Genomic DNA, 57671 nt, shown 5'->3' on the forward strand with positions numbered 1-57671 from the left:
TTTGAGGAGCGGGGGTTCGGGGGCTGGCCCCCGACGGGGTCTGGGGCGGAGCCCCAGAAGGATGGGACGGGTAGGGGCGGCGGGGGCGCAAAAATGCCCCGCCGCAGCGTCGCCGTCATCCAGAACCTCCCCTGTCCTCGCCCTGCCCTGCCCCGTCTTCTCCAGGTATAGTCAACAATGCGAATAGGAAACTAGTCAGCTACTTGCAGGATGGAATAGGAGAGGCGGTCGCCCCGTGCCCGACAGCGGATATCTGCGGTACGTCGCCCTGGGCGACAGTCAGACCGAAGGGCTCGGCGACGGCGACGACGCCGGGGGCCTGCGCGGATGGGCCGACCGGCTCGCCGAGCAGATCGCACGGGAGAACCCAGCCGGCCCAGGCGGCCCGGACGGCCCAGGCGTCCTGTACGCCAACCTCGCCGTACGGGGGCGCCTCGCCGGACAGGTGCGCGCCGAGCAGCTCGCCCCCGCCCTCGCCCTGCGACCGGACATCGCCACGGTCGTCGCCGGTGTCAACGACATGCTGCGGCCCGGCTTCGACGCGGACGAGGTGGGAGGCCACCTGGAGGCGATGTTCGCCGCGCTCACCGCGCAGGGCGCCCGGGTCGCTACGGTCACCTTTCCCGACGTCGCCCGGATCACCCCGCTGGCCCGCCCGGTCGGACACCGGGTCCTCGCGCTCAACGACCGCATCCGGGAAGCGGCCGGGCGCCACGGCGTCGCGGTGGCCGAGACGTCCCCCCACCCCGTGGTGACCGATCCCCGGCTGTGGAGCCCCGACCGGCTGCACGCCAGCCCGCTCGGCCACGCCCGCATCGCCGCCGCCGTCGCGCACGCGCTGGGCCTGCCGGGCAGCGACGACGGCTGGACACGGCCGCTGCCTCCCGACCCGGCGGCGCCCGCGGGCCTGCGGGCCGTCGGCGTCGAACTGCGCTGGGTCGGCTCCTTCCTCGGGCCCTGGCTCCTCCGGCGGGTGCGCGGCCGCTCGTCCGGCGACGGCCGGCGGGCCAAGCGGCCCGCCCTGCTCCCGGTGACCGCGCTCGCCACCCCGGTCGGCCTCTCGGATGGCGTCTCCGATGGTGTCTCCGACGCCGCCCCGGACGGCCTTCGGCGTCCATAGCCGTCCATAGTCGCCGCATTGACTAATCAACACGGTGTTAGCTTGGGCTCATGGCGTTGCGCAATGCGGTGATGGCCGCGCTTCTGGAGGGTGAGGCGTCCGGATACGACCTCGCGAAGGGCTTCGAGGCCTCGGTCGCCAACTTCTGGATGGCCACGCCTCAGCAGCTCTACCGGGAGCTGGAGCGTATGGCGGGCGAGGGTCTCGTCTCCGCCCGTGTCGTCCAGCAGGAGCGCCGGCCCAACAAACGGCTCTTCTCCCTCACCGAGGCCGGACGCGAGGTCCTGCGCGCCTATGTCTCCGAAGGTCCCGCGAAGCCGTTGGCCATCAGGGACGAGCTGATGGTCAAGGTCCAGTGCGTCGACATCGGAGACATGGACGGCATCGAGGCCGTACGGGCCGCGGTGGCCGAACGCGTCGAGCGGGCCACCGCAAAACTGGCCCGCTACCAGCGCATGCGGGAGCGCATGCTGGCCGGCCGCACCGAGGACGAGTACCTCGCCACCGCCGAACGCGTGGGCCCGTACCTCACCCTGCAGGGCGGCATGGCCCTGGAGCGGGCGAACCTGCAGTGGGGCGAGACGGTCCTGAAGCGACTCGAACAGCGCGCGGCGACACTCGGCGGCCCGGCGGCCCACGCACACGACTGACGCCTCCGGCCACAGCAGCCGTTCCTCAATGCCTCAACGCCTCAGCGTACGAACGCCGCCCGTACGATCCGCTCGGCCACCGGATTCATCTCCTCCGCCTTCGCGTCGGTCGCGTTGACCGAGTACACGAGCGTGCGTGACAGATCGCGCGTGCCCGCGAGCAGCGTGCCGTAGCCGGGGCGGGCGCCGGTCTTGAGCCAGAGGACGGTGCCGTCGTCCAGCTCGTACCGCTGGAGACCGGCGCTCATGGTCGCTCCCGGCACCTTCGGAAGCGTGAACATCTCCTTCTCCAGGAGGGGTTGGGGGACAAGCCGCCCGCGGAACAGCGCGAAGAGCAGCCGCTCCAGGTCCGCCGTCGTGGAGATCATGTCGCCCGCGGCCCACCGGTCCGACATGTTCCACTCGGTGGCGTCCACCAGTCTGCCGTCCGCCAGCTTCTGGTAGCCGCGGTTGTGCGGGCCGTGGATGCGCGGGTCTGGGCCGCCGGGAAAGGACGTGTGCCGCATCCCGGCCGGCCGCAGGACGCGTACGGCCGCCTGGTGCTCGTACGAGTCGCCGGTGACCTTCTCGATGAGGAGGCCGAGCACGGTGTAGTCGATGTTGGCGTACTGCTGCCGGTCGCCCGGGCGGAACGCGGGTCCCGCGGCGACGGAGGCGGCCACGACTTCCTCCGGGGTCAGCGTCTCGAACCGCCGCTCGTACCCCTCCCCGTTCACGTCCCCCAGCGAAGCACCCGGCTTCAGCCCGCTGGTGTAGGTCAGCAACTGCCGTACGGTGATGGGCTCGAAGGCCTTCGAGAGGAGGCCGGGGAGGTACGTCTGCACGTGCCCGTCCAGGTCGATCCTGCCTTCGGCGGCGAGCTGGAGGACGACGGCCGCGGTGACCACCTTGGTGGTGGAACCGGCCCTGAAGCGTGCGTGCTCCACAGCCTTCCGCTTACTGGCCAGGTCGTGCACCCCTGCGCTGCCCCGCCAGCTGCCGTCCGTGCCGCCGACGCGTACGAGCGCGGCCGTCGCGTCCTTGTCCGGCAGCCCCTTGAGCGCGGCGCGCAGAGCCTTCGCGGTATCAGGATCCGTGGTCTCCCGTACGACGGCCGCGGTGGAGGGGGCGGCGAGGGCGCTCCCGGCCAGGGGCCCGGCCGTCAGGCCCAGAACCATGAGGGCGGCGCAGGCGGTACGGACGCGGACATGCATCAGCTGACTCCCAGGGGTGATCGGTGACCTTCATCCTCCGGTCGTACGCCGCTGCCGCGGATCCTCTCCGAGGAGGGCACCGACCCTGGCCCGGACCCCGATCAACTGCCTTGTCGGCCAAGGGGGTTGTCAGGGGTTTCCCTTAGGGCGGGTCTTGCCGGACAGCACCCTCGAAAGTTTTGGGCGGCGTAAAAACTGTTATCTCGGAGGAGCCCCCTCCGTCTCCTGTGCACACGCGCCACACACGGCACTCACATCCCCGTCCACACAGGAGCTATCCGTGGCAGAGCACAACAAGCACCGCATCAGCCGTCGCAGCGCCTTCCAGATCGCCGGCGGCGTCGCCGCGGCGGGAGTGGCCGGCGGCTTCGCGGTCTCGTTGAGCGGTGGTGACTCGGCCGGCGCCGCACAGAACGGCGCCTCCGCGAGCCCCGGTACGGCCGCCGCGAAGCCCGCCTTCGCGCACCCCGGGATGCTGCACAACGCCGGCGACCTCAACCGCGCCAAGGCCCGCGTCGCCGCGCGCGGGGAGCCCTGGCTGGCGGGCTGGCAGCGGCTGACCGCCAACCGGCACTCCGCGAGTACCTGGAAGCCCAACCCGCAGACCACGATCATCCGCGGCGGTGCAGGCCAGAACTACGGCATCCTCTTCAACGACATCCACGCCGCCTACCAGAACGCCCTGCGCTGGAAGATCGCCGGCACCGAGGAGAACGCCGAGGCGGCCGTCGCGATCCTCAACGCCTGGTCGGCCAAGTTCACCACGCTCACCGGCAACTCCGACCGGTTCCTGGCGTCCGGCATCTACGGCTACCAGTTCGCGAACGCCGCCGAACTCGTCCGCGACCAGCCGGGCTTCGACCTGGCTCGCTTCAAGAAGATGCTGCTCAACGTCTTCTACCCGCTGGGTGACGACTTCCTGAAACGCCACAACGGCGCCGTCATCACCAACTACTGGGCGAACTGGGACCTCTGCAACATCGCCGCGATCATGGCGATCGGCATCCTGTGCGACGACAGGGCCAAGTTCGACCGCGCCGTGGAGTACTTCAAGAACGGCGCGGGCAACGGCTCGATCAAGAACGCCGTCCCCTTCGTGTACGAGGACCAGGGCCTGGCCCAGTGGCAGGAGTCCGGCCGTGACCAGGGCCACACCGTGATGGGCATGGGCCTGATGGGTGCGATCTGCGAGATGGCGTGGAACCAGGGTGTCGACGTCTACGGCTACGACAACAACCGCCTGATGAAGGCCGCCGAGTACGTCGCCAAGTACAACCTGGGAGGGGACGTCCCCTTCACCGAGTACGCCTGGCGCACCGGGACCAGGGGCGCCTGGCGCGAGCAGACCGTGATCTCCAACATAGGCCGCAGACAGATTCGGCCGGTCTGGGAGCTTTTGCACAACCACTACGCCCGGCGTCGCCGCCTCCCGGTGCCCCACGTCACATCGATGGCTGAGAAAGTACGTGCCGAAGGCGGCGGCGGAGACTACGGACCCAACAGCGGCGGCTTCGACCAGCTGGGCTTCGGGACGCTGCTCTACAGCAAGTGACATCGGTACGGGAAGGGACGTACGTGGACGGGCGGCAGTGGCGTACGACGATCGCGGCAGCGCAGGCCGGTGATCGGCGCGCCCTCGACGAGCTCGTCGAGGGCTGGCTGCCGCTGGTCTACAACATCGTCGGCCGTGCCCTGAACGGCCATGCGGACGTCGACGACGTCGTGCAGGAGACCATGCTGCGCGCGGTCGACAACCTCGGCACGCTGCGTGATCCGGACAGTTTCCGCTCCTGGCTGGTCGCCATCGCCATGCGGCAGATACGCGACCGGGCCAGGCGGCGGACGTCCGAGTCGCTCGCTGACGACGCGGCCCAGGAAGCCACCGACTTCGCCGAACTGACCGTGCTGCGGCTCCAGTTGGAGGGCCAACGGCGCGAGGTCGCGGAGGCGGTGCGCTGGCTCGACGAGGAGGACCGGCAGCTGCTGTCGCTGTGGTGGCTGGAGGTCGCGGGCGAACTCAGCCGGCGCGAGCTCGCGGCCGCCGTCGGTATCAGCCGCCAGCACACCGCCGTACGCGTCCAACGGATGAAGGCCCGTCTGGAGGCCGCGCGCGGCATCGTGCGGGCCCTCGACTCGTCCTGCCCCGAGCTGCGCGAGGTGACCGCCCGCTGGGACGGGCGGCCCGACTCGGTGTGGCGCAAGCGGCTTGCCCGGCACATCCGGGGCTGCCGCTACTGCGCCGCGCCCGGCGAGGCGGTCGTACCCGCCGAACGGCTGCTCGTCGGGCTCGCGCTCGTCCCGATCCCGGTCGGCTTCACGCTCTCGCTCGCCCTCGGCGGCAAGACGGCGGTCGCCGCGACGACGGCCGCCACGACCGTCGGCTGGTCCGCCAAGGTCGTCGCCGCGCTCACCAAGCCGGCGGTGGCCATGACGGCCGGGGCGACGATGGTCGCGGGCGGCGCGTACGTCGTCACGCAGCCGCCGGACGAGCCGCGGCCCCGGGCCGCGGCCCCCACGACATCGAGCACGGCCCGCCCGGCGCCGTCGCCCACGCCCACCCCCTCACCGACGAGGAGGGCAAGCCTGTACGGCACGGTCGTCGACGCCGTCGACCAGGCCCCCGACCCGAACGCGCGTCCCGCCGCCCTGCCGCGCCGCCCCGAGTCCGGCATCACCAGCACCGGCGGCCCGCGGGCCGTGATGCAGCACCGCGGCGACAGCGTGACGCTCAGCGGCCAGGGCTACGTACTGGTGCGCTGGCAGATCTCACCGCACGACCGGCCCGGCGGCCTGGTCATGCCGACCTGGACCGGCCTGCGGGGCAAGCTCTTCCACGTCGCGTCCGGGGGCGGTCGGCGGATGGACGACATCAACGGGGACAGTGCCCGCTCCGGCTACGTCACCGGCATGGGCGGCCCGGACGTCGGCTACACCGTCCTGCCGGAAGGCACCCAGCAGATGTGGCAGAACGAGTACTTCTACGTCGACGGCACCGTCACCTTCACCGTGAACGAGCGCGGCGCTTCGTACGGCGTGGCGGTCTTCCCGACGAATTGGGACGCGGTGAACAAGGACATCACGACCGGCCCCGACCAGGGAGTCATCCGCTACGGCCTCACCCGCGACAACGGCAAGGACACCGCCCCGGTACCCCAGTACGCCACACGCACGACCCCGGCCGACCCGGCGACGGTACGTCAGAGGTCCCGGCTGACCTCCTAGTCACCCTCTCCAGCCGTCCTCTCCTGGGCGTCCATCACCTCGTCCCCGTGCTCGAAGGCCCACGCGCCGAACGCCTCGATCGGGTCGAGCAACGTCCGCCCCAGCGCGGTGAGTTCGTACTCCACGCGGGGCGGCGACCCGGCGTACGCGTGCCGCGCCACCAGCCCGTTGAACTCCAGGCGTCGGAGGGTCTCCGTCAGCACCTTCTGGCTGATGCCGCCGATCTGCTCGCGCAGCTCTCCGGGCCGCCGCGGCCCGTGCCGCAGCGCCCAAACGACCACGGCGTTCCAGGTGTTGGCGAGCAGGTCGAAGGCGAGCCGGGCACGGCAGTCGGCGAGGAAGGACGGCTCGGTGCATTGTTTGGTGCGCACGTCGGAAGTCACATACCAAATGGTGCCCGAGCGGCTTCCTACTGTCTGTCTCTCAGGGATCGGACGGCAGAAGGGATACGTCACCGATGCGGATCGGGATTCTCGGTACGGGGAACATGGCGGACGCGCTCGGCAGGCAGTGGGCGCGGGCCGGCCACGAGGTGTTCGTGGGAGGCCGTGACGCGGGGCGTGCGGCGGAACTGGCCGCGCGGATCGGCGGTGCCGGGTCGGGCGGCCTGGCCGCGGCGGTGGAGTCCGGTACGGACGCGGTGCTGCTCGCCGTGCCGTACGCCGCGGCGGTGGAGGTGGTGTCCGGCCTCGAAGTCGCCCTGCGGGGGCGGGTGTTGATCGACTGCAGCAATGCGGTGGGGCCGGGTTTCGTCCTGGCCACGAGGAGTGGTCGGTCGGCGGCCGGTGAGATCGCGGCGGCCGCGCCCGGCGCCCACGTGGTCAAGGCTTTCAACCTCTGTCACGAGGACGTCTGGCGTCTGACGCCGCCGGTCTTCGGCGGCCGCCCGCTCGCGGTGCCGGTTGCCGGGGACTCGGCGGAGGCGCTGGCGGTCGTACGACGGCTCGTGCGCGACCTGGGGTGCGAGCCGTTGAACGCGGGCGGTCTGGACCGGGCGGGCCTGATCGAGGCCACCGCGGCACTGCTGATCGGGCTGTGGGTGGGGGAGGGGGCGGACGCGCAGGCGATCGCCCCGCCGCTGGATTTCGCGCAGCCTGTCTCCTAGGCCTGCGGTCTTTCATGCCTGCGGTCCTTCATGCCTGCGGTCCTTCATGCCTGCGGTCCTTCATACCCGCAGCCCCTCAGCCCCTCAGCCCTTCAGGTCTTTCGCAGCGCGCACAGCGTGTCGATGCGGTTCGTCGTGATCGAGTCGACTCCCGCGTCGAGGAGGCGGCGCATGGAGCGGCGGGTGTCGGGGGTCCACACCGACATCAGGTATCCGTCGCGGTGGACGCGGGCGACGAGATCGCGGTCGACCAGGCCGAAGCGGTAGTTGAGCCAGCGCGGCCGCACCGCTTCGAGCAGTGCGGGCCGCGGGGGAGCGAGGGTCGTCCAGGTGAGGGCGATCTCCGCGGCAGGGTCGGCCGCGCGGACGGCGAGCATGGTGTCGGCGCCGGCGCAGTAGTACACGCGCCCGTCGGCCCCGAGGTCACGGATGACGTCGACGATCCGGCGTACGGCGCGCGCGTCCGCCCGGCCCGGCAGATCGACCATGAAGCGACTGCCGTCGGCCGCCTTCAGGGCTTCCTCCAGCGTGGGGACCCCGCCGGAGGTGAGCCCGCGCACCTCGTCCGAGGACAGCGACAACAGCGGTCTGTCCTGCTCCCACAGTCGCTTCAGTGTGTCGTCGTGCAGCAGTACGGGCACGTCGTCGCGGGTGAGCCGGACGTCGATCTCGACGGCGTCCGCGCCCATCCGGAGCGCGGAACGCACAGAGTCGATCGTGTTCTCGCGGACGCGGTAGGGGTCGCCGCGATGGGCCACGGCTGTCACGGTGCGCATGGGCCCATTGTGCTGGTCGGCTCAGGGCGCGAGCCAGGCGGAGGTGTACGTGTCGATCTCCTCGGCGAGCTTCGCCTTGCCCGCGCCGTCGAGGAACGACACCTCGACGGCGTTCTTGGCGAGCGCGGCGAGACCCCGCTCGTCGAGGTCGAGGAGCCGGGCGGCGACCGCGTACTCGCTGTTGAGGTCGGTGCCGAACATCGGCGGGTCGTCGGAGTTGATGGTCACGACCACCCCTGCCCGTACGAACTCCTTTATGGGGTGCTCGTCGAAGGTGCGGACCGCGCGGGTCGCGATGTTGGAGGTGGGGCAGACCTCCAGCGGAATCCCGTGCTCGGCGAGGTGCGCGAGCAGCTTCGGGTCCTGGGCGGAACTGGTGCCGTGGCCGATGCGCTCCGCGCGCAGATCGGTGAGCGCGTCCCAGACGGTCTCCGGTCCGGTCGTCTCGCCCGCGTGCGGTACGGAGCGCAGGCCGGCCGCGATCGCGCGGTCGAAGTACGGCTTGAACTGCGGCCGGGGTACGCCGATTTCGGGCCCGCCGAGCCCGAAGGAGACGAGGCCCTCCGGGCGGAGCTTGTCCGTGGTGGCGAGCCGTACCGTCTCCTCGGCGGACGCGAGCCCCGCCTCGCCGGGAATGTCGAAGCACCAGCGCAGGACGGTCCCGAACTCCGCCTCGGCGGCCTTGCGGGCGTCCTCGATCGCGTCCATGAAGGCACCCTCGTCGATACCGCGGCGGGTCGACGAGAACGGCGTGATCGTCAACTCCGCGTAGCGGATCTGCTGGCGGGCCATGTCGCGGGCGACCTCGTACGTCAGGAGGCGTACGTCCTCGGGAGTGCGGATGAGGTCGACCACGGACAGATATACGTCGATGAAGTGGGCGAAGTCCGTGAACGTGAAGTAGTCGACCAGGGCCTCGGGGTCCGTCGGGACCTTGGAGTCGGGGTGGCGGGCGGCCAGTTCGGAGACGATACGGGGGGAGGCGGAGCCGACGTGGTGCACGTGGAGTTCTGCCTTGGGCAGTCCGGCGATGAAGGCGTGCAGGTCGTGCGGTGCGCTCGCGTCGCGGTGGTCGGTCAAGGGTTCCTCCCCGGGAACGGCGCCCGGCCGGTGTCCGGCGGGGCGCGGGTGATCGGCTGATCGGTGGTTCGGGGATCATCGTAGGACGCGGTCCGTGCGGGGGAGGCCCGGGCCGTAGCATGACGCTACGTACGACAGAGGGGACTCCGCGCATGTCCGACGACGCGCAGGCACCGGGTGCGCCGGCCGACAACGGATCGGACCCGTGGGCCTCGCCGGAGCACGGCACCGCTCCGGATCACGCCGAGCGGCCCGGCCCCGAGGACGCGACTCCCCACGCCAAGGTCCCACTGGACAAGCCCTCCGCGGAGCCGAACCCCTGGGCTCCGCCGACGGACGCGGTGCCGCCGGGGTGGCAGAGGGGTGCTTCAGCCCCGTCAGAGTCGCCGTCGCCGTCGCCGTCGCCGTCGTCGTCGCCGCCGGCTGCCGGGGGCTCGGCACCGGTCACACCGTGGGCCGGAGGCGCGGCGTGGCCCGACGACACCGCGCCCCACGGTGAGGATGCTGCCCCGACCCCGACCCCGACCCCCACCCCGCCTTCGGTGCACGACCAGCAGACGGTCACCTCACTCCCGGGCACGCAGGCACCGAACCCTCCGGGCACGGGCACTCCAGCACCTCCCGGGGCCGACCCTGCGCCCCCGCAGCCCTGGAGCAACCCCTTCGCATCTCCGGCGGCCTCGGGGCCCGGCGACCGGTTCGCGTCTCCGGCGGCTTCCGGCTCGGGTGGTCCGTTTGCGTCTCCGGCGGCCCCCGCCCCCGGCGACCCCTTCGCGCCTCCCGCTGCCGCAGCCCCGGGGAACCCCTTCGCCCCTCCCGGCGGCGGCCCTCAGACCGCCGCAGGCGGCACGCCCCCTGGCGCCTCAGGCCCGGGCAACCACTTCGCACCCCCGGCTGGTCCTTACTCCGCCCCCGGTGCCTCCGTCCCTCCGCCGCCCATCGCCCCCGACGGCCCCGGGCAGATGCCGTACAGCTACGGCTACGGCTACGGCTACCCGGGATACACCGCCCACGGACCCGCCCACGGCGGCCCGGGCTACGGCTGGCCCGGGATGCCCATGGCGCCCAGCAACGGGCTGGGCACGGCGGGGCTCGTGCTCGGCATCATCGCGGCGGTCGGCTTCTGTCTCTGGCCGGTCGCCCTCGCCTGCGGCATCCTCGCGGTGATCTTCGGGGCGTTCGGCCGGGGCAAGGCCCGCCGCGGCGAGGCCACCAACCCGGGTCAGGCCCTGGCCGGAATCATCTGCGGAGCGGTGGGCATCGCCTTGGCCGTCGCCTTCGTGGTGGTCTTCCTCATCATCCCCGAGGACACCGGCAGCGGAGACTCGGAGACGACCGACGACGGCTTCAGCACGTCCCTGACCACAGCCCGCTGACCCGCTGACCCGCTGACCCGCTGACCCGCTGACCCGCTGACCCGAGCCCCCGCCCCGCAAGGGGCGCGGGGAACTGCGCGCTCAGCCCACCACAACCCGCACATGCATACCGGCCCGGCACCCCCTTCTGCGGCGCGCGGCGGTGACCTCATGCGGCGCCGCCGCGGGCGCGACCAGCTCCCACACCCCGCAACCATCACCCGTAGCCGTCACCCGGAGCGCAACCGATCCCGCGCCTCCATCAACGCGAACCCCAACAGATTCGGCCCCAACCACCGCCGAGGATCAGCCGCACGCTCATCATCCGCGGCCAACCCAATACCCCACACGCGATCCACAGGGCTGGCCTCAACAAGCACCCTCTCCCCCGTACCCAGCAAGAACGCCCCGAGTTCGCCATCAGAGGCGAACTTCCGCACGCTCCCCTCGACCACGATCCCGAACCGCTCCCGCTCCCACACGGCCTCGTCGAAGCCCCGCACCAACCGCCCGGCCTTCTTCGCCTCGGCAGGATGCCCCGAGGCAAGAACCCGCCGCTCCGCCTCCGCGTCGCCGAACAGCCGCGCTTTCCGCGCCATCATCCAGTGCTCGGCCGTCCCGTACTCCACCCCGTCGACCACGAACGGAGACGGCCACCACTGACTCAGACAGCTCGCCCCCACTCGCCCGTCCGCCCGCGGCCGGTGCCCCCAGAAGTGCAGATACTTGACCCTCGCCCCCGAGTGGACCGCGCTGACCAGCGCATCCCAAGAATCGATCTTCCCCATGCACGCGAGTGTGGCACGCACCACTGACACTCCGTCCCGCCTTTTCCCGGCCGACTCGACACCTGGTCGACAGATTCCGTCGCGTAACCAAAAGGCAACAACGGAATCACTTGTTGGAGGGGCGTTGCTCTGTCAGGATCGGCACTCAAATCGAGCTGGAGCTACGCCGACCCCCGGCACACGGGGAGGGCGGCGGAGGAGAGCGACATGCACAATCCGGGCCATCGCTTCCAGGCACAGGACCACTTCGCGGAGGGCGCGCAGTACATCGCGGGCCGGCTGGCCAAGGGCACGTCGGGCCGCAGTCACGCGGTCGTCGACCCGGCCACCGGCGACGAGGTCTACACATACGAGCTGGCCGGCACGGCGGACGTGGACGCGGCCGTCGCCGCCGCCCGCGAGGCGTTCCCGGGCTGGGCCGCCGCCACCCCGGGCGAGCGCTCCGACGCCATGCACCGCTTCGCCGCCGTGCTCGCCGACCGCGCCGAGGAGTTCGCGCAGGCGGAGTCGCTCCAGTGCGGCAAGCCGATCAAGCTGAGCCGGGAGTTCGACGTCCCGGGCACGATCGACAACACCGCGTTCTTCGCGGGCGCGGCCCGCCACCTCCAGGGCCAGTCCGCCGGCGAGTACTCCGGCGACCACACCTCGTACGTACGCCGCGAACCCATCGGCGTCGTCGGCTCCATCGCGCCCTGGAACTATCCCCTCCAGATGGCCGCCTGGAAGGTCCTCCCGGCGATCGCCGCGGGCAACACCATCGTCCTGAAGCCCGCCGAGCTCACCCCGCTCACCTCGCTCCTGTTCGCGGAGGCGGCCACCCAGGCGGGCATCCCGGACGGTGTCGTCAACATCATCACCGGTGCCGGCAAGGACGCCGGTGAGCATCTCGTCGGCCACCCCGACGTAGCGATGACCTCCTTCACCGGCTCGACGGCCGTGGGCAGGCGCGTCGCCGAGATCGCCACCTCCACCGTCAAGCGCCTCCACCTGGAACTCGGCGGCAAGGCCCCCTTCGTGGTCTTCGACGACGCGGACCTGGAGGCCGCCGTGCACGGTGCGGTGGCGGGCGCACTCATCAACACGGGCCAGGACTGCACGGCCGCCACGCGCGCGTACGTCCAAAGGCCCCTCTACGAAGAGTTCGTCTCCAAGACGGCCGACCTCATGGCGACCGTCCGGCTCGGCGATCCATTCGCGCCGGACACCGACCTCGGCCCGCTCATCTCGTTCGCCCAGCGCGACCGGGTCGCCGGTTTCGTCGACCGGGCACGCGCCTACGCGCGCGTGGTCACCGGCGGCGAGATCCCGCAGGACCTCAAGCACGGCGCGTACTACCGGCCCACCCTCGTCGCGGACGCCGCCCAGGACAGCGAGATCGTGCAGTCCGAGATCTTCGGTCCGGTCCTGGTCGTCCTGCCCTTCGACAGTGATGAGGAGGGCATCCGGCTGGCGAACGACACTCCGTACGGCCTCGCCGCCTCCGCCTGGAGCCGTGACGTGTACCGCGCGAACCGTGCCACGCGCGAGATCAAGGCGGGCTGCGTGTGGGTCAACGACCACATCCCGATCATCAGCGAGATGCCGCACGGCGGCTACAAGGCGTCCGGCTTCGGCAAGGACATGTCGGCGTACTCCTTCGAGGAGTACACCCAGATCAAGCACGTCATGTTCGACAACACCGCGGTGGCCAGGAAGGACTGGCACCGCACGATCTTCGGGGACCGTTAGTCATCACCGGCCAGTCACCACCGGCCCGGACCAGGCCGAACCCTCCCGAAAGGGCACCACGAGCATGGAGCAGTACGAGCCCGACCGCCTGTCCCCGGCCCAACTGGCCGCCATGCGGCGCAGTATCGGCAGTGGCAGGGCCTCCCTCACCCGCCGTTCGCTGCTGCGCGCCTCGACGGGCGGCGCGCTCGCCCTCGGCGGGCTCGGGACGCTGAGCGCCTGCGGGATCCCGGCGGCGAAGAACACCGCGGGCGTCTCGTCCGAGGACCACTCGGCCAAGGAGAAGCAGATCAGCTTCTCCAACTGGACCGAGTACATGGACATCGACGAGAGCGAGAAGCACCACCCCACCCTCGACGCGTTCGCCAAGCGCACCGGCATCAAGGTCAAGTACACCGAGGACATCAACGACAACGTCGAGTTCTTCGGCAAGATCAAGCCGCAGCTCGCGGCGGGCCAGCCCACCGGGCGCGACCTCATCTGCGTCACCGACTGGCTGGCCGCCCGGCTGATCCGCTTCGGATGGGTGCAGAAACTGGACGCGTCCAACCTGCCGCACGCGTACGCCAACCTCTCCCAGCAGTTCCGTACGCCCGACTGGGACCCGGGACGCGCGTACTCGTACCCCTGGACCGGCATCTCCACCGTCATCGCCTACAACAAGAAGGCGCTGGACGGCGAGGAGGTGAAGTCGGTCTCCGACATGCTCGACAACCCCAAGCTCAAGGGGCGTATCGGCTTCCTGTCGGAGATGCGCGACAGCATCGGTATGACGCTGCTCGACATGGGCAAGGACCCGGGGAAGTTCACCGACGACGACTACGACGCGGCGGTCGCCCGTCTCCAGAAGGCCGTCGACAAGGGGCAGATCCGCCGCTTCACCGGCAACGACTACACGTCCGACCTCACCAAGGGCGACTTCGCGGCCTGTATCGCCTGGGCCGGTGACGTCGTCCAGCTGAAGGCGGACAGCCCGGACGTCGACTTCGTCATCCCGGACAGCGGCTACATGACGTCGACCGACAACCTGCTGGTCCCCAACAAGGCCCGTCACAAGACCAACGCCGAGCGGCTCATCGACTACTACTACGAGCCCGGTCCGGCCGCCGCGCTCGCCGCGTACATCAACTACGTGTGTCCGGTCGACGGGGTGAAGCCCGAGCTCGCGAAGATCGACGAGGACGCGGCGAACAACCCGCTGATCATTCCCGACGCCGCCATGGCCGCCAAGTCCCGCTCCTTCCGCTCGCTGAGCTCGAAGGAAGAGACGGCCTACGAAGAGAAGTTCGCGAAGCTGACCGGGGCGTAACGCCTCCGGCGGGTGCGGATTCGGTGGTTCAGGCCGCCCGGGCGGGTGCCCGGCGCCCTGGGCGGAACACCGGCTCCGCCGCGGACCTGCCCGAGCGGCACGGCAACCGCGTCCCGCCCCCGGACCACAGACGACCCCGACACCCAGGGACCACACCATGACGAAAGACACCGGTGGCGACGTCCGCCTCTCCGGAATCAGCAAGACCTACGGCTCCTTCACGGCCGTGCACCCGCTCGACCTGACCGTCCCCCAGGGTTCGTTCTTCGCCCTCCTCGGGGCGTCGGGCTGCGGCAAGACGACCACCCTGCGGATGATCGCCGGCCTGGAGGAGCCCACGTCGGGCACCGTCGCGCTCGGCGAACAGGACGTGACGAACCTGCCGCCGTACAAGCGGCCGGTGAACACCGTCTTCCAGTCGTACGCGCTCTTCCCGCACCTCGACATCTTCGAGAACGTCGCCTTCGGGCTTCGCCGGCGCGGCATCAAGTCGGTGAAGAAGCAGGTCGAGGAGATGCTCGACCTCGTGCAGCTCGGCGAGCAGGCCCGCAAGAAGCCGCACCAGCTCTCCGGCGGCCAGCAGCAGCGGGTCGCCGTGGCCCGCGCGCTGATCAACCACCCCAAGGTGCTTCTGCTCGACGAGCCCCTCGGCGCCCTCGACCTCAAGCTGCGCCGCCAGATGCAGCTGGAGCTCAAGCGCATCCAGACCGAGGTCGGCATCACCTTCATCCACGTCACGCACGACCAGGAGGAGGCCATGACCATGGCCGACACGGTCGCCGTGATGAACGCCGGCCGCGTCGAGCAACTCGGCTCGCCCGCCGACCTCTACGAGAACCCGAACACCACCTTCGTCGCCAACTTCCTCGGCACCTCCAACCTCATCGAGGCCGAGGTCGACGCGTTGAGTGGCGACGAGATCGTCCTCAAGGCGGGCGGCGGCAAGCTCGTCCTGCCCGAGGCACGCTGCTCGGCGCCCACGGCGACCGGCGGCAAGGTCCTGGTCGGCGTCCGCCCCGAGAAGATCTCCCTCACCCACGCCGACGACGCGGGCGAGATCCCGGCGGGCCGCAACCGCATCACCGGAAAGATCGCCGACTCCAGCTTCATCGGCGTCTCCACGCAGTACGTCATCGACAGCCCGGTCTGCCCGGAGTTCGAGGTCTACGCCCAGAACATCGACCGCGACTCCCGCCTCGTACCCGGCGCCGAGGTCGTCCTGCACTGGAACCCGGCCCACACCTTCGGCCTGGACGCCGCCCAGGACATCGACGCCGGTATCGAAACGGTCGAGGAAGAGGCGGCCTGATGACGACCGTCACCGACGCGCCACCCCTGGCGCCCACCCCCGCCCCGAAGGAGCGCCCCCCTCGAAAAAGGGGACGCCTCACCCCGTACTGGCTCCTGCTCCCCGGCATCCTCTGGCTGCTCGTCTTCTTCGCGCTGCCGATGGTCTACCAGGCCTCCACGTCCGTGCAGACGGGCTCCCTGGAGGAGGGCTACAAGGTCACCTGGCACTTCGCGACGTACTGGGACGCGGTGGCCGACTACTGGCCGCAGTTCCTGCGCTCCATCGCGTATGCCGGCACCGCCACGATCCTGTGTCTGCTGCTCGGCTACCCGCTCGCGTATCTGATCGCGTTCCGCGCGGGCCGCTGGCGCAACCTGATCCTGATCCTGGTGATCGCGCCGTTCTTCACCAGCTTCCTGATCCGTACGCTCGCCTGGAAGACGATCCTCGCGGACGGCGGCCCCGTCGTCGGAGCCCTCAACTCGCTTCACGTTCTGGACGTCACGAGCTGGCTCGGCATCACCGCGGGCGACCGCGTCCTCGCCACGCCGCTCGCGGTGGTCTGCGGTCTCACGTACAACTTCCTGCCGTTCATGATCCTGCCGCTCTACACCTCGCTGGAGCGCATCGACGGGCGGCTGCACGAGGCGGCGGGCGACCTGTACGCCAAGCCGTTCACGACCTTCCGCAGGGTGACCTTCCCGCTGTCGATGCCCGGTGTCGTCTCGGGGACGCTGCTCACCTTCATCCCGGCGAGCGGTGACTACGTGAACGCCGATCTGCTCGGCTCCACCGACACCCGCATGGTCGGAAACGTCATCCAGACGCAGTTCCTGCGGATTCTCGACTATCCGACGGCTGCGGCTCTCTCGTTCATTCTCATGGCCGGGATCCTCGCCATCGTCACGCTCTACATCCGCAAGTCCGGGACGGAGGACTTGGTTTAAATGGCCTTCGTGCGCTGGCTCAAACGCCACCTTGTCGTCATCGCGGGTCTGCTGACCCTCGGTTATCTGCTGCTGCCGAACGTCGTCGTCACGGTGTTCTCCTTCAACAATCCGAAGGGGCGCTTCAATTACGAATGGCAGCAGTTCTCCACGGATGCCTGGACCGACCCGTGCGGGGTCGCCGATCTGTGCGGCTCGCTGTCGCTGAGCCTGCAGATCGCCGGCTGGGCGACGCTCGGCGCCACCGTCCTCGGCACGCTGATCGCCTTCGCGCTCGTCCGCTACCGCTTCCGCGCGCGCGGCGCCGTGAACTCGCTGATCTTCCTGCCGATGGCGATGCCCGAGGTCGTGATGGCCGCCTCGCTGCTCACGCTCTTCCTCAACCTGGGCGCCGAGCTGGGCTTCTGGACGATCCTGATCGCCCACATCATGTTCTGCCTGAGCTTCGTCGTGACGGCCGTCAAGGCGCGCGTCATGTCGATGGACCCGAGGCTGGAGCAGGCGGCCCAGGATCTGTACGCGGGTCCCGTGCAGACCTTCCTCCGCGTCACCCTGCCCATCGCGGCACCCGGAATCGCCGCGGGAGCGCTGCTCGCCTTCGCGCTCTCCTTCGACGACTTCATCATCACCAATTTCAACTCCGGCTCGACCGTCACCTTCCCCATGTTCGTCTGGGGGTCGGCACAGCGCGGAACACCCGTTCAGATCAATGTCATCGGTACGGCCATGTTCATTGTCGCCGTACTGTTCGTGCTGGCCGGAATGGTCATCGGCAATCGCCGGAACAGGCAAAAGGCATAACCGCAAGAATCCTGTAGGGAGTTGAAATCATGGCCCCAAGCGCCATGAGCCGTAACAAGAACTGGACGAAGTCACTCTCTGAAGCCCAGCCGGTCTCGTACTGGCTGGACGACCCCGGCAAGCCCCGCCCCGAGCCCGCCCTCACCACCGCCGAGACCTGCGACCTGCTCGTCGTCGGCGGCGGCTACAGCGGACTGTGGACCGCGCTCCTCGCCAAGGAGCGCGACCCCGGGCGCGAGGTGGTCCTGGTCGAGGGCCGCGAGGCGGGCTGGGCCGCCTCGGGCCGCAACGGCGGCTTCTGTGCCGCCTCCCTCACCCACGGCCTGGCCAACGGGCTGACCCGCTGGCCCGACGAGATCCACAAACTGGAGGAGCTGGGCGTCCGCAACCTCGACGAGATCGAGGCGGCCGTCGCCCGCTACTCCCTCGACTGCGACTTCGAGCGCACCGGCGAGATCGACGTCGCCACCGAGCCGTACCAGGCCGCCGAACTGCGGGAGTGGTACGAGGAGTTGGAGCGCGAGGGCCTCGCGGACGGCATGGAGTTCCTGGACACCGACGCGGTACGGGAACAGGTGGATTCACCGACGTTCCTCGCCGGCCTGCACGACCGCCGAGGCGTCGCCATGCTGCACCCCGCCAAGCTCGCCTGGGGTCTCAAGCGTGCCTGCCTCGAACTGGGCGTCCGCGTCTACGAGAACACTCCCGCGCTCACCCTGAAGTCCTACGGCGCCGGAATGGCCGTACGCACTCCCTACGGCAGCGTCCGCGCCCGCCGGGTCGCGCTCGGCACGAACATCTTCCCGAACCTGGTCAAGCGCGTGCGTTCGTACACCGTCCCGGTCTACGACTACGCGCTGATGACCGAACCGCTGACCGCCGACCAGCTCGCCTCCATCGGCTGGAAGAACAGGCAGGGTCTCGGCGACTCGGCCAACCAGTTCCACTACTTCCGGCTGTCCGCCGACAACCGGATCCTGTGGGGCGGCTACGACGCGGTCTACCCGTACGGCGGCCGGGTGCGCGCCGAGTACGACGACCGGCCCGAGACGTACGCGAAGCTCGCCGGGCACTTCTTCACCTGCTTCCCGCAGCTGGAGGGCGTCCGCTTCACCCACGCGTGGGGCGGCGCGATCGACACCTGCTCCCGCTTCTCGGCCTTCTTCGGCACGGCCCACCAGGGCCGCGTCGCGTACGCGGCGGGCTATACGGGTCTCGGCGTCGGCGCGACCCGGTTCGGCGCGGACGTGATGCTCGACCTGCTGTCGGGCGAGCGCACGGAACGTACGTCGCTGGAGATGGTCCGCAAGAAGCCGCTGCCCTTCCCGCCGGAACCCTTCGCGTGGACGGGGATCGCGCTCACCAAGTGGTCGCTGGCGCGGGCCGACGCGCACGGCGGCCGGCGTAATCTGTGGCTGCGGACGATGGACAAGCTGGGCCTCGGCTTCGACAGCTGAGGCCCCGCCCCTTGCGGACTGCTGAGGACCCACCCCTTGCCGGGCTGCTGTGTGTGCGGTCTGCTCGCTGAGGGCGTGCGCGCCTGCTGGCCATCCACAGGCGTACGCCCTGCTCATCCACGTGACCCGGTTCACCACCAACTAGTTGCCGGAACCCGCGTAATGCCCGGCCCGGACCTCCCTCTCCCCTGTGACGCGACCAGCGTCTACACGAGAAAGGGAGGTTCCGCCATGACAGGGGCCAAGACGGCGGTCGACTGGCTGGCATCCGTAGCTCCGGATCCCGAAGCCTGCCGCTGGGAATGGGAGCGCAATCCGATGGGGGTCGCGCTGCTTCCGGCGGGCAAGGCCTGGGACGTACTCATTCTGCCGGGCGACCTCGGCTATCCGACGCTCGACGTGCTGACCCGGGTGATCGACCAACCGGGTCCCGTGCTCGTCGACTTCGGCGACGCCCGCATGGGCTTCTTCGTGCCGCCGGGCACGGCCGCCCGGTGGCTCGGCACGGGCGTACGCACCGCCGGGCTCGGCACCTGGATCGTCGTGCCGTACCCGGGCCGGTCCACCGGAGGGGTCCGCTGGCTGGTCCCACCGGACGGCTCGGGCACGCTCACGGATCCGACACTGCTGGAACTGGCGATGCACGAGGCCGCGGCGGGTCGCGCGACTGATGACCGGGGATAGCTGCCGGAAGCCTTGACAACAGGATTGGTCTGGACCAAATTGAGCGCGCTCCACCCTCCAATTCCCCCATGCCAGGAGGTACTTGTGGATCGCACCAGATCTGTCCTCGCCATCTGTGCGGCCACCGTCCTGGCCGTACCCGGCCTCGCCGCGCTCTCGTCGGCCGCCCGTGCGGCCGACGCGGACCTCGCGAGGAACGGCGGGTTCGAGTCCGCCCTCGACGGCTGGAACTGTACGGCGGGCAGTGTCGTCAACTCACCTGTACGGAGCGGCAGTTCGGCACTGAAGGCGACCCCGGCCGGCAGTGACAACGCACGGTGCGCGCAGACCGTGACCGTCAAACCCGACTCCCAGTACACCCTCGCCGGATACGTCCGCGGCAGCTACGCCTACCTCGGCGCGAGCGGCACCGGCACCACCGACGTCTCCACCTGGACGCAGTCCGCGCCGGACTGGCAGCGGCTCACCACCACCTTCCGCACCGGCCCGTCCACCACCAAGGTCACGATCTACACGCACGGCTGGTACGGCACCGGCGCCTACCACGCCGACGACATCTCCCTGGTCGGCCCCGGCGTCGACGCGGGTCAACCACCGGCCGCACCCACCGCCCTCACGGTCGGCACGGTCACGTCCACCAGCGTCGGCCTGTCCTGGCCGGCGGTCCCCGGCGCGACCGGATACGCCGTCTACCGCAACGGGGCGAAAGTCCAGTCGGCGACCGGCACTTCCACCACCGTGGCCGGCCTTTCGCCCTCGACGGCGTACTCCTTCCAGGTCGCCGCCGTGAACGACGCCGGAGAGTCCGCGAAGTCGCCGACCGTCACGGCGACCACGACGGCGGGCCCGGGTGGCGGGCCCTCGGACCTCCCCGCCCACGCCCTGGTCGGCTACCTCCACGCGAGCTTCGCCAACGGCTCCGGCTACACGCGGATGGCCGACGTCCCCGACAGCTGGGACGTCATCGACCTGGCCTTCGGCGAACCGACCTCCACCACCTCCGGCGACATCCGCTTCAACCGCTGCCCGGCCACCGAATGCCCGAACGTCGAGAGCGACGCGGACTTCAAGGCGGCGATCAAGGCGAAGCAGGCGGCGGGAAAGAAGGTCCTGATATCCATCGGCGGCCAGAACGGCCAGGTGCAGCTGACGACCGCGGCGGCCCGTGACGCCTTCGTCTCGTCGGTCTCGAAGATCATCGACGAGTACGGACTCGACGGCCTGGACATCGACTTCGAGGGCCACTCGCTCTCCCTGAACGCCGACGACACGGACTTCAAGAACCCGAAGACCCCGGTGATCGTGAACCTCGTCTCGGCCCTGAAGACCCTGAAGGCCAAGTACGGCGACGACTTCGTCCTGACGATGGCCCCGGAGACCTTCTTCGTCCAACTCGGCTACCAGTACTACGGAACCGGCAAGTGGGGCGGCCAGGACCCGCGCGCCGGCGCCTACCTCCCGGTCATCCACGCCCTGCGCGACGACCTGACACTCCTCCACGTCCAGGACTACAACTCCGGCCCGATCATGGGCCTCGACAACCAGTACCACTCCATGGGCGGCGCGGACTTCCACATCGCCATGACCGACATGCTCCTGACGGGCTTCCCGGTCGCGGGCGACGCCGGCAACGTCTTCCCGCCGCTGCGGCCCGACCAGGTGGCGATCGGTATGCCGGCGTCCACGAACGCGGGCAACGGACACGTACCGCCGTCCGAGGTCAACAAGTCCCTGGACTGCCTGACGAAGAAGACCAACTGCGGCCCGTACGCGACCCACGGCACCTGGCCCGCACTCCGCGGCCTGATGACGTGGTCGATCAACTGGGACCGGTACGGCAGCTGGGAGTTCTCGAAGAACTTCGACGGCTACTTCGGCTGAGGAGCTTTGCTGCCGCTGCGGCTCAGGAACATCGTGAGCCCCAGCAGCAGCATGGCGCTCAGACACCAGCTCCCCGCCACATCCAGCGTCCAGTGGTAGCCGCGCCGGACCAGCCCGAAACTCACGGCCGCCACCAGCACCAGATAGCCGATGACGAGTTCGCGTCGGCGATAGCGGCTGTGGAGCCATGGGAGCAGGAGGAGGACGGCCGCTCCGTAGGCGACGGCGGCTGTGGCCGTGTGGCCCGAGGGGTAGTAGCCGTCGCCCGCCATGCCGGGCGGGCCGGTGCGGCCGATGGCTTCCTTCATCGGAACGACCAGGACCGGAACGGCGGCCATCGTGATCAGGGCCGCGAAGGGTGGGAGCCACCAGCGGAGGAGGGATGCGCGCCGTGCGCGCCGGCAGGCGTACGCGGAGACCGCGAGCAGGACCGGGACGGCGACCGTGACGTTGCCGAGGTCCGCGAGGAACTCGGCGGCGCCGTTCGGGAGGCGGCTGTCCGTGATCGACCCGGCCAGGCGCTCGTCCGCGCGGCGCAGCGGGGTGTCGACGGCGGCCTGCCAGGTGAGGAAGGCGAAGAGGAGGACCAACGGGCCCAGAACCCAGGCCGGCCGCCCCGGAACAGGGGGGGTAGTTCCGGGGCGGCCGATCAGATCGGGTTGTCGCTCGCCCCGGGGGGTTTGGGGCGGGCGACTGTCCGATCGGTGAGGAGATCCAGAGCCGGAGGCTCCGGTTGTGTGCGCGATGGCACGACCAGGGCGAAGCTGGGGAGGCCCCGACCCGGTGTCACCCACAGTCCCCTGTGGGCGGGGTGTATCTCTCATCTGGGTAGAACCTACGTCAGGGGCAGGGCGTCCGACAGACGGAATCGCGTCCCGCCATGCACCTCGCACACGTTCTTCACACGCCCCGCTCCTCGCTGCCCCGAGACCGGAACCGATGAGGCAGACTCCGCTCAGATGCGGGCAAAAGCCTGCTCGATGATGTCGAGGCCCTCGGTCAGCAGGTCCTCGCCGATGACCAGCGGCGGCAGGAAGCGCAGCACGTTGCCGTATGTGCCACAGGTCAGGACCAGCAGGCCCTCCTGGTGGCAGGCCTTGGCGAGCGCGGCGGTCGCCGCCGGGTTCGGCTCCTTCGTCGTACGGTCCGTGACCAGCTCGATGGCGACCATGGCGCCGCGGCCTCGGACGTCTCCGATGATGTCGAACTTCTCGGCCATCGCGCCGAGGCGGGCCTTCATGACCGCCTCGATGTTCTTCGCCCGCGCGTTGAGGTCGAGCTCCTTCATCGTCTCGATCGAGCCGAGGGCGCCCGCGCAGGCCACCGGGTTGCCGCCGTAGGTGCCGCCCAGGCCGCCCGCGTGCGCGGCGTCCATGATCTCGGCGCGGCCCGTCACGGCGGCGAGCGGCAGACCGCCCGCGATGCCCTTGGCCGTGGTGATCAGGTCCGGGACGATGCCCTCGTCCTCGCAGGCGAACCACTGGCCGGTACGGCAGAACCCGGACTGGATCTCGTCGGCGACGAAGACGATCCCGTTGTCGGACGCGAACTTGCTGAGCGCGGGCAGGAAGCCCTTGGCCGGCTCGATGAAGCCGCCCTCGCCGAGGACCGGCTCGATGATGATCGCGGCCACGTTGTCCGGACCGACCTGCTTGGTGATCTGGTCGATGGCCTGCGCGGCGGCCTCGGGGCCCGCGTTCTCCGGACCGGTCGGCCAGCGGTAGCCGTACGCCATCGGCATGCGGTAGACCTCGGGCGCGAACGGGCCGAAGCCATGCTTGTACGGCATGTTCTTCGCGGTCAGCGCCATCGTGAGGTTCGTACGCCCGTGGTACCCGTGGTCGAACACGACGACGGCCTGTCGCTTCGTGTACGCCCGCGCGATCTTGACGGCGTTCTCGACGGCCTCGGCGCCCGAGTTGAAGAGGGCGCTCTTCTTGGCGTGGTCGCCCGGCGTCAGCTCGGCCAGCGCCTCGGCGACGGCCACGTACCCCTCGTACGGCGTGACCATGAAACAGGTGTGGGTGAAGTCCTGGAGCTGGGCGCTCGCCCGGCGCACGACGGCCTCGGCGCTCGCGCCGACGCTGGTCACGGCGATGCCGGAACCGAAGTCGATCAGCCGGTTCCCGTCGACGTCCTCGATGATCCCGCCGCCCGCCCGCGCGGTGAACACGGGCAGCACGGACCCCACACCGGCCGCGACCGCGGCGGTGCGGCGGGCCTGCAACTCCTGCGACTTCGGACCGGGAATGGCGGTGACGACACGGCGCTCCTGCGGAAGTGCGCTCATGAGGGGCTCCCTGGGGGTCTTGCGAACGGCTTACGGACGACTTGCGAACGGGTTTCTTCGGACGCTCGGCTTCCTTCTTCGCAGGCTATGGCCGGGGACGGGGGGTGGGCATGCTCCATCTGGGCGTTGTCAGGAGATTCGCTTGTCCGCCGTGGACATAGCGTGGGCGTGGAGCGGTCAAGGTCCGGGGGCGGCCGTGCCCGGACGAGTCCGGCCCGGTAAGCGGTGAACTCCCCTTGTGGGGGCATTAGATTGACTGGCTAACGACATATGGAGCGGCTGGTCAGGGGTGGCAGAGGCGATGGACAGCGACGGCACGCAGGACGCACGGGGCACGCACGCCGATCGTGTGCCGCGGCCGGCGGGGCCGCCGCAGGTGCCACCACGGCCCGCGCAGGCGCCCGGGGGGTCGCCCGTGTCGGACGGGTCGGCCTTTCTCGCGTGGCTGCGGACTCCGCGGCCCGAGGCCGCGCCGGGTGTGTGGCGGTTCGGGCATCGGCCACGGCCGGAGGAGGAGCCCGAGGAGATTCCGGCCCGGCAGTTGCTGAGCGGGGCGCTGGTCGCCTTTCTTGTGGGGTGGCTGATCTGGTCGTTGCTGTGGAACGGCTATCTCGGCGGCTGGTGGCTGCTGCCGCTCTACGCGATGATTCCGGACTCCTGGGCCGAGCCGCACAGCTTCGGATCCGTCGTGGTCGTCTACGCCTACTACCTGGTCATCGCGCTCGGGATCATGATCGGAGTCGGGCGGCTCGGCCGGTGGAGTGAGGTGTGGCGGCGCTACGGGCTGCCCGCCTGGCGTCGGGCCGCACCCGTGAGCGAACGGCCGCCCGTGCCCGAGGAGGATCCCGCCCAGTGGAACCAGCTGCGGGGCGCCGGTGCCGCCGATGCCGCCGACCGGCTTGCCGCCGAAGCGCGGACCGGGCTCATGCGCGATGTCGATCACGCGCGGATCGCCCGGGCCTGGCAGGGCGTACGGAGCGGGCGGCACAGTCTCGCCACCTTCAGCGGGGCCGTGCTGAGGGACGGCGCCGCCGCGTGTCTGCATCCCTCCGGGGACCGGGACCTCCCGGGGCGGCTCGCGACGCACGACCTCGTCACCGGACAGGTACGGCTCGGTACGACCGCCGACGACCCGCGGAATCCGTACTCCTATCGCGGGACGGGGCTGGCCCTTGGGCCGGAGCTCCTCGGCACCTCGCTGCTCGCCGTCGGGCCCGCCGGGTCCGGCAAGACCGGCGGTGTCGTCTGGCCGCTCGCCGAGTCGCTGTGTCTGCACGCGCTCGCCGGGCGGGCCGCCGTGGTCGTGGTCGGGGCCGCGGGGGCCGGGCTCGGGCCGGCCGACGCGTACGACGTCGTGGTGCGGGTCGGGAACCCCGACTCCGTGTACGACCTCGATCTGTACGGCGGCACCACCGACCCGGACGAGGCCGCGGCCGTGCTCGCCGAGGCGCTCGTCGGGGATCTCGCCGATCCGCATCCCGGCGGGGACAGCCGGCGGTCCACCACCGTGCTCGCCCAGCTGCTCGGGCCGTACCGCGCCGTTCACGGGCGCTTCCCGTCCGTACCCGAGCTGAGGCAGCTCCTCGACGGCGCGCCCGGCCCGCTCGGTGCGCTCCGCAAGGCGCTCACGGAGGCGGGTCAGGAGTCGTTGCTGCGGGAACTCGACGCGCGGGAGCGGCAGTTGGGGCATCCCGGAGACGTGGGAGGCGTGCTCGCGGATCGGGTGGCCCTGCTTGACCGGCCCGCCTTCGCCGGCTTCTTCGACACCTCCGGACAGTCCCGGCCCTTCTCGCTGCGAGCCCTCGACCATCCCGTACGCGTGCGGATCGATCTGCCCGAGCGCGGACATGCCGACGCCTCCCGGATTCTCGCGCGGCTCGTGCTCGCCCAGTTCGCGGCCAGTGTCGCCCTGCGGGAGGACCGGTCGCTGTTCGCCTGCCTCGTGCTCGACGACGCCACCGGGGTCATCACGCCTGAGGCCGTACGCGGGATTCAGCGGCTGCGGTCCGCCAACGCCGGCGTCGTGATGACGCTCCGTACGCTCGACGACGCGCCGCGGCCCCTGCGGTCGCCGCTGCTCGGTGCGATCGGGTGCCGGATGGCGCTGTCCGGGCTCACGCCGTGGGACGGGCAGGACTTCGCCGAGGTGTGGGGCAAGGAGTGGACCGAGGCGCGGGACGTCACCGACCGGCAGATCATCGCCGAGACGCCGGCCGGGAAGGCCGTGCACATGCTGCGGCGGGTGATCACCGGGCATGCGCCGACGGCCCGGGCCGTGACCGTGCGGCAGGTCGAGCGGGAGCGGTGGTCCGCGTCCGAGCTGGCGCACGGGGTGCCGCCGGGGCACGCGGTGCTCTCGCTCACCAGTGTGCGGGGCGAGCACGCGCCGCCGTTGCTGGTGGATCTGCGCAGCTGAGGTGCGTGAGGGGGCTGTGGGGCTCCTGAGACGTTTCTGAGGGATTTTTGAGGAGTGAGCCGAGCAGGACGTCCGGACATATGGTCACGGGTTGACCGTACGGTGAGGCAGAATCGACATAGGTCGTTCATACGCCGCGGCCAAAGAATCACAAAGATCACGTTGCCCGTGACCGTCGAAGAACCTGTGAAGACCTGAAGGCCCCATGCCCCCCACGCTCGCCTCGCTCGTCCATCACTCGGCGCTCAAACTCACCGTGCGCGCAGGCGAGGAACGTCTGGACACCCCTGTGCGCTGGGTCCACGCCAGCGAACTCACCGACCCCGTGCCCTACATGGAGGGCGGGGAGCTGCTGCTCATCACCGCGCTCAAGCTGGACGCCGAGGACGCCGACGCCATGCGGCGGTATGTGAAGCGGCTGGTGGGTGCCGGGGTGGCCGGGCTCGGCTTCGCCGTCGGGGTGCACTACGAGGAGATTCCCAAAGCCCTGGTCGACGCGGCAGGGGAGGAGGGGCTTCCGCTGCTGGAGGTGCCCCGGCGTACGCCGTTTCTCGCCATCAGCAAGGCCGTGTCCGCTGCCATCGCCGCCGACCAGTACCGGGCCGTGACTGCCGGGTTCGCCGCCCAACGGGAGCTTACGAAGCAGGCGTTGAGCGATGGGCCCGAAGGGCTGCTGTCCGCGCTCGCCTCGCAGGTCGACGGATGGGCCGCGTTGTACGACGCGTCCGGGGCCGTTGTCGCCACCGCGCCCGAGTGGGCCGGGCGGCGGGCCGCTCGGCTCACCGGGGATGTGGAGCGGTTGCGGGAGCGGGCCGCGCCCGCGAGTGCCGTGGTCGGCGCGGAGGGTGAGGACGGGGAGGACCGGGTCGAGCTGCACTCACTCGGTACGGGGCGGCGGGCGCGGGCCGCGTTGGCTGTGGGCACCGCGGCCGCGTTGGGTACGGCTGAGCGGTACGCCGTGCACTCCGCGATCGCCCTGTTGACGCTGACCACTGAGCGGTCTCGGTCGTTGCATGCCGCTGAGCAGCGGATCGGGGCGGCTGTGTTGCGGATGCTGTTGGCCGGGCAGCCGGATCATGCTCGGGGGGTTGCCGGGGATTTGTACGGCGGGCTGCTGGATGCGCCTTACCGGATGATTCTCGCCGAGACCGCGTCTGCCTCTGCGGGGCGGGCTCGGGCCGGGGGCGGCGTCGGCGGGGTGGATGCGTCCGGTGCCGAGGCGGCTGCGTCTGTGCTTGTCGACGCCGGGGGTGATCCGGTGGGCGGGCTCGTCGAGGTGGTGGAGTCCGCGGCTGCTCGGTCCGGGGAGGCCGTGCTTGTTGTGCCTGACGGCGAGCGGCTTGTCGTGCTCGCCGCGGACGGGGGTGCGGTCGTTTCTGCGTGTACTCGGTACGCGGAGGCCGTCGGGGTCGCTCGGGGCGGGGCCGAGCAGGGGGGCGACGAGGACGAGCTCGTTGTCGGGCTGTCCGCGCCCGCCGGGCCCATTGCCGCCGGGGCCGCCTACAAGCAGGCCGAGCAGGCCTTGTCGGTCGCCCGGCGGCGGGGGCGGGTGCTGGTCGAGCATGAGGAGCTGGCTGCGGGGTCTGTGGTGCCGTTGCTTGCGGATGATGCTGTGCGGGCCTTTGCCGATGGGCTTCTGCGGGCCCTCTACGAGCACGATGCGACGGGGCGGGGGGATCTTGTCGCCTCGTTGAGGGCGTGGTTGTCGCGGCATGGGCAGTGGGATGCGGCCGCGGCGGATCTTGGGGTGCATCGGCATACGTTGCGGTATCGGATGCGGCGGGTCGAGGAGATCCTCGGGCGGTCGCTGGATGATCCGGATGTGCGGATGGAGTTGTGGCTGGCGCTGAAGGCGACGGCGGCGGGGGAGTGAGGGGTTTTTTCGCCCCCGCCGCCCCTACCCGTCCCGTCCCTGGGGGCTGCGCCCCCAGACCCCCGCTGAAAATCAGCCTCTCCGGCGTTTGAGGAGCGGGGGTTCGGGGGCTGGCCCCCGAGACGGGGTCTGGGGCGGAGCCCCAGGGGACGGGAATGGGTAGGGGCGGCGGGGGCGAAAACAGGTCGGTGACTAGGCCAAAGCGGCGTACCCCGGCCCGCGAGTGCTACGACTCGGACAGACGCCCCGTCGCCACGGTGGCCCTACCGTGGACGAGGAAAGACCAAGGACACCCCCACCAGGGAAGGGCCCGGACTCGCACATGACCTCCACGCACGCTTTCTGGCTCGCCGGCCGCCCCGCCACCGGCGAGTCCACCTTCGATGTCACCTCCCCGTGGGACGGCCGCCTCGTCGGCCAGGTCAGCGTGCCGAGTGACGCTCAGGTCGAGGAGGCCGTCGCCGCCGCTCACGCCGTGCGGGACGAGTTCGCCGCGACCCCCGCTCATGTGCGGGCCGCCGCTCTCGACCATGTGAGCAGGCGGCTCGTGGAGCGGACCGAGGAGATCGCCCGGCTCATCTCCGCCGAGAACGGCAAGCCGGTCAAGTGGGCCCGCGGTGAAGTCGGGCGGGCCGTGTCCGTGTTCCGGTTCGCCGCGGAAGAGGCCCGTCGGTTCAACGGGGGCGAGGCGCAGCGGCTCGACACCGACCCGGGCGGTCAGGGGCGGCTCGCCTTCACTCGGCGGTTCCCGAAGGGCGTCGTGCTGGGGATCGCGCCCTTCAACTTCCCGCTGAACCTGTGCGCCCACAAGATCGCCCCCGCCATAGCCGCTGGTGCCCCGATCATCCTGAAGCCCGCTCCCGCCACGCCGCTGAGCGGTCTGCTCATCGGAGAGCTGCTCGCCGAGACCGATCTCCCGGCCGGTTCCTGGTCGGTGCTGCCCGTCGCCAACGACAGGATGCCCGCCCTGGTGCAGGACGAGCGGCTGCCCGTCATCTCCTTCACCGGGTCGGACAAGGTCGGCTACGCGATCATGGACTCCGTGCCGCGCAAGCACCTCACGCTGGAGCTGGGCGGCAACGGCGCGGCCGTCGTACTCGCCGACTGGGCGAGTGACGAGGATCTGGACTGGGCGGCGACCCGTATCGCCACCTTCTCCAACTACCAGGGCGGGCAGTCCTGCATCTCCGTGCAGCGGGTGATCGCGGACGCGGCGGTCTACGAGCGGCTGCTGCCTCGGATCGTCGCCGCTGTCGAGGCCCAGGTCACCGGGGATCCGTCCGACGACAAGACCGATGTCGGGCCGCTGGTCAGCGAGGACGCCGCCAAGCGCGTCGAGTCGTGGGTCGACGAGGCCGTCGCGGCCGGCGCCACGCTGCTCGCCGGAGGCAAGCGCGACGGTGCCTCGTACGCGCCGACCGTCCTCGTCGACGTACCGGCCGATGTGACGATCTCCTGCGAGGAGGTCTTCGGGCCCGTTCTCACCGTGCAGAAGGTGGCGGGGGAGGCTGCCGCCTTCGCCGCCGTCAACGAGTCCAAGTACGGGCTGCAGGCAGGGGTGTTCACCCATGATCTGCAGACCGCCTTCCGCGCTCACCGTGCGCTGGAGGTGGGTGGCGTGGTGATCGGCGACGTTCCCTCGTACCGCGCCGACCAGATGCCGTACGGCGGCGTGAAGCAGTCCGGTGTCGGGCGTGAGGGCGTGAAGTTCGCGATGGACGACTACACCTACGAGCGGGTGCTGGTGCTGACGGGACTTGCTCTCTAGTTCCTGCTGCCAGCCCCTATAGCTTGTGACAATCGTTTTCATGTAGAGTGCCGGGCATGGCAGTTCCGAAGCGCAAGATGTCCCGCTCCAACACCCGTCACCGCAGGGCTCAGTGGAAGGCGTCGACTCCCGATCTCGTCCCGTTCTTCGCCGACGGGCGGGAGTACGCCGTACCCCGGCGCCTGATCCGCGCCTACGAGCGCGGGCTCATCAAGCCCGAGGGGTGACCCACCCACCCCCGGACGAAGGGGCCCGGCACCGATGCCTTCCGGTGCCGGGCCCCTTCCTTTTGTCGTCGGCCTGATCCGGACCCTCAACCGGAGAAGCCGACGTGCGCGAGCCGCAACGGGCCGCGCAGCCTGATGTGCAGATCGTGGACCTCTGCCGCGGGGAACGGGGCGGTGGCCGTCGTGTAGTCGTACGGTCCCGCCGTGGGCGTGATGTCGAACTGGGCGATCACCGGGCCGCCGTTCAGGGCGAGTTCGACCGAGCCCTTGCCTGACACGTCGACCGTGACGGACCGGGTGGCGGCGTTGCCGGGGGTGCCCGTTCCGAAGTCGCAGGCGCGGTAGACCAGTTCGGCGTTGTTGTGTGCCGGTGTCACCGCTTCGCCCGTCTGCTTCGTGCGGTCGACGATCTCCGCGCCCTGCTGCTCGTCGAAGTCGGCTGCGTTCAGGCCGTGTTCGAGGACCGCGCGCGGGGCGGTGGGCGGGCCGTCCAGCTCGAGCGTCTCGCGGAGGCGGATGTCCTCGCTGGACGCGCCCGCGAGGAGTTCGTACGCCCCCGGTTCCAGACGCCACGAGCCCTGGGCCACGTCCCAGAACTCGAAGGCGGAGAGCGGGAGTTCGAAGGTCAGCTCGGTGGAGGCGCCGGGGACCAGGTGGATCCGGCGGTGGGCCAGGAGTTCGCGACGGGGGCGGGGGACGGACGGGGCCACCGCGCGGGTGTAGAGCTGGGGCACCTCGTCGGCCGCGACGTCGCCGGTGTTGGTGACCGTGAAGGTGACGTGGACCGAGTTCTCGCCCGCGTGCGCCGCGAAGTCCCCGTACGCGAAGGACGCGTACGACAGGCCGTGGCCGAACGGGAAGAGCGGGGTGCCCTCGAAGTACAGGTACGTCTGGCGCCCGCCGATCACGTCGTAGTCGAGGAGATCGGGGAGGTCCGCGTCCGCGGCGTACCAGGTCTGCGGGAGGCGGCCCGCCGGGGAGACGTCGCCGGCCAGGACGCGGGCCAGGGCGGTGCCGGCCGCCTGGCCGCCGTGGGCCGTCCACAGGAGGGCGGGGAGGTTGGCGGGGTCGACCGCGTAGGGGTACGAGGACGTGATGATCAGGGCCGTGCGCGGGTTCGCGGTCCTGGCCGCGTCCAGGAGTCGCCGCTGGTGGGCGGGGAGGAGGAGAGTGGCGCGGTCCTCCGTCTCGCGGCCGTTGATGTGCGGGTCGTTGCCCGCGACCACGAGGACGACATCGGCCGAGGCGGCCGCGCGCGCCACCGCGTCCTCGCCCCGTTCGCTGATCTCCAGCTCGAAGATTTCCGGGTTCTCCGCGGCAACCTTTACGCCGTCGGCGGTGACAGAGACGTAGCGCCCCGTACCGACGTGCTTCAGGAGGTGGCCGTTCCCGTGGGAATCGTGGGGCTCCAGGCGGAATGTCTCCTGGACGACCCAGCCGCCCGGCTGATCGGCGGAAGCGCGCACGAGGCCGTCGTCGGCCACCGAGAGGTAGCGGCCGTCGGGGGCGCGGAAGGTGAGGACGCCCTCGCCCCAGTCGATCAGCGCGAGCTCGGTGCCGGTGGTGTCGGTGGTGAGCGGGGGCAGGTCGGTGCGGCCCGCGAGCAGGGCCGGGTCCAGCGCGCCCTCGGCGCCCCGCACCTCGTCGGTCGCGTCGTCGGCCCGCGGCACGCTCAGATACGTACCGGCGGAGGTCTTCAGGCGTACGCGGTCCACGCCCTCGGCGAAGTCCACGTGTTCGGCGCCGAAGCGCTCGTAGAGGCCTTCGAGCGGGGTGGAGCGGTGGATGAGGGTGCCGCTGTACCAGTCGAGTTTGCACTCGTCGGTGAGGAGGCCGACCACCGCGATGCGGGTGCCCTCTTCGGTGAGGGGGAGCAGGTCGTCGTTCTTGAGGAGGACGACGGCCTGCTCCGCCGCTTCCCGGGCGAGGGCGCGGTGGGCCGGGGTGTCGAAGTCCTTCGTCTCCGCGTACGGGTCCAGGCGCGGGTCGAACTCGCCGAGGCGGAAGCGGATCGCGAGCTGGCGGCGGACCGCCGCGTCGATGTCCGACTCGGTCAACAGGCCCTGGTCCAGAGCTCCTTGGACGCGTTCGACGATCTTCGAGCTGTCCGTGCCATGGTCCGTGAAGCTGTCGACGCCGGCGATCAGCGCGGCGGCCGTTGCCTCCTCGTGCGTGTCGAAGTAGTGCTCGGAGTCCACCAGGTTCGAGGGCGCGCCCGCGTCCGAGCAGACCAGCAGGTCCTGGTCCGTCCAGGTGCGCAGGTGCTCGCGCAGATACGGCGAGACGTGGTTGGGGCGGCCGTTGACCAGGTTGTACGCGGGCATCACGCCGGCCACCGTGCCCGCCTCGACGGTCTCGCGGAAGGCGCGCAGGTCGTACTCGTGCAGCACGCGCGGGCGGACGGAACTCGACGAAGTGTCCCTGTTCGTCTCGTTGTTGTGCGCGAGCCAGTGCTTGAGGACCGGGGCCGTACGCCAGTACGCGGGGTGGTCGCCGCGCAGCCCGCGGGTGTAGGCGGTGGCGATCGCCGAGGTGAGCTTCGGGTCCTCCGAGTAGCCCTCCTCGTTGCGGCCCCACAGGGGGTGGCGCAGCAGGTTGACCGTGGGGGCCCAGACGTTGAGGCCGATGCGGTCGTCGCGCGAGCGCATCGCGCGGATCTCGGTGGAGACCGCCTCGCCGATCCGGCGTACGAGCTCGTCGTTCCAGGTCGCGCCGAGGCCGACCGCCTGCGGGAACACCGTCGCGGGGCCCATCCAGGCCACCCCGTGCAGTGCCTCCTGGCCGGTGCGGAACGCGGCGACGCCGAGCCGCTCCACCGCGGGCCCGAACTGGTGCAGCATCGCGACCCGTTCCTCCAGGGTGAGCCGCGACAGAAGATCGTCGATGCGCTTCGCGAACGGCAGCTGCGATTCGCGGAAAGGCGGCGTTTGTGCGGTCACGGGAAGATCCCTCTGCGGAAGTTGCGGAAGAGTGGTGAAGGACTTTCGAAGCGCTTCGATGCTCATTCGACAGAGGGGTGGGTGTCAAGACACCCCGACGCAACAACTCCGAATCCCCACCGACATCCCAAGGGTCGGAAGAGACCGGTTCAGACCTTTACGGCTATGGGGAATCTTGGAATCGGCTCTTGTGCACCCCCAGGTGTTCACTTAACCTCGCAGCAACATCGAAGCGCTTCGACTGTCGAAGATGCCCTCCGGGCGCGCAATTCTCCGAGGTCCGCTTCAGCTCAGCCAGTTCCACTCAAGACACCGCAGCCGACGGCCACACCGCCGGGTGTCCTGCTGTGCGCCACGAAGGGTTGACGCAATGACGCCGAATGCCGCCTCCGCCTCCTCCGGACCGAGCCGGAGAAGCTTCCTCGCCTCCACGGCGGTCGCCACCGCAGCGGTGGCGGGAGGGATGCCACTGCTCGCCGCCTGCGGCGGTTCGGACAGCGGTTCGCGGGAAGGCGCCACGTCGGGCAAGGACGCCAAGAAGCTGCTGCCGGCGTTCGTGGCCACCAACGTGGTGACGCCCGACATCCCCTCCAAGAACGGCTCCGCGGTCGGCTTCACCAGCAAGCTCGACCTCGCCGATCTGAAGACCTCGGTCCCGAAGAAGCTCGGCAAGGGCGGCAAGGTCACCATCATGTCGCCGTTCTGGGGCTCCCCACCGAAGGGGAACAACGCCTACTACACGGCGATGAACGACCTGATCGGCGTCGACGTCGCCTGGCAGAACCAGGACGGCAACACCTACGACCAGAAGCTCGGCGCGGTCCTCGCCTCCAGCAAGGTCCCCGACATGGTGGTCATCCCCGGCTGGAACATGGGCGGCAAGATACCCAGCGCCATCATCGGCAAGTTCGCCGACCTGGGCCCCTACCTGTCCGGGGACAAGGTCAAGGAGTACCCGAACCTCGCGGCCATCCCGACCGACGCCTGGCAGCGCTGCATCTTCGGCGGCAAGCTGCGCGGCCTGCCGATGCCCGCCTCGTACGTCCCCAACATCGTGCCCCTCTACCGCAAGGACATCTTCGACGAGGAGGGCTACGAACTGCCCACCTCCGCCGACGAGTTCATGGCGCTGGCCAAGGACATCACCAACGCCAGGGCCAAGCGGTGGGCGTGCGGCGACATGAAGTGGACCGCGTTCAACGCTTGGGGCGTACTCTCCGGGAGCGAGAAGCCGCTCGGCTGGAATCTCGTGGACGGCAAACTGGTCTACCGCGTCGAGACCGAGGAATTCCTCGAGGCGCTGGAGTGGACCCGCAAGCTCTTCGCCGCCGGGGTCGTCCACCCCGACTTCAAGCTGGGCAAGAGCCAGGCCGTCGACCCCAGCACCAAGTTCGCCGCCGGCGAGTTCTTGATCTACAACAACGACATCTCCAGCTGGTACGGGCAGCAGGCCTCCCAGGCCACTCAGAACAAGAAGTTCCGGATCAGCGGCATGGACATCTTCGGACACGACGGTGGCGACCCGAGCATCTTCGCCACGATGCCGGCCAACATCTTCGCCTTCATCAACAAGGGCGCCTCCGAGTCCGTCATCCGTGACGCGCTGGCCGTCGCCAACGTCACCGCGGCCCCGTACGGCACCAAGGAGTACATGCTCACCAACTACGGGGTCGAGGGCACGCACTACACCGTCAAGGACGGTGTGCCCGTCAAGAACGACAAGGGCAACCAGGAAGCCATCAACGCCTACGTCATGGTCGCCAGCCCCGCCCCGACCCTCGCCCACCCCGACCTCCCCGACATCACCCGGGAACAGGTCGAGTGGCAGCAGCGGATGGGCGCCTTCACCAAGAAGTCGACCTTCTACGGCATGCAGATCACCGAGCCCACCCGCTACACCAACCTCTCCAACGACTTCGAGCAGTTGGAGGACGACATCACCCGCGGCCGCAAGAAGATCAGCGACATGCAGCAGGCCGTCTCCGACTGGAAGAGCAAGGGCGGCGACAAGCTCCGCGACTGGTACCAGAAGCTCCTCGACGAGAACGGCTCGGCGGCGAACTGACCAGGTACTGAGGCGAGGAGAACGGCCGTGTCCCACAGCACGGTGCCTCGGAGCAAGGTCGAGGCCGAAACGACGGAGAAGTCTCCGGTGGCGCCCGGCGGCGCCACCGGCTCCCGGGAGAAACAACGCCCGGACAAGGTGAGCCTGCGCCTCAGGTTCAGACGCGACCGCGTCCTGCTCCTGATGACGCTGCCGGCCGTCCTCCTGGTCCTGCTCTTCAACTATGTACCGATCCTCGGCAACGTCGTCGCCTTCCAGGACTACGACCCCTACATCAGCGACAACGGCGTCGTCTCGATGCTGAACAGCCCCTTCGTCGGCCTGGAGAACTTCCAGCGGATCTTCGAGGACTCGGCCTTCTGGAACGCCGTACAGAACACCCTGGTGCTGTTCTTCCTCCAGCTCGTACTGTTCTTCCCGATCCCGATCCTGCTCGCGCTGCTCATCAACAGCGTGATCAGGCCCCGGGTGCGGGCGGTCGCACAGGCGGTCCTCTACCTGCCGCACTTCTTCTCGTGGGTGCTGGTCATCGCCGTCTTCCAGCAGCTCTTCGGCGGAGCCGGCATCTTCTCCCAGCTCCTGCGGCAGCACGGGTACGACGGCCTCGACTTCATGACCGACCCGGACACCTTCAAGTTTCTGATCACCGCCCAGAGCGTGTGGAAGGACGCCGGGTGGGGGATCATCGTCTTCCTCGCCGCCCTGTCCTCGGTCAGCCCCGACCTGTACGAGGCCGCCGCGATGGACGGGGCCAACCGCTGGCGCCGTATGTGGCACGTCACGCTGCCCGCGCTGCGCCCGGTGATCGCCCTGCTGCTGGTGCTGCGTGTCGGTGACGCCCTCACCGTCGGCTTCGAACAGATCCTGCTGCAACGCGACATGGTGGGACCGGGCGCCTCGGAAGTCCTCGACACCTTCGTGTGGTGGACCGGCGTCCGCAACCAGGACTTCGGATACGCGGCCGCCGCGGGACTAGTCAAGGGCGTCGTCAGCCTCGGCCTGGTCCTCGCCGCGAACAAAGTGGCCCATCTCATGGGCGAGCAGGGGGTGTACAAGAAATGACGTCCCTGATGTGGGAGCCGCGACAGGACGCCGAACCCGTACGCGAGAAGGCGCCCCGGTGGTGGTCCGCCCCGCCCCGGCCGGTGTGGGAGGAAGAGCCCGGCAAGGCCGGCGTCGCGAGCAAGGGCCTGGTGCTGGCCCTCGCCTGCCTGGGGGTGCTCTTCCCGCTGTGGATCGTGGTCGTCACCAGCCTGTCCTCGCGCAAGACCATCGACGAGGCCGGCGGTCTGGTGATGGTGCCGAAGAGCATCACCTTCATCGCCTACCAGGAACTGCTCAGCGGTGGACAGGTCACCCGGGCCACTGTCATCAGCGTCCTGGTCACCCTGGTCGGCACTATCTTCTCGATGACCGTCTCCGTCCTGTGCGCCTACGGCCTGTCCCGCAGCGGATCAGTCGGCCACCGCTGGATCCTGATGCTGCTACTGGCGACCATGTTCTTCAGCGCCGGTCTCATCCCGACCTATCTGCTGGTGCAGACCCTCGGTCTGACGGACAGCTATCTCGCGCTGATCCTGCCGAGCGCGATCAGTGTCTTCAACATTCTGGTGCTGCGCGGCTTCTTCATTGGGATCTCGCAGGAACTCATCGACAGCGCCCGCATCGACGGCGCCGGTGACTTCCGCATCCTGTGGCAGATCGTCATGCCGCTCTCCCGCGCGGTCATCGCGGTGATCACGCTCTTCTACGCCGTCGGCTACTGGAGCGCCTGGTTCAACGCCTCGCTCTACCTCAACGACCAGGACATGATGCCGCTCCAGAACGTCATGATCCAACTGGTCCAGAAGCAGGAGGCGCCGGTCGGGATGGGCCAGGCCATCAAGACCGGCCAGTTGTCGGCCCTCGCCGTGCAGATGGCGGTCATGGTCATGGCTCTCCTCCCCGTCGCCGTCCTCTCGCCCTTCGTCCAGCGCCACTTCAAGAAGGGCATGCTCACCGGCGCGGTCAAGGGCTGAAGCCCGAGCGGGAGCTTCTGTGAGCTTCCGGATGCGGATCCGTCGTGGCTGGTCGCGCAGTTCCCCGCGCCCCTTGGCGGGGCGTCGCCACTCCACCTTTGAAACTTCCCCTTTCTTAGAACGAGGTATGTCATGCGCACGCCCCGCCTCAGCAGACGAGCCGTCCTTGCCGGGACCGCCGCCACGGTCGCCGTCTCCGCTGTCTCTGCCGCCGCCGGCCCCGCACTGGCGGCCTCGGAGGCCGACGCGCCCGCCTACCGCTGGCGCAACGTCGTCATAGGCGGCACCGGATTCATCACCGGCGTTCTCTTCCACCCCTCCGTGCGCGGCCTCGCCTACGCCCGTACCGACATCGGTGGCGCCTACCGCTGGGACGACCGTGCCGCCCGCTGGACCCCGCTCACCGACCACCTCGGGTGGGACGACTGGAACCTCCTCGGTGTGGAGGCGATCGCCGTCGACCCTGCCCGTCCCGACCGCGTGTACCTCTCCCTCGGTACGTACGCCCAGTCGTGGGCCGGCAACGGCGCGGTGCTGCGGTCCGAGGACCGCGGTGCCACCTGGGCCCGGACCGACCTGGATGTGAAGCTCGGTGCCAACGAGGACGGGCGGGGCGCGGGCGAGCGTCTGCTCGTGGACCCGCGGGACAGCGACACGCTGTGGCTGGGTACGCGGCACGACGGGCTCCTCAAGTCCACCGACCGTGGGGCTACTTGGGCGACCGTGAGCGGCTTTCCGGCGAAGGCCAGTGCCTCCGGGCAGGGCGTCATGTTCCTTGTCGCGGCCGGGCGTGCGGTCTACGCAGGCTGGGGTGACGGTGACGGTACCGCGGGCACGGCGAACCTGTACCGCACGGCCGACGGCACGACCTGGGAGGCCGTGCCGGGGCAGCCGTCCGGCACCTCGGCCAAGGTCCCGGTGCGGGCGGCGTACGACAAGCACACGCGCGAGCTGTACGTGACGTACGCCGACGCGCCCGGACCCAACGGCCAGTCCGACGGCAGCGTGCACAAGCTGCGCATCGCGACCGGGAAGTGGACCGATGTGACGCCCGTGAAGCCGGGCGGGACGACGGCCGACGGGTCCGCCGACGCCTTCGCGTACGGAGGGGTCGCCGTGGACGCCCGCTGTCCGGGCACCGTCGTCGTCTCCACCAACAACCGCTGGGCCGACATCGACACGCTGTTCCGCACCACGAACGGCGGCCGCACTTGGACGTCCCTCAAGGACTCCGCTGTCTTCGACGTGTCCGAGACTCCTTTCCTCAACTGGGGCGGCGACAAGCCGAAGTTCGGCTGGTGGATCCAGGCGCTCGCCGTGGACCCGTACGACTCCGAGCACGTCGTGTACGGGACGGGGGCGACCCTCTACGGCACCCGCGATCTGAAGCGCTGGGCGCCGCAGATCCGCGGGCTGGAGGAGACGTCCGTGCGCCAGCTGATCTCGCCTCCGGCCGGGGAGGCGCACCTGCTGAGCGGGCTCGGGGACATCGGCGTGATGTACCACGAGCGGCTCACGGCGTCTCCGTCGCGCGGCATGGCGTCGAACCCCGTGTTCGGGTCGGCGACGGGACTCGCGCAGGCCGCGGCCAAGCCGTCGTACGTCGTCCGGGCGGGCTGGGGCGACAACGGCAACGGCGCCCACTCGAACGACGGAGGCCAGACCTGGGCGCCCTTCGAAACCCAGCCCGACATCGCCAAGAACGCACCGGGGCCGATCGCCACCAACGCCGACGGCAGCGTGCTGCTGTGGTCCTTCGTGCACTGGGACGGCACGAAGTACGCAGCCCACCGCTCCACCGACAACGGCGCGACCTGGTCCGAGGTCTCCTCCTTCCCGAAGGGCGCCACGCCGGTCGCCGACCCGGCCGACCCGACGCACTTCTACGCATACGACACCGACACAGGAACGCTATATGTCAGCACTGACAGTGGCCGTTCGTTCACTGCTCGTGCGGATGGGCTGGCCTCCGGTGACAGCCAGTTCAAGCTGGTCGCGGCGCCCGGGCGGAGCGGTGACCTGTGGCTGAGCGTGAAGACGAACGGGCTCTACCGGTCCACCGACGGCGGCGCGAGCTTCTCGAAGGTGGCCAGTTGCCGGGCCTCGCACACCCTCGGCTTCGGCAAGGCGGCCGCCGGCGCCGACTACCCGGCGATCTACCAGGTCGGCTCGACGGAGAACATCACCGCCGTCTACCGCTCCGACGACGAGGCGAAGACCTGGGTGCGGATCAACGACGACGCCCACCAGTGGGGATGGACCGGCGAGGTCATCGTCGGTGACCCGCGGGTGTACGGCCGGGTGTACCTGGCCACCAACGGACGCGGCATCCAGTACGGGGAGCCCGTCCGATGACCACCCCGGGACTCGGCCACGCCACCCGCGGCCGCATCCTCTTCGGCGGCGACTACAACCCCGAGCAGTGGCCCGAGGAGACCTGGCACGAGGACGTACGCCTCATGAAGGAGGCCCGCGTCAACTCGGTCACACTCGGCGTCTTCTCCTGGGCGAAGCTCGAACCCAAGCCAGGAGCAAGGGAGTTCGGCTGGCTGGACCGGCTGATGGACCTCATGCACGAGAACGGCATCGGGGTCGTCCTCGCCACGCCCACATCCTCGCCCCCGCCGTGGATGGGCCGGCTCCACCCGGACACGCTGCCCGTCGACGAGGACGGCCGCACCGAGTGGTGGGGCGGCCGGCAGCACTTCTCGCACTCCAGCGCGACCTACCGCCGCTACGCCGCCGCCATCACCGAGGACCTCGCCGCCCGCTACGGCAGCCACCCCGCCCTCACGATGTGGCACATCAACAACGAGTACTGCACCTACGACTGGGGCGACGAGGCCGCCGCCACATTCCGCCGCTGGCTGCGGGACAAGTACGGCACGCTCGACGCGCTCAACACCGCCTGGGGAACGGCCTTCTGGAGCCAGGGCTACGGCGACTGGGACGAGATCCTCCCGCCTCGCCACCCCCACTACATGAAGAACCCCACGCAGGTACTGGACTTCAAGCGCTACACCTCCGACATGCTCCTGGAGTGTTACCTCGCCGAGCGCGACATCGTCCGCCGGTACTCCCCGGACCTCCCGGTGACCACCAACTTCATGCCGATGTGGGTGGGCCAGGACGCCTGGAAGTGGGTCCAGGAGGAGGACGTCGTATCCGTCGACATCTATCCGGACCCGCGCGATCCGTTCGGCGCCCAGAACGGCGCGCTCATCCAGGACATGACGCGCTCCCAGGCCCGCGGACCGTGGATGCTGATGGAGCAGGCGGCCGGCCCCGTGAACTGGCGGGGCGTCAACCACCCCAAGCCGCACGGCCTCAACCGCCTCTGGTCCCTCCAGGCCGTCGCCCGCGGCGCCGACGCCGTCTGCTACTTCCAGTGGCGGCAGTCCCGCCAGGGCGCGGAGAAGTTCCACTCGGGCATGGTCAGCCACGCGGGGGAACAGGGCCGCACCTACCAGGAGATCAAGCGGCTCGGCGCCGAACTCGCCCGCATCAGCGAGCAAGTGACGGGCAGCCACTCACCGTCGGACGTCGCGATCCTGCACGAGTGGAACGCCTGGTGGGCGGGCGCCCAGGACGGCCGACTCTCCTCCGAGGTCGACCATCCCCAGGTCCTACGCGCCTGGCACCGCGCCCTGTGGGAGGCCCACGTCACCGCGGACTTCGCGCACCCGGAGCACGACCTGTCCGCGTACAAGCTGGTCGTCGTGCCCCAGCTCTACCTGCTCGACGACGCGGCGATCGACAACCTCGTCGCGTACGTACGCGGCGGGGGCACCCTCGTCTGCGGCTTCCTCACCGGTGTCGCCGACGAGGACGACCGCGTCCGGCCCGGCGGTATGGACGAGCGACTGCGGGAGCTCTTCGGCATCCACACGCTGCACGAGTGGTGGCCTCTGGACCCGGGGGAGACCGCCGAATGCGAAGGCTTCCGGGGCACGTTGTGGTCCGAGGAGATCGAGGCCGCGGAGGACGCCGTCGCGGAGGCCGTCTACAAGGGCGGCGAACTCGACGGACTCCCGGCCGTACTGCGCAAGGGATCCGCCTGGTACGTCTCCACGCTGCCCGAACCCGCCGCGCTGCGCGACCTGTTGGCGGGCGTGGCGTCCGGGGCCGGTGTGCGACCGGTGCTCGACGGACTGCCCGCGCAGGTCGAGGCCGTCCGCCGCGGAGACCTGCTCTTCGTCCTCAACCACGGGCGTGAGACGGTCACGGTCCAGGTGCCCGGTACGCATCGGGAGCTGATCACCGGGCAACAGGTCACTGATTCGGTGGAGTTGGAACGCTACGGAGCGGCGGTGCTCTCGCCATGAGCGCCGGCGCCCGGCCTTCGCGCCCGTCCCCGGCGCACGGCACCTGGGAGCCGCTCCCGGCCGTCCGCTGGGAGGACGCCTTCCTGAGCGGCAACGGCCGTCACGGCGCCATGGTGTTCGGCGATCCGAACGACGACCGGGTCATCATCACGCACCACACCCTGGTCCGCCCCAACGGCAGCGAACACGCGAGACCTCCGGAGCTGGCGGCCGAACTGCCCGCGCTCCAGGACCGGTTGCTCGCCGGGGACGTGACCGCGGCCGAAGGCTTCACGGACGGGCGCCCGTTGCAGTGGGTGCAGCCCTTCCATCCCGCCTTCCAGGTGCGGCTGCGGCGGCCAGCCGGCGGGGAGCGCGGCTACCGCCGCTCGGTCGACTTCACCACGGGCGTCGCCGAGGCGGTCTGCACGGGCTGGAGCAGTCGTGTCTTCGTCTCGCGCGCGGACGACGCGATCGTCCAGTACGTGACCTCCCCGGGGCTCACTCTGGACATCACGCTGGACCACCGGCTCCCCGGCGCCCCCGACGGACTGAGGGTCAGCAACGGGGTGGTCCTCACCCCTGAGGGCGCCGTACTCACGCTGCGCGCCCGCTACCCCGGCAGCGACCGTGCGTACACCGGAGTGACGCTGGCGGTGGTCACCGGCGGCCGTACGACGCTGACGCCGCCCGGAATGCGTGTGGCGGGGGCCGAGTCGGTCCTGCTGCTGACCCGGGTGCGACGGCACACCGGGGAACTGGACGCGGTGGCGGAGGCGCAGAGCCTGCGCGACCTGCTGCCGCCGAGCGGCGAGGAGCCGTACGGCAGCCTCCTGGAGCGTCACCTGGACCTCCACCGCACCGCGTACGCCCGCGCCTCCCTCACCCTCGACGCCGAAGAGGCCGAACGTGCCCTCCCCGGCTCGGAGTTGCTCAAGCGGCCGAAGAGCCCCGCCCTCCTTGAACGGCTCTTCGCAGCTGGCCGCTACCACCTGCTGTCATCCAGCGGAATGCTGCCGCCGAGGCTCACGGGACTGTGGACCGGCGACTGGGACACGGCGTGGTCAGGGGCGTTCACGACGGACGCCAACCTCAACCTGCAGACCGCGTCGGCCGTCGCCGGCGCGCTGCCGGAAGTCGTCGAGGCCCACGCGGCCCTGGTGCACGGGCAGTTGCCGCACTGGCGGGACAACGCCCGCGCCATCTTCGGTGCGCGAGGCATCGTCGCCCCACCGCACACGGACGGCGAGTCCGGACACACGTACCACTTCAGCCGTGAGTACCCCCTGCACCTGTGGACCGCGGGCGCCGACTGGCTGCTCAAACCGCTCGTCGACCACGACGAGACACGCGGGGAGCACGACCCCCGGCTGAAGCATGCCCTCGCCGAAGTCGCCCGGTTCTACGAGGACTTCCTCACCCGGACCGACGAGCACGGCCACCTCGTCGTCGTCCCTTCCTACTCACCCGAGAACCGTCCGGCGAACGCGAGCTGGGGTGCCCTCAACGCCGCCATGGACCTCTCGGCGGCGCGGCACGCCCTGCTCACGGCTGCCGCGTACCACCCGGGCCCGGACGCCGACCACTGGCGCGCGCTCGCCGAGCGGCTGCCCCCGCACCGCGTCAACGACGACGGCGCGCTCGCCGAGTGGGCCTGGCCCGGGCTCGACGACACGTACGACCACCGGCACCTCAGCCACCTGTACGGCGTGTGGCCGCTCGACGAGATCAACCCCTACGACACCCCCGACCTGGCGGCCGCCGCACACCGCGCGCTCGAACTCCGGGGTGCCGAGAACGACTCCGCGCACGGCTACCTCCACCACGCCCTCGCCGCGGCACGCCTGCGTGACGGGGAGCGGGTCGCGCACGCGCTCGGCCGGGTGCTGGAAGGTGACTTCTTCCACTTCTCCCTGATGAGCGCGCACTATCCCGGCCGGGATGTCTACAACGCGGACGCCGCCCACACGCTCCCCGCCGTGCTCATCGAGACGCTGATCCAGTCGACACCCGACCGGCTGGTCCTCCTGCCCGCGCTGCCCGCCGCGCTCCCGAAGGGCGAACTGCGGGGCGTACGGACGAGGTTCGGCGCCGAGGTCGACCTCAGCTGGAGCCCGCAAGACGCCCGAGCGGTGATACGGCCCACCCGCACCCACCGCATCGACCTCAGGACTTGCTCCGGAGCGCGACCGCTCTCTCTGCGCGCCGGAGAAGACTGCGTCCTCACCCTGGGGCCGCAGTAGATCCACATCAGATCCCCCCACCCATGGAAGGGACACCATGGCAACACGCACTCTGAACAGGATCACCAAGGCTCTCCTGGCGCCCGCACTCGCGCTCGGCGCCACCATCGGTCTCGCCTCCGCCCCCGCCTCGGCCGCCGTCTGGAACTCCTGCGACCAGTGGGGCAACACCAGCCTGAACGGCTACACGCTCTACAACAACATCTGGGGCTCCGGCGCGGGCAGCCAGTGCATCTGGGCCAACTCCGGTACCAACTGGGGAGTCTGGGCCAACCACCCCAACACCGGCGGCATCAAGTCGTACCCGAACTCCAAGAAGGTGGTCAACAAGACGATCACCTCGCTCGGTTCGCTCAGCAGCAGCTACAACGTCACGGTCCCGTCCTCGGGCGCGTACAACACCTCGTACGACATCTGGGACACCGACTACGACTACGAGATCATGCTCTGGGTGAACTACAACGGAGCCGTCGGTCCGCTCGGTACCTCGCAGGGCAACGTCACCCTCGGCGGCCACACCTGGACCGTCTACAAGGGCAACAACGGCGCCAACGAGGTCTTCTCGTTCCTGCGCACCTCGGACTCGAACTCCGGCACCGTCAACATCCTGCCGATCCTCAAGTGGATCAAGGACACCAAGGGCTGGATGGGCAACGAGACCATCGGGGACGTCCAGTTCGGCTACGAGGTCACCTCGTCATCCGGTGGTCTGGACTTCCGGACCAACAACCTGACCGTCTCCAGCAGTTGAGCCACGCCGTCGCCGACAGGTGACCGTACGCCCGGGTCGGCGCCGTCCCCCACACGGGGCCGGCCCGGGCCCGGTCACCGCTGCGACGTCGTCTCCCGCACCCACGGCAACAACGTCCGCTCCGCCAGTACGAGGGCATAGAACAGCACCACACTCATCACACCCAGCAGCGCGATCGCGGCGAACGCCAGCGCCGTGTCGGAGTTCGCCCCGGACTGCACGATCACGAAGCCGAGGCCCTCGTCCCCGGCGCTGAACTCGCCGATGACCGCGCCCACGGCCGACAGGGGCATGGCCACCTTCAGCCCGACGAAGATCTGCGGCAGCGCGCTCGGGAAGCGGAAGCGCAGAAAGGTCTGCGTACGGGAGGCGCGCAACGACCGTGCCAGCTCGATGAGTTCGACCGGCGTCGAGGTGAGCCCGCCCGCGACCGACAGCACGACGGGGAAGAAGCACACGAGCAGCGCCATGACCACCTTGGGCTGCTGCCCGAACCCCATCCACACCACCAGCAGCGGGGCCAGCGCCACCTTCGGCACCGCGTTGAACGCCACCAGGAGCGGCGAGAACATCAGCTCCACGATCCGCGACGCCGCGATCGCGACCCCGATGAGCAGCCCCGCGGCCACGGCCAGCGCGAAGCCCAGCACGATGACGACGAGCGTGGTGACCGCCTCGCCCAGCAGATAGCCCGGTACGCGGAGGAAGGCGTCCAGCACGTCCGCCGGGGAGGGCAGGATGATCTCCGGTACGTCGAACACGACGACGGCCAGCGCCCAGGCACCGATCGCGGCGACCAGCCCGAGCACGGGCCAGCCGAACTCCCTTACCCGCCCGAGCACTTCAGGACTTCGGCACCAGATCGAAGGAGACCAGCTGCTCGGGCTTCAGCCCTGGTTTCACCGCTCCCGCGTCCACCAGCGCTTTGATCGCCCCGGCCACCCGTTCACGGTCCATCGTGCCGATCGGCGCGCCGTCCTCCTCGGGCTGTACGGCGTCGTCGACGAGCTCGATCTCGGCGGCGGCGGCCTTCGCGTTCACCGTCGGATGTTTCTTCGCCATCAGCGCCGCCGCCTCCTCCGGGTGGTCGATCGTGTACCGCATGCCCTTGAGCAGCGCGGACGTGAAGCGCTTGACCAGGTCGGGGTCCTCCTCGGCGATCTTCGTGGTCGTCGTGATCGCCGCGCCGTAGCTCTCGGTGAGGTACTCGCCGAAGGGGAGGACCACGACCTCCTTGCCCTTCACGGCGTTCTCGATGTTCGGGCGGCCCACCCGGTACTGGCCGACCGCGTCGACCTTGCCGGCCGCGAGGTTGACCCCGAGCTGCTGGGGCTCCAGATTGACGAAGTCGACCTTCTTCGCGTCGAATCCGGCGAGCTTCGCGTACGCGGGGAAGAGGGCGCCGATGACCGACCCCGCGGGGTCCGCGATCTTCTTGCCCTCCAGGTCGGCGGGCTTGCTGATGTCGCTGTCCGCCAGCGCCATGACGGCGGCGTCCGTGGTCTGGTGGACGGCCGCGACCGCCGTCACACCGGAGACCTTGCCGCCGCCGACCTGGATGATGGTGCTGCTGAGGTCGACGGGGGCGAACTGCGCCCGGCCGCCGGCCAGCGCGGCCAGGCTGATGCCGCTGCCCTGTCCCGGCTGGATGGTGACCGTGACGCCGGCGTCGCGGAAGTAGCCCTTGTCCTGGGCGACATAGGCGTACGCCTCGCGCCCGAACGTGCCGAAACCGGTGATGTACGTGACCTTGTCCGGTGCGGAGCCGCCGGCGGAGGACCCGCCCTCGCCCCCGCTGTCGTCGTCGGAGCCGCAGGCCGTGGAGAGCGCTGCCGTCATCAGGACAGCCAGGAGCGCGGCGGGTAACCGCGTGTTCCGTCTCATGGCAGTCAAGTGCAGCCGCTGAACGGGGAGTTGTCGATACCGAGGACCTTGTTGACATGTAACAAACATTGAACATCCGGTTGATCACAGGATGTGTCGTCCTATCCTCGGCCGTACCGCTACGGCTCCAGGTGAACCGGTGATGGGGGGCAGCCCGTGATCCGAGTGCGCGGCGTGTCGAAGAGCTACGACGGCCGCAGGGGGACCGTCGAAGCCCTGCGCGGCATCGAACTCGACGTCGAGGACGGCGAGTTCGTGGCGGTCCTGGGCCGCTCCGGCTGCGGCAAGTCCACCCTGCTGAGGGTGATCGCCGGACTGCTCCCGGCCTCCTCCGGCGAGGTGCGGATCGCGGGAGAACCGGTCCGCGAACCGCGCCGCGACGTCGCCATCCTCTTCCAGCGCCCCGCCCTGCTGCCCTGGCGATCGGTGCTCGACAACGTGCTCCTGCCCCTCCAGGTCCACAGCCGACCCCGTCCCGAACACCGGGAATCCGCCCGCCAGTTGCTGTCCACGGTCGGCCTGGACACCCCCTTCCACAAGCGCCTGCCGCACGAGCTGTCCGGCGGCATGCAGCAACGGGTCGCGCTGTGCCGTTCACTCATCCAGCGGCCCCGCGTGATGCTGATGGACGAGCCCTTCTCGGCCCTGGACGCCCTGACCCGCGAGGAGTTGTGCGAGGTCCTGCAAGACGTGCACATGGAGTACTCCGCCACGGTCGTCCTCGTCACCCACTCCATCGAGGAGGCCGTTCTCCTCGCCGACCGGGTCGTGGTGCTCAGCCCGCGCCCGGGCCAGGTCCGTACGATCCTCGACGTTCCGGTGCCCCGGCCGCGCTCCCTGGGCCACGACGCCCACGCCGTCGAACTCGCCCGCTGCCGCGCCGAGTTGCACGACCTGCTGCTGGCCAGCCATATGACGGGAGTGTGAGCGGGAGATGGAGCTGCGCGTCTTCACCGAGCCGTACCACGGTGCCACGTACGAGGAACTGCTGCGCGCCGCCCGGCACGCGGAGGAGTGCGGCTTCGAGGGCTTCTTCGTCGCCGACCACTACCACCCGATGCACTTCACCGACGCCCGGCCAGGACCCACCGACGCCTGGACCACACTCGCCGGACTGGCCCGCGAGACCTCACGGATCCGCCTCGGTACCCTCATGACCTCGGCCACCTTCCGGCAGCCCGGCGCGCTCGCGGTCGTCGTCGCCCAGGTGGACGCGATGAGCGGCGGAAGAGTCGAACTAGGCCTGGGCGCGGGCTGGTTCGCCCTCGACCACAGTGCGTACGGCATCCCGTTCCCGCCGCCCACCGAACGCTTCGAGCGCATGGAGGAACAGCTCCAGATCGTCACCGGCCTGTGGGCGACCCCGCCCGGCGAGCGCTTCTCCTACGAGGGCCGCCACTACCGCCTGACGGACTCGCCCGCCCTGCCGAAGCCCGTCCAGCGGCCGCGGGTGCCGCTGATCGTGGGCGGCCGGGGACCCCGCCGCACACCGAGGCTGGCCGCCAGGTACGCCGACGAGTTCAACCTGCCCTTCACCTCGCCCGCGCAGAGCGCCGACCTGTACGCGGGCGTGCGGGCCGCCCGCGAAGCGGCCGGAGGGCCTCCGCTGATCCTCTCCGTGGGCCTGGGCATAGCCTGCGGCCGCACCGAGGCCGAGATCGACGCCCGCCTCGCCCTCCTGGAAGAGCCGTCCCGCCTCCCACCGGAGGAACCGCTGCACGGCTCCCCCGGGAAGATCGTGGACCTGCTCGGCCAGTACGCCGACGTCGGAACGTCCCGCGTGTACGTACGCCTGCGCGACCTCTCCGACCTCGGCCACCTGGACCTGCTGGCGGCCGAGGTCGCACCCCAACTTCCCTGAGACGGCGCGCTGTTACTCGGCGACGGGAAGCCTCGCCCCGTCCCGCAGGAACAGCGGAATACGATCCAGCGGGGCGTCGACGGTCACGGCCGCGCCGCCCTCGTACGACTCTCCGGTCCACGCGTCGGTCCAGCGCGCGCCCGCCGGGAGGTAGGCGGTACGGGCCGTGGCGCCCGCCGTGAGGACCGGGGCGACCAGCAGATCCGGCCCGAAGAGGTACGAGTCCTCCACCGACCACGTCGCCTGGTCCTCGGGGAACTCCAGGAACAGCGGGCGCATCACCGGCAGCCCCTCCTCGTGCGCGGCCCGCATGACATCGAGGACGTACGGCTTCAGGCGCTCCCGCAGATGGAGGTACTTCTCCATGATCGCGCCGGCCTCCTCGCCGTACGACCAGACCTCGTTCGGACCGCCCGTCATGGTGGGACCGAGCGGCATGCCCGGGTCGCGGAAGCCGTGCAGGCGCATCAGCGGGGAGAGCGCGCCGAACTGGAACCAGCGGATCATCACCTCGCGGTACGCCGGGTCGTCCGGGTCACCGCCGTGGAAGCCGCCGATGTCGGTGTTCCACCAGGGGATGCCGGACAGCGCGGTGTTGAGACCGGCCGCGATCTGACGGCGCAGGGTCGCGAAGTCCGTGCCGATGTCGCCGGACCACAGGGCGGCGCCGTAGCGCTGGCTGCCCGCCCACGCCGAGCGGTTGAGGGTGACGACCTCGCTCTCGCCGGCCGCCAGCATGCCCTCGTAGAAGGTACGGGCGTTCTCGCGCGGGTACATGTTGCCGACCTCGAGCCCCGGGCCCGCCCAGTACCGCAGGTTCTCCTGGAAGCCCGGTTTGATCTCCGGCTCGCAGGCGTCCAGCCAGAAGGACGTGATCCCGTACGGATCGAGGTAGTTGTCCTTGATCCGGGACCACAGGAACTCGCGCGCCTCGGGGTTCGTCGCGTCGTAGAAGGCGACCTGGACCGTGGAGGCGACCTCCTTGTCCGGCCAGTCGGCGTGCGCCATCGGGCCGTACTGCGTGCCGACGAAGTAGCCGCGCTGCTCCATGAGCTGGTGGTTCTCGGAGAGCGGCGAGACGGACGGCCAGACGGACACGACGAGCTTGATGCCGAGCTCTTCGAGCTCCCGCTGCATCGCCGCCGGGTCCGGCCACTCCGCCGGGTCGAACTTCCAGTCACCCAGGTGCGTCCAGTGGAAGAAGTCGCACACGATGACGTCGACCGGCAGTCCGCGCCGCTTGTACTCCCTTGCCACGGCGAGGAGTTCGTCCTGCGTGCGATAGCGCAGCTTGCACTGCCAGAAGCCCGCCGCCCACTCGGGCAGCATCGGCGTACGGCCGGTCACCGCGCTGTAGCGGCGCTGGGCGTCGGCCGGATGGCCCGCCGTGATCCAGTAGTCGATCTGCCGGGCCGAGTCCGCCACCCAGCGCGTGCCGTTGCCGGCGAGCTCGACGCGGCCGATGGCCGGGCTGTTCCACAGCAGGGTGTAGCCGCGGCTGGAGGTGAGGACCGGAATGGTCACCTCGGCGTTGCGCTGCACCAGGTCGAGGACGGCGCCCTTCTGGTCGAGCAGACCGTGCTGGTGCTGGCCGAGGCCGTACAGCTTCTCGCCCTCGTACGCGGCGAAGCGCTGCTCCAGGCGGTGGTAGCCGTTGCCGACGGGGGTGTAGAGGCGCGGGCCCGGCCACCAGAAGTGGGCGCGCTCCTCGCTGAGAAGCTCGGCGCCGTCGTCGGTGCGGACGAAGCGGACCAGGCCCTCGGCGTTGACCTCGACGGTGAGCGCGCCGACGGTCAACTGCCCGTGCCCGTCCTCGATCTTGACGCTGGCCTCGGTGGCGGGAGCCTCGTCGAGCAGCGCGCACGGCAGGCCCTCCAGGACCGGTCCGCCGAGCCTGGCCCGGACCCGGACCGCGTCGGGGCCCCATGGCTCGACGCGTACGGTCTCCTGGCGGCCGCTCCACTCCAGGGCGCCGTCGCGTTCGCGGAACGTGCCGACGGTGGGGGAGGACTGGGCGAGGCCGGCGGACCCCTGGCCGGACCGGCCGGGCTGTCCTGGCTGGCTGAGTTGTCCGGGCTGTCCTGGCTGTCCGGGCTGGGTTTCGGCAGGCTGATTCACGGGGGGTGCTCCTGAAGGAAGGAGTGGCGACAGAACCCGGCGACGCGGCGCTGGCGCACCGGGACAGGTTGGGGTGCCCCAACGCCCTTGAAGCGTCCGGAAGTTGGGGGGTGGGCTGGTCGGGTCAGGAAGTGGCCGGTGCCGGGCCCGTGCTCGCCCGTACCGTCAACTCGGGTGCGAGAAGTACGACTTCGTCCTTGCCGTGTCCTTCGAGCTTGGCGATCAGTTGCTCCACGGCGCGTCGGCCCATCTCCTGAGCGGGGATGGCGACCGAGGTCAGCCGCACCGAGGCCTGCGTGGCGACCTGGTCCGGGCAGATCGCGATCACCGACACGTCCTCGGGCACGGCCCGGCTCTGCTGGCGCAGCAGCGCGAGCAGCGGCTCGACCGCGGACTCGTTCTGCACGACGAAGCCCGTGGTGCCGGGACGCTCGTCGAAGATCCGGGCCAGGGTGAGCGACATCGAGTCGTAGCCGCCCTCGCACGGCCGGTGCAGCACCCGCAGGCCCAACTCCCGTGAACGGGACCGGAGTCCGTCGAGCGTGCGCTCGGCGAAGCCCGTGTGCCGTTCGTAGACCGCGGGCGCCTCGCCGATGACAGCGATGTCACGGTGACCGAGCATCGCGAGATGCTCGGCGCACAGCGCGCCCGTCGCGCCGAAGTCGAGGTCGACGCAGGTCAGGCCGCTCGTGTCGGCGGGCAGGCCGATGAGGACGGACGGCTGGTCCGTGCCGCGCAGCAGCGGCAGCCGCTCGTCGTCCAGCTCGACATCCATCAGGATCATCGCGTCGGCGAGCCCGCTGCCGGTGACCCGGCGCACGGCGTCGGGGCCCTCCTCACCGGTGAGCAGCAGCACGTCGTACCCGTGGGTGCGGGCCGAGGTCGCCACCGCGATGGCGATCTCCATCATCACGGGTACGTACATGTCCGTGCGGAGCGGGACCATCAGAGCGATGATGTTGGACCGGCTGCTTGCCAGCGCCCGGGCTCCCGCGTTGGGGTGGTACCCGAGCTCCTGGATGCTCTGTTCGACCCGCTGCCGGGTGCCCGCGGAGATGGACCGCTTGCCGCTGAGGACATAGCTCACCGTGCTCGCCGAGACTCCGGCGTGCTGGGCGACCTCGGCGAGGGTGACCATCCAGCTCTCCAAGCGTTTGTGCGAAGCGCTTCGACAGGGCGCGTTGCGGATAAGGGGCGAGTGGGGGGTGGCTTGACAGTAGCTTGGTGGCGAGTGGGTGTCCATAGGTTGTCGAAGCGCTTCGACTCCGTCGGTTTGGCGGGGCGCCTGAGGGGGTGGGTGGCGCGGGTGGTTGGGCGGGTGCGGGCTGTGTTGGGCTTGTCGCGCAGTTCCCCGCGCCCCTCGTGGCCCCTGCGGGCCCCGATCAGGATGTGGTCGCCCCGACCGGACGTCGCCCCCTTTGCAGGTTGGTGGGGGCTTGTCGCGCCCACGCGGCGGAGCCGCACATGTCTCAGCCCCGCGCCCCTGAAAAGGGCCTGCGGCCACTTTTCGGGCCGATGGTTACTGCCTACCATGGCCCGCCGACTGCCTACCAGGGCCCGCCGTGGGGGGCCATCGGGTGGGGGACGGCGAGGTGCGGCCTGGTGGGGGCGTGGTCGAGCGGTGGATCGGGCCCTATCGCGTCGTCGGGCTGCTGGGTGAGGGCCTGCGCTGGAGCGCCGGAGCCGAGATGGGTTCCTACCTCACGCGCTGCGCCGGGGCCGTCGTGCTCGGCACCAAGGACGGCAGCGGGCGGCTGGCGGTCGTGCAGCCCTCGGACGGCCGCGGCTGGCAGACCGCTCCGCTCGGCGTGAGCCTCGCCCTGATCCAGCAGCCGGTGTGCGCGTCCCACGGCAGCACCGTCTACGTCGTCGGCCACGCGCCCGGCATGACCTTCCGGGACGAACCCGGGGACACCGACCGCCTCCTCGTCGCCTACGACATCGACGCGCGCCGCGTGCTCTGGCGCAAGAAGCTCACCCGGGCCAGGGCGCGGACGGCCGCCGCGGGCGCCGCGCGCGACCTGTTCGTCCTGCTCGACAACGACGCGGTCACCGCGTACCGCGCCGCCGACGGCGAGCAGGTATGGCGGCGGGCGCTGAGCCTGGAGGCCGTGGAGGTCATCGACCACGACGGCGCGACCCAGCGGGCCGTGGCGGTCTCCGACGACACCGTCGTCGTCTCCGGCCGGGGCACTCTCTGCCTCGATCTGCGCACCGGCCGCACGCGTTGGAGCTTCGACCCCGAGGAGACGGGAGACGAACTCGCCGGGCGGGTGCTGTGGGGCGAGGCCGCGATCGACGGTGCGACGCTCTATCTCACGCTCCTGGGACGGGAGTTGTGGGCCGTCGAGCGCGACCGGCGAAAGCAGCGCTGGCGGTGGCAGTCCACGGTGCTCCTCGAATCACCCCCGGCGCGCCCGCCCTTGCTTGCCGGAGACCTCGTCTTTCCGACCCCGGGCGAACTCGGCACGGACGCCGTCGCGATCGACCGCCGCACCCACAGGACGGCGTGGACCCTCAAGTCGGTGGAACGCGCGAGCGGCTCCTCCCTGCAACTGCTGGCCGACGACGAGCGGTTGTACGTCCTGCGCGGGCAGTCGCTCAGAGCCTTTCCGCTGAGTTGAGCGCTCTCCGGTCGGCGCCGCCCCCGGCGCGAGGTTGAGCGTTCTCCGGCGAGCCGGAGCTTGCGCGGCAACCTTTCGCAGCGCGGCGGTGACCAGGGGACGTAAGTGATCGTCCCCGGAAGGACCTCCGATGCAGCACAGACGCCCCCGCCTCTCCCGCAGGGCGAAGATCGCCGCCGCTGCCGTCACCGCGCTCGCGGCCGGCGCGTCCGTCACGGTCGCGATGGCCGGTGAGGAGGCCAAGAAGTGCGCGGCCTTCGACACGATCACGATGGGCAAGTACTACGTCAACAACAACCTCTGGGGCCAGGACGACGGCACCGGCACCCAGTGCGTCTGGGACAACTCCCGTAGCGGCGACACCATTTCGTGGGGCACGGACTACAGCTGGACGAGCAAGCCCGGCAAGGAGAACGCGGTCAAGTCCTACTCCGGCACCGTGCTCGGCTGGCACTGGGGCTGGAAGGTCGACAAGGCGTCCACCGAGCTGCCGATCCGGGTGGGTGACCGAAAGGCGGTAAGGACCAGCTGGGAGTTCGCCGTCAGTTCCGACCCCGGCACCATGAACGTCGCGTACGACCTGTGGCTGCACAGCAAGAACACCGCCGACTGGCAGGACCGGCCCACCGACGAGATCATGGTGTGGCTCAACCGGCAGGGCGGTGCGGGACCCCTCGGTTCGAAGGTCGGCAGTGTCAGCCTCGGTGGCGCCATGTGGGACATCTACGAGGGCGACATCGGCTGGAAGGTGCACTCCTTCGTCCGGCGGGCCAACACCACCAAGGCCACGCTCAACCTCGACGACTTCACCCAGGCACTCGTACGGCGGAAACTGCTGAGCAACGACAAGTACGTCTCCGGCATCGAGTCCGGCACCGAGGTCTTCCGGGGCAAGGGGCGGCTCGACACCAAGTCGTACTCGGTGGACATCGGCTGAACCGGCGTAAAGGCATCGGCCGAACGGACGCGCGAGGACTGGTGGGGTCGCCCGTAATCGGGTACATACGATCGAGTAGAACCGGTCGGTAACGTACCGGACCAAGATCCCTATTCGCGGCGAGGTGAGCCTCTTGTCCGCAACACCCCACCAGCCCGCTGTCACCGAACGTGAGGCCCGTCAGGTCGCCGAGGCCGCACGAGAGCAGGACTGGCGCAAGCCCAGCTTCGCCAAGGAGCTGTTCCTCGGCCGCTTCCGGCTCGATCTGATCCATCCGCACCCGATGCCGCCCGACGAGGACGCGCAGCGCGGCGAGGAGTTCCTCGCCAAGCTGCGCGACTTCTGCGAGACGAAGATCGACTCGGCGCTCATCGAGCGGGAGGCGCGGATCCCGGACGAGGTGATCAACGGGCTCAAGGAGCTCGGCGCCCTCGGCATGAAGATCGACACCAAGTACGGCGGCCTCGGTCTGACGCAGGTTTACTACAACAAGGCGCTCGCCCTGGTCGGCTCCGCGAACCCGGCGCTCGGCGCGCTGCTCTCGGCGCATCAGTCGATCGGCGTACCGCAGCCGCTGAAGATCTTCGGCACACAGGAGCAGAAGGACACCTTCCTGCCGCGCTGCGCCCGCACCGACATCTCCGCCTTCCTGCTCACCGAGCCCGACGTGGGCTCGGACCCGGCGCGCCTCGCCACGAGCGCCGTACCGGACGGGGACGACTACGTCCTCGACGGGGTGAAACTCTGGACGACGAACGGCGTCGTCGCGGACCTCCTGGTCGTGATGGCGCGCGTACCGAAGTCCGAGGGTCACAAGGGCGGCATCACCGCCTTCGTCGTGGAGGCCGCGTCGGAGGGCGTGACCGTCGAGAACCGCAACGCCTTCATGGGCCTGCGCGGCCTGGAGAACGGCGTCACGCGCTTCCACCGGGTGCGGGTGCCCGCCGCCAACCGGATCGGACCCGAGGGCGCGGGCCTCAAGATCGCCCTCACCACCCTCAACACCGGGCGGCTCTCCCTGCCCGCCATGTGCGTCGGCGCCGGGAAGTGGTGTCTGAAGATTGCCCGCGAGTGGTCGTCCGCACGCGAGCAGTGGGGCAAGCCGGTGGCGTTCCACGAGGCGGTGGGCGCGAAGATCTCCTTCATCGCGGCGACGACGTTCGCCCTGGAGGCCGTACTCGACCTGTCCTCGCAGATGGCCGACGAGGACCGCAACGACATCCGCATCGAGGCCGCCCTCGCCAAGCTGTACGGCTCAGAGATGGCCTGGCTGATGGCCGATGAGCTGGTCCAGATCCGCGGCGGCCGCGGCTTCGAGACCGCCGACTCGCTCGCCGCCCGCGGCGAACGGGCCGTCCCCGCCGAGCAGGTGCTGCGCGATCTGCGCATCAACCGCATCTTCGAGGGCTCGACCGAGATCATGCACCTGCTGATCGCCCGCGAGGCCGTCGACGCCCACCTCTCCGTGGCGGGCGATCTCATCGACCCGGAGAAGTCCCTCACGGACAAGGCGAAGGCTGGCGCGAACGCCGGTGTCTTCTACGCCAAGTGGCTGCCCAAGCTGGTCTCGGGCCCCGGCCAACTCCCGCGCTCGTACGGGGAGTTCCACCCGGCGGGACACGTCGACCTGTCCGGCCACCTCCGGTACGTGGAGCGGTCGGCCCGCAAGCTCGCCCGGTCCACCTTCTACGCCATGTCGCGCTGGCAGGGCCGGATGGAGACGAAGCAGGGCTTCCTCGCACGCATCGTCGACATCGGCGCCGAACTGTTCGCGATGAGCGCCGCCTGCGTCCGTGCCGAGCTCCTGCGGACCACCGAGCCGCACGGCCGCCAGGCGTACCAGCTCGCCGACGTCTTCTGCCGGCAGTCCCGTATCCGCGTCGAGGAGCTCTTCGGCCGCCTGTGGTCCAACACCGACGACCTCGACCACAAGGTCGTCAAGGGAGTCCTCGGCGGCGCCTACACCTGGCTGGAGGACGGAATCGTCGACCCGTCCGGCGAAGGCCCCTGGATCGCCGACGCCACACCGGGCCCGACCGAACGGGAGAACGTCCACCGTCCCATCCGTTGACCTTTTCCTCAGGAATGCACAACCGTCCCCGTCGTCATTCTGCTGCTTGCCGCACCGAAGTTGTGCGTCACAATGAAAAGAATGGCGAACGGGGACGAAATATGCGCCACGGTGTGGGGGAAGAATACAGTCAGGGAATTTCTGTCCAGCTGACACGGGCTCGCGGGGAAGCGCGCCGGCAGCTGGGTGACGGTGACACAGAACTCGTACGAGCGTTACGGACGGTGCGCAATGAGGTTCTGCCACTGGCGGACAAGCTGCGCCAGAGCGCGCCGGAGACCTTCGAGACACACCGGGACGCGCTCGCGGTCCTGCTGAACGACTGCGCGCTCGCCCTCGTCGACGAGGAACCGAGGCCGTCCATGCCTTCTTTCGATCCGCTGCCCGTCCGCAGAATCGACCTCCGGGACATCGATTCCCTGCTCGACGCGGGACGGCCGGGCGAGCGGCCGGTGATCCAGCAGCTTTTCCGCAGTGCGGTGGAAACCGCGAAGAACCCCGTACTGCGTGAGGTGATCAAGGCGAACCAACAAGGCGTCCACATTCTGCAGCGGGCGAACCGCCGGATACAGATGCTGGTGGACGCGATTTAGTGGGGGTAATTCCAGTGCCGGCTCTCGGTCTCGACAACATCACCGGCAGGATCATGCGGGCCGGCGAGGGAAGAATCCTGCGCAAGCTGCAGCGCATAGCGGAACAGGTGGGCTCCCTCGAGGAGGAGTTCAAGGAGCTGACCGACGAGGAGCTCCAGGCCCTCACGCCGGAGTTCAAGGAGCGGTACGAAGCCGGCGAGAGCCTCGACGACCTGCTGCCGGAGGCCTTCGCCGCCATGCGCGAGGCCGCCCGCCGCACGCTCGGGATGCGCCACTTCGACGTACAGATCATGGGCGGCGCGGCCCTGCACCTCGGGAACATCGCCGAGATGCAGACCGGCGAGGGAAAGACCCTGGTCGCGACCCTGCCCGTGTACCTGAACGCCCTGACCGGCAAGGGAGTCCACCTCGTCACGGTCAACGACTACCTCGCCCAGCGCGACGCCGAGTGGATGGGCCGCGCCTACCGCTTCCTCGGCCTGACCGTCGGCGTCATCAAGACCCAGTCGACCCCGGCCGAGCGGCGCGCGCAGTACGCCTGCGACATCACGTACGGCACCAACACCGAGTTCGGCTTCGACTACCTGCGCGACAACATGGCCTGGTCGAAGGACGAACTCGTCCAGCGCGGCCACCACTTCGCGATCGTCGACGAGGCCGACTCGATCCTCATCGACGAGGCCCGTACACCGCTGATCATCTCCGGCCCCGCCGACCAGCCCACGCACTGGTACGAGGCGTTCTCCAAGATGGTCACGCGGATGCGGGGCGTCGCCGTCCAGGAGGAGAACTTCACCACTCCGGCCGACAAGGACCGCCTCGCCGAGCTGCGGGCCACCCACGAATACGAGTACGACCCCAAGAAGCGCACCGTCTCGATCCTGGACCGCGGAGTGGAGTACCTCCAGGACCAGCTCGGCATCGAGAGCCTCTACGAGTCCGACCACACGCCCCTCATCGGCCACCTGAACAACGCCCTCAAGGCCAAGGAGCACTTCAAGAAGGACAAGGACTACGTCGTCGTGAACGGCGAGGTCCTCATCGTCGACGAGCACACCGGCCGCATCCTCGCCGGCCGCCGCTACAACGAAGGCCTGCACCAGGCCATCGAGGCGAAGGAGGGGGTGACCGTGAAGGACGAGAACCAGACCCTCGCCACGATCACCCTGCAGAACTTCTTCCGGCTGTACGACAAGCTCGCCGGGATGACCGGCACCGCCATGACGGAGGCGGCCGAGTTCCACCAGATCTACAAGCTCCACGTGGTGCCGATCCCGACCAACAAGCCGATGGCCCGCGCGG

General features: G+C 69.9%; 45 protein-coding genes (1 of these 45 running past the window's edge). 32 read left to right on the forward strand and 13 right to left on the reverse strand.

Features of this window, described 5'->3' with window-relative positions:
• Window positions 1–235: 235 nt before the first annotated feature.
• Both GAS53_RS33970 and GAS53_RS33975 read left to right on the forward strand, forming a co-directional pair.
• On the forward strand, window positions 236–1120 hold the full coding sequence (locus tag GAS53_RS33970; RefSeq protein WP_151481600.1) for an SGNH/GDSL hydrolase family protein: 885 nt from the start codon (window positions 236–238) through the stop codon (window positions 1118–1120).
• Window positions 1121–1170: 50 nt separating this feature from the next.
• A complete protein-coding gene (locus tag GAS53_RS33975) occupies window positions 1171–1770 on the forward strand; it encodes a PadR family transcriptional regulator (protein WP_151481601.1) in 600 nt (199 codons plus the stop codon).
• Between the two features lie 41 nt (window positions 1771–1811).
• Here GAS53_RS33975 and GAS53_RS33980 read toward each other — a convergent pair whose 3' ends face one another.
• Window positions 1812–2963: a serine hydrolase domain-containing protein gene (locus tag GAS53_RS33980; protein WP_151481602.1), complete on the reverse strand. Its 1152-nt coding sequence runs from the start codon at window positions 2961–2963 to the stop codon at window positions 1812–1814.
• Between the two features lie 280 nt (window positions 2964–3243).
• On the opposite strand from GAS53_RS33980, the gene GAS53_RS33985 reads away from it, so the two are divergent.
• Window positions 3244–4515 carry an alginate lyase family protein gene (locus GAS53_RS33985; RefSeq protein ID WP_151481603.1) on the forward strand — a complete coding sequence of 424 codons (1272 nt, stop codon included), beginning with the start codon at window positions 3244–3246 and terminating at the stop codon, window positions 4513–4515.
• Window positions 4516–4538: 23 nt separating this feature from the next.
• Complete coding sequence (locus GAS53_RS33990; RefSeq protein WP_151481669.1) at window positions 4539–6185, forward strand: RNA polymerase sigma factor; 1647 nt, start codon at window positions 4539–4541, stop codon at window positions 6183–6185.
• Here GAS53_RS33990 and GAS53_RS33995 read toward each other — a convergent pair.
• Window positions 6182–6577: a winged helix-turn-helix transcriptional regulator gene (locus GAS53_RS33995; RefSeq protein WP_404829367.1), complete on the reverse strand. Its 396-nt coding sequence runs from the start codon at window positions 6575–6577 to the stop codon at window positions 6182–6184. The two genes, GAS53_RS33990 and GAS53_RS33995, sit on opposite strands and share 4 nt — an antisense overlap.
• A 65-nt stretch (window positions 6578–6642) precedes the next feature.
• On the opposite strand from GAS53_RS33995, the gene GAS53_RS34000 reads away from it, so the two are divergent.
• Complete coding sequence (locus GAS53_RS34000) at window positions 6643–7290, forward strand: NADPH-dependent F420 reductase (protein ID WP_151481604.1); 648 nt, start codon at window positions 6643–6645, stop codon at window positions 7288–7290.
• Window positions 7291–7382: 92 nt separating this feature from the next.
• Here GAS53_RS34000 and GAS53_RS34005 read toward each other — a convergent pair whose 3' ends face one another.
• The 3 genes from GAS53_RS34005 to GAS53_RS34015 form a co-directional block, all read right to left on the reverse strand.
• Entirely contained in the window at window positions 7383–8066 is a 684-nt protein-coding gene (locus GAS53_RS34005; protein ID WP_151481605.1) for a glycerophosphodiester phosphodiesterase, read from the reverse strand.
• 21 nt (window positions 8067–8087) lie between these two features.
• Window positions 8088–9146, reverse strand: a complete 1059-nt coding sequence (locus GAS53_RS34010) for an adenosine deaminase (protein ID WP_151481606.1) — start codon at window positions 9144–9146, stop codon at window positions 8088–8090.
• A 238-nt stretch (window positions 9147–9384) separates the two neighbouring features.
• Window positions 9385–9756: a hypothetical protein gene (locus tag GAS53_RS34015; protein WP_151481607.1), complete on the reverse strand. Its 372-nt coding sequence runs from the start codon at window positions 9754–9756 to the stop codon at window positions 9385–9387.
• Between the two features lie 352 nt (window positions 9757–10108).
• Between GAS53_RS34015 and GAS53_RS34020 the strand changes: the two genes are divergently transcribed.
• Window positions 10109–10522, forward strand: a complete 414-nt coding sequence (locus GAS53_RS34020) for a DUF4190 domain-containing protein (protein ID WP_225859253.1) — start codon at window positions 10109–10111, stop codon at window positions 10520–10522.
• A gap of 209 nt (window positions 10523–10731) precedes the next feature.
• On the opposite strand, the gene GAS53_RS34025 is transcribed toward GAS53_RS34020, so the two are convergent.
• The gene (locus GAS53_RS34025) at window positions 10732–11289 is read right to left on the reverse strand and encodes an NADAR family protein (RefSeq protein WP_192583397.1); all 558 of its coding nucleotides are present in this window, start codon (window positions 11287–11289) and stop codon (window positions 10732–10734) included.
• A gap of 207 nt (window positions 11290–11496) precedes the next feature.
• On the opposite strand from GAS53_RS34025, the gene GAS53_RS34030 reads away from it, so the two are divergent.
• The 8 genes from GAS53_RS34030 (at window position 11497) to GAS53_RS34065 (ending at window position 21387) form a co-directional block, all read left to right on the forward strand.
• The gene (locus GAS53_RS34030; RefSeq protein WP_151481609.1) at window positions 11497–13017 is read left to right on the forward strand and encodes a gamma-aminobutyraldehyde dehydrogenase; all 1521 of its coding nucleotides are present in this window, start codon (window positions 11497–11499) and stop codon (window positions 13015–13017) included.
• Between the two features lie 64 nt (window positions 13018–13081).
• A complete protein-coding gene (locus GAS53_RS34035) occupies window positions 13082–14326 on the forward strand; it encodes a polyamine ABC transporter substrate-binding protein (RefSeq protein WP_151481610.1) in 1245 nt (414 codons plus the stop codon).
• Window positions 14327–14483: 157 nt separating this feature from the next.
• Window positions 14484–15635, forward strand: a complete 1152-nt coding sequence (locus GAS53_RS34040) for an ABC transporter ATP-binding protein (RefSeq protein ID WP_151481611.1) — start codon at window positions 14484–14486, stop codon at window positions 15633–15635.
• The gene (locus GAS53_RS34045) at window positions 15635–16564 is read left to right on the forward strand and encodes an ABC transporter permease (RefSeq protein ID WP_151481612.1); all 930 of its coding nucleotides are present in this window, start codon (window positions 15635–15637) and stop codon (window positions 16562–16564) included. The genes GAS53_RS34040 and GAS53_RS34045 overlap by 1 nt, the downstream gene beginning before the upstream one ends.
• The gene (locus tag GAS53_RS34050; RefSeq protein WP_151481613.1) at window positions 16565–17365 is read left to right on the forward strand and encodes an ABC transporter permease; all 801 of its coding nucleotides are present in this window, start codon (window positions 16565–16567) and stop codon (window positions 17363–17365) included. It begins immediately after the preceding gene.
• A gap of 29 nt (window positions 17366–17394) precedes the next feature.
• Entirely contained in the window at window positions 17395–18822 is a 1428-nt protein-coding gene (locus GAS53_RS34055) for an NAD(P)/FAD-dependent oxidoreductase (RefSeq protein ID WP_151481614.1), read from the forward strand.
• A gap of 231 nt (window positions 18823–19053) precedes the next feature.
• Complete coding sequence (locus GAS53_RS34060; RefSeq protein WP_151481615.1) at window positions 19054–19506, forward strand: hypothetical protein; 453 nt, start codon at window positions 19054–19056, stop codon at window positions 19504–19506.
• An 84-nt stretch (window positions 19507–19590) separates the two neighbouring features.
• Complete coding sequence (locus GAS53_RS34065; protein WP_192583398.1) at window positions 19591–21387, forward strand: chitinase; 1797 nt, start codon at window positions 19591–19593, stop codon at window positions 21385–21387.
• Here GAS53_RS34065 and GAS53_RS34070 read toward each other — a convergent pair.
• Window positions 21375–21977 (reverse strand): phosphatase PAP2 family protein, encoded by a 603-nt coding sequence (locus GAS53_RS34070; protein WP_225859254.1) that lies wholly within the window; start codon window positions 21975–21977, stop codon window positions 21375–21377. The two genes, GAS53_RS34065 and GAS53_RS34070, sit on opposite strands and share 13 nt — an antisense overlap.
• A gap of 365 nt (window positions 21978–22342) precedes the next feature.
• Window positions 22343–23677 (reverse strand): 4-aminobutyrate--2-oxoglutarate transaminase, encoded by a 1335-nt coding sequence (gabT, locus tag GAS53_RS34075; RefSeq protein WP_151481617.1) that lies wholly within the window; start codon window positions 23675–23677, stop codon window positions 22343–22345.
• Window positions 23678–23978: 301 nt separating this feature from the next.
• Here gabT and GAS53_RS34080 point away from each other — a divergent pair, with 301 nt between their 5' ends.
• The 4 genes from GAS53_RS34080 (at window position 23979) to rpmF (ending at window position 29961) form a co-directional block, all read left to right on the forward strand.
• Complete coding sequence (locus GAS53_RS34080; protein ID WP_151481672.1) at window positions 23979–26093, forward strand: ATP-binding protein; 2115 nt, start codon at window positions 23979–23981, stop codon at window positions 26091–26093.
• Between the two features lie 205 nt (window positions 26094–26298).
• Window positions 26299–27966: a PucR family transcriptional regulator gene (locus GAS53_RS34085; protein WP_151481618.1), complete on the forward strand. Its 1668-nt coding sequence runs from the start codon at window positions 26299–26301 to the stop codon at window positions 27964–27966.
• Between the two features lie 322 nt (window positions 27967–28288).
• Window positions 28289–29734, forward strand: a complete 1446-nt coding sequence (locus GAS53_RS34090) for an aldehyde dehydrogenase family protein (protein ID WP_151481619.1) — start codon at window positions 28289–28291, stop codon at window positions 29732–29734.
• Window positions 29735–29790: 56 nt separating this feature from the next.
• On the forward strand, window positions 29791–29961 hold the full coding sequence (gene rpmF, locus GAS53_RS34095; protein ID WP_151481620.1) for a 50S ribosomal protein L32: 171 nt from the start codon (window positions 29791–29793) through the stop codon (window positions 29959–29961).
• Between the two features lie 86 nt (window positions 29962–30047).
• Here rpmF and GAS53_RS34100 read toward each other — a convergent pair whose 3' ends face one another.
• On the reverse strand, window positions 30048–32900 hold the full coding sequence (locus tag GAS53_RS34100; protein WP_151481621.1) for a glycoside hydrolase family 3 C-terminal domain-containing protein: 2853 nt from the start codon (window positions 32898–32900) through the stop codon (window positions 30048–30050).
• Window positions 32901–33270: 370 nt separating this feature from the next.
• Between GAS53_RS34100 and GAS53_RS34110 the strand changes: the two genes are divergently transcribed.
• The 7 genes from GAS53_RS34110 (at window position 33271) to GAS53_RS34140 (ending at window position 44281) form a co-directional block, all read left to right on the forward strand.
• Window positions 33271–34965, forward strand: coding sequence for an extracellular solute-binding protein (locus GAS53_RS34110; protein WP_151481622.1), 1695 nt, complete (start codon window positions 33271–33273; stop codon window positions 34963–34965).
• 27 nt (window positions 34966–34992) lie between these two features.
• Complete coding sequence (locus GAS53_RS34115; protein WP_151481623.1) at window positions 34993–36027, forward strand: ABC transporter permease; 1035 nt, start codon at window positions 34993–34995, stop codon at window positions 36025–36027.
• Window positions 36028–36035: 8 nt separating this feature from the next.
• Window positions 36036–36983 (forward strand): carbohydrate ABC transporter permease, encoded by a 948-nt coding sequence (locus tag GAS53_RS34120; RefSeq protein WP_404829368.1) that lies wholly within the window; start codon window positions 36036–36038, stop codon window positions 36981–36983.
• A 132-nt stretch (window positions 36984–37115) separates the two neighbouring features.
• Complete coding sequence (locus tag GAS53_RS34125; RefSeq protein ID WP_151481625.1) at window positions 37116–39338, forward strand: sialidase family protein; 2223 nt, start codon at window positions 37116–37118, stop codon at window positions 39336–39338.
• On the forward strand, window positions 39335–41308 hold the full coding sequence (locus GAS53_RS34130; RefSeq protein WP_151481626.1) for a beta-galactosidase: 1974 nt from the start codon (window positions 39335–39337) through the stop codon (window positions 41306–41308). The genes GAS53_RS34125 and GAS53_RS34130 overlap by 4 nt, the downstream gene beginning before the upstream one ends.
• Complete coding sequence (locus GAS53_RS34135) at window positions 41305–43530, forward strand: glycosyl hydrolase family 95 catalytic domain-containing protein (RefSeq protein ID WP_151481627.1); 2226 nt, start codon at window positions 41305–41307, stop codon at window positions 43528–43530. Before GAS53_RS34130 ends, GAS53_RS34135 begins: the two co-directional genes overlap by 4 nt.
• 37 nt (window positions 43531–43567) lie before the next feature.
• Window positions 43568–44281: a glycoside hydrolase family 12 protein gene (locus GAS53_RS34140; protein ID WP_151481628.1), complete on the forward strand. Its 714-nt coding sequence runs from the start codon at window positions 43568–43570 to the stop codon at window positions 44279–44281.
• A 74-nt stretch (window positions 44282–44355) separates the two neighbouring features.
• Here GAS53_RS34140 and GAS53_RS34145 read toward each other — a convergent pair whose 3' ends face one another.
• Both GAS53_RS34145 and GAS53_RS34150 read right to left on the reverse strand, forming a co-directional pair.
• Window positions 44356–45123: an ABC transporter permease gene (locus GAS53_RS34145; RefSeq protein WP_151481629.1), complete on the reverse strand. Its 768-nt coding sequence runs from the start codon at window positions 45121–45123 to the stop codon at window positions 44356–44358.
• 1 nt (window position 45124) lies between these two features.
• Window positions 45125–46165 carry an ABC transporter substrate-binding protein gene (locus GAS53_RS34150; protein ID WP_192583399.1) on the reverse strand — a complete coding sequence of 347 codons (1041 nt, stop codon included), beginning with the start codon at window positions 46163–46165 and terminating at the stop codon, window positions 45125–45127.
• Between the two features lie 156 nt (window positions 46166–46321).
• Here GAS53_RS34150 and GAS53_RS34155 point away from each other — a divergent pair, with 156 nt between their 5' ends.
• Together GAS53_RS34155 and GAS53_RS34160 are read left to right on the forward strand one after the other, a co-directional pair.
• The gene (locus GAS53_RS34155) at window positions 46322–47092 is read left to right on the forward strand and encodes an ABC transporter ATP-binding protein (protein WP_151481631.1); all 771 of its coding nucleotides are present in this window, start codon (window positions 46322–46324) and stop codon (window positions 47090–47092) included.
• Between the two features lie 7 nt (window positions 47093–47099).
• Window positions 47100–48026 (forward strand): LLM class F420-dependent oxidoreductase, encoded by a 927-nt coding sequence (locus tag GAS53_RS34160; protein ID WP_151481632.1) that lies wholly within the window; start codon window positions 47100–47102, stop codon window positions 48024–48026.
• A gap of 12 nt (window positions 48027–48038) precedes the next feature.
• Here GAS53_RS34160 and GAS53_RS34165 read toward each other — a convergent pair whose 3' ends face one another.
• Window positions 48039–50144 carry a glycoside hydrolase family 31 protein gene (locus tag GAS53_RS34165; RefSeq protein WP_151481633.1) on the reverse strand — a complete coding sequence of 702 codons (2106 nt, stop codon included), beginning with the start codon at window positions 50142–50144 and terminating at the stop codon, window positions 48039–48041.
• Between the two features lie 124 nt (window positions 50145–50268).
• On the reverse strand, window positions 50269–51282 hold the full coding sequence (locus tag GAS53_RS34170; protein WP_151481634.1) for a LacI family DNA-binding transcriptional regulator: 1014 nt from the start codon (window positions 51280–51282) through the stop codon (window positions 50269–50271).
• A 439-nt stretch (window positions 51283–51721) separates the two neighbouring features.
• Here GAS53_RS34170 and GAS53_RS34175 point away from each other — a divergent pair, with 439 nt between their 5' ends.
• The 5 genes from GAS53_RS34175 to secA all read left to right on the forward strand — a co-directional run.
• A complete protein-coding gene (locus tag GAS53_RS34175; RefSeq protein WP_151481635.1) occupies window positions 51722–52768 on the forward strand; it encodes an outer membrane protein assembly factor BamB family protein in 1047 nt (348 codons plus the stop codon).
• 130 nt (window positions 52769–52898) lie between these two features.
• Window positions 52899–53705, forward strand: a complete 807-nt coding sequence (locus GAS53_RS34180; protein WP_151481636.1) for a GH12 family glycosyl hydrolase domain-containing protein — start codon at window positions 52899–52901, stop codon at window positions 53703–53705.
• Between the two features lie 124 nt (window positions 53706–53829).
• Entirely contained in the window at window positions 53830–55776 is a 1947-nt protein-coding gene (locus tag GAS53_RS34185) for an acyl-CoA dehydrogenase family protein (protein ID WP_404829366.1), read from the forward strand.
• A gap of 224 nt (window positions 55777–56000) precedes the next feature.
• The gene (locus GAS53_RS34190; protein ID WP_151481638.1) at window positions 56001–56369 is read left to right on the forward strand and encodes a hypothetical protein; all 369 of its coding nucleotides are present in this window, start codon (window positions 56001–56003) and stop codon (window positions 56367–56369) included.
• A gap of 53 nt (window positions 56370–56422) precedes the next feature.
• A protein-coding gene (gene secA / locus GAS53_RS34195; RefSeq protein ID WP_151481673.1) for a preprotein translocase subunit SecA crosses the window boundary here: on the forward strand, window positions 56423–57671 show its 5' portion. 1493 nt of this gene lie beyond the right edge of the window; only the first 1249 of its 2742 coding nucleotides appear in the window; it begins with the start codon at window positions 56423–56425; the stop codon falls past the right edge of the window.

Origin of the sequence: Streptomyces albicerus (assembly GCF_008905045.1) — a bacterium.
GTDB classification, from domain to species: Bacteria; Actinomycetota; Actinomycetes; order Streptomycetales; family Streptomycetaceae; genus Streptomyces; species Streptomyces albicerus.

Coding starts and splice junctions, on each gene's coding strand:
- GAS53_RS34035 (WP_151481610.1), top strand. CDS start 13,082: ATGGAGCAGTACGAGCCCGACCGCCTGTCCCCGGCCCAACTGGCCGCC.
- gabT (WP_151481617.1), bottom strand. CDS start 23,677: ATGAGCGCACTTCCGCAGGAGCGCCGTGTCGTCACCGCCATTCCCGGT.
- GAS53_RS34125 (WP_151481625.1), top strand. CDS start 37,116: ATGCGCACGCCCCGCCTCAGCAGACGAGCCGTCCTTGCCGGGACCGCC.
- GAS53_RS34000 (WP_151481604.1), top strand. CDS start 6,643: ATGCGGATCGGGATTCTCGGTACGGGGAACATGGCGGACGCGCTCGGC.
- GAS53_RS34180 (WP_151481636.1), top strand. CDS start 52,899: ATGCAGCACAGACGCCCCCGCCTCTCCCGCAGGGCGAAGATCGCCGCC.
- GAS53_RS34135 (WP_151481627.1), top strand. CDS start 41,305: ATGAGCGCCGGCGCCCGGCCTTCGCGCCCGTCCCCGGCGCACGGCACC.
- GAS53_RS34045 (WP_151481612.1), top strand. CDS start 15,635: ATGACGACCGTCACCGACGCGCCACCCCTGGCGCCCACCCCCGCCCCG.
- GAS53_RS34005 (WP_151481605.1), bottom strand. CDS start 8,066: ATGCGCACCGTGACAGCCGTGGCCCATCGCGGCGACCCCTACCGCGTC.
- GAS53_RS34110 (WP_151481622.1), top strand. CDS start 33,271: ATGACGCCGAATGCCGCCTCCGCCTCCTCCGGACCGAGCCGGAGAAGC.
- GAS53_RS33975 (WP_151481601.1), top strand. CDS start 1,171: ATGGCGTTGCGCAATGCGGTGATGGCCGCGCTTCTGGAGGGTGAGGCG.
- GAS53_RS34085 (WP_151481618.1), top strand. CDS start 26,299: ATGCCCCCCACGCTCGCCTCGCTCGTCCATCACTCGGCGCTCAAACTC.
- GAS53_RS34090 (WP_151481619.1), top strand. CDS start 28,289: ATGACCTCCACGCACGCTTTCTGGCTCGCCGGCCGCCCCGCCACCGGC.
- GAS53_RS34120 (WP_404829368.1), top strand. CDS start 36,036: ATGTGGGAGCCGCGACAGGACGCCGAACCCGTACGCGAGAAGGCGCCC.
- GAS53_RS34060 (WP_151481615.1), top strand. CDS start 19,054: ATGACAGGGGCCAAGACGGCGGTCGACTGGCTGGCATCCGTAGCTCCG.
- GAS53_RS34055 (WP_151481614.1), top strand. CDS start 17,395: ATGGCCCCAAGCGCCATGAGCCGTAACAAGAACTGGACGAAGTCACTC.
- GAS53_RS34160 (WP_151481632.1), top strand. CDS start 47,100: ATGGAGCTGCGCGTCTTCACCGAGCCGTACCACGGTGCCACGTACGAG.
- GAS53_RS34040 (WP_151481611.1), top strand. CDS start 14,484: ATGACGAAAGACACCGGTGGCGACGTCCGCCTCTCCGGAATCAGCAAG.
- GAS53_RS33980 (WP_151481602.1), bottom strand. CDS start 2,963: ATGCATGTCCGCGTCCGTACCGCCTGCGCCGCCCTCATGGTTCTGGGC.
- GAS53_RS34140 (WP_151481628.1), top strand. CDS start 43,568: ATGGCAACACGCACTCTGAACAGGATCACCAAGGCTCTCCTGGCGCCC.
- rpmF (WP_151481620.1), top strand. CDS start 29,791: ATGGCAGTTCCGAAGCGCAAGATGTCCCGCTCCAACACCCGTCACCGC.
- GAS53_RS34030 (WP_151481609.1), top strand. CDS start 11,497: ATGCACAATCCGGGCCATCGCTTCCAGGCACAGGACCACTTCGCGGAG.
- GAS53_RS34050 (WP_151481613.1), top strand. CDS start 16,565: ATGGCCTTCGTGCGCTGGCTCAAACGCCACCTTGTCGTCATCGCGGGT.
- GAS53_RS34020 (WP_225859253.1), top strand. CDS start 10,109: ATGCCGTACAGCTACGGCTACGGCTACGGCTACCCGGGATACACCGCC.
- GAS53_RS34130 (WP_151481626.1), top strand. CDS start 39,335: ATGACCACCCCGGGACTCGGCCACGCCACCCGCGGCCGCATCCTCTTC.
- GAS53_RS34025 (WP_192583397.1), bottom strand. CDS start 11,289: ATGGGGAAGATCGATTCTTGGGATGCGCTGGTCAGCGCGGTCCACTCG.
- GAS53_RS34150 (WP_192583399.1), bottom strand. CDS start 46,165: ATGAGACGGAACACGCGGTTACCCGCCGCGCTCCTGGCTGTCCTGATG.
- GAS53_RS34170 (WP_151481634.1), bottom strand. CDS start 51,282: ATGGTCACCCTCGCCGAGGTCGCCCAGCACGCCGGAGTCTCGGCGAGC.
- GAS53_RS34080 (WP_151481672.1), top strand. CDS start 23,979: ATGGACAGCGACGGCACGCAGGACGCACGGGGCACGCACGCCGATCGT.